Raw genomic sequence first — 45,390 nt, 5'->3', positions numbered from 1 at the left:
AACAAAAAAAGATTCCGACATTTTAATCAGTTCACATCAAAAAAGACCAATTATCATCAAAGATAGTTGGTCTTATGTTTTTATTTATCGGAATCTTTAGAAAGTCGGGATATCTTTTTCCCATTTAGATACTGTTTGTCTTACTACATTTAGCTTTATAGCCAGCTCTTCTTGCGAAAGTCCTTTGGCTTTCCGCAAATTTCTAATATTCTCATTTAACATAACCTGTGCCTCCTTTGTTTTGATACATCTATTAAACATCAAAACAGTCGTTGCCACAAGCAATGCAAATTAACATCTGTTATTATTGTATAAAATTCTAGAACTTACATGTTTTCAATCTCTCTGTCAAGCTGAAAGTTGCATTGCATTAGGCTTTTACTTTATAATTAGATACCGCAATTTCACTTATACTTTTTTATAACTATAATTTTCATCAAAAAACTGTAATGAAAGTTCATTACAGTTTCTCACCATTAGATTCAATAACTTCTTTATACCAATAAAAACTCTTCTTTGGTCGACGTTCTAGCGTTCCTTTTCCTTCATCATCTTTATCAACATAGATGAAGCCATAACGTTTACGCATTTCACCAGTTCCAGCACTTACTAAATCAATGCATCCCCAAGGAGTATAACCCATTAAATCAACTTCGTCAATTTCAACAGCATCTTTAAATGCCTTGATATGTTCTCTTAAATATTCAATTCGATAATCATCATTAATAGAACCATCAGCTTCAACTGTATCAATTGCTCCCATTCCATTTTCAACAATGAATAATGGCACTTGATAACGATCGTATAATTCATTTAAAGCTGTTCTAAGTCCTAAAGGATCAATTTGCCAACCCCAATCAGTCATTTTCAAATAAGGATTACGACCACCCTTTAATACATTACCTTCAATTTCTTCCGCATTATTACCAGCAATTCCAGAAAAATAATAACTAAAACCAATATAATCAACTTTACCTTTAGCTAATAATTCTTCATCACCAGGTTCCATTTTAATAGTAACATTATGTTTATGCCATACAGAAGTACATGTATTAGTATAACGACCACGAACATGAACATCTCCATAATAATAGGTATTATTCATTTTATCACGCATTAAAATTTGATCTTCAGGATTACAAGTAGCTGCATACGTTGTTGGATAAATCAACATACAACCAATTTTAAAATCAGGATTGATTTCATGACCAGCAATAACTGCTTTGGCACTTGCAACAAACATATGATGACTAGCTTGTAAGATTGTTTGATAATGTTCTTCCCCTTCTTGATAGATTATTCCAGCTTGATGCCATGGACGTGGAACTTCTAAGCAGCCATTTATTTCATTAAATGTCATCCAGTATTTTACTTTATCTTTATAACGAGTAAAAACTGTTTTACAATAACGTTCAAAAAAGTCAACTAATTTACGATTACGCCAAGAACCATATTCTTTTACTAAAGTAAGTGGTGTTTCATAATGCGATAGTGTAACTACTGGTTCAATTCCATATTTTAACAATTCATCAAAAACACGATCATAAAACTCTAATCCTTCTTCATTAGGAGTTTCTTCATCACCACGTGGGAAAATTCTTGACCATGAAATTGACATTCTAAAACATTTAAATCCCATCTTGGCAAAAAGTTTGATATCTTCTTTATAACGATGATAAAAATCTGTTGCTTCATGACTAGGATAATATGCGTCTTCATGAATATAATCATGAATTTCTCTAGCGACACCATGGCGGGCACCCATTTCTACATCGTTGATACTTAAACCACGGCCACCTTCATTATAACCACCTTCATACTGATTAGCTGCAGTAGCTCCGCCCCATAAAAAGTCTTTCTTTAATTTCATCTTCGTACCTCCAAAACTAACTTAAATTCTAGCATTTATCTTTAATTCATTTAGTTTTTTTCACAATACGAAATATTTATTTTCTTTGCAATCTAGACATTTTGACATCATTTACATAGCCATAGTAAATTTCACCACTATTAATCATATTAAGTAAATCACTTTTTTTAACATAACCGCGAATTCCTATTACTTGAAGTCCATTTTCTTTAATATCCTGATATCTTTGCTTAATTCCTTTGTTTGCTGCCATAGTATCATAATATAAATCACTTTGTTTTATTAAATCAATAAAATCACTATGATCAATTAACACCTTTAATCTAGATAAAACATTTTCTTGTAACATATCGGCAGTATACTCTTCATCTAGATAAAAAGACGGATACTCTTTTTTAAAACTATCTTTTAGTCCATGTCTAACAGCATCATATATTGAAACACCAGCTGCTGTTTGATCACCAGTCTCAGTATCTAATGCTAGCCAGACAAAAGAAGAATTATCATAACTATTGATAAAATCTACTACTTCTTGAGCATTTTTATATTTAGAAAAAGTCAACGAAACATCAAGATAAGCAGATTCTGGTAAATCTTGAATATCACTATAATCTCTAGTTGTCCATTGTTCATATAATGAAGCAGTATATTCATCTAAGTCAGTTTCATTTATATCTAAATATTCATAAACCACTCTACTAAGAAGAATTTGCTCACTATCAACTGTTAATTTAGAACGTTTTATTGTAAAAGTAATATTATCAACATTGTCCCCATATAATGGATCAAAAATTTCCTGAACTTTAGCTTTAATTTGATATCTGCCAAAACCTTCATCACTGCATTCTATTGGATAATATAGCTTTCCTGGAAAATACATATTAATGTAAGTAGCCATTAAAACATCAAAACCATACTGTGTTACACTTTCGTCACTGTTATCAACAATATCATCGATTAAAAATGGATTATAGTACGTTTGTTTAAATAACCAGTCAGTGCCAAAATAGCCCGCGATAACAACACAGATTATTATTATCGTAATTAGTATCTTATGTTTTTTCAGTTTTGTTTTCATATCCTTCCCTCCTATTAAATATTTTTATGTGTCCCTATCTACTTATAATTATACAGGTTATCTTTTAGATTTAATATAAAAAATGCATAAAAGACTATTCGTATTTTATGCACTATTGATATTATTCTGTTTTATGTTTTAAACTCTTACCAATGGTTAACCACATTGTAATATAACAAGCACCACCACCAATAAAATTACTGATTGCTTCAGCAATAAATACTCCATCGATACCAATAAACATTGGTAGAATTATTGTTAGTGGCGCAACGATAATAACTTTCCTAAATATTGAAAAGAAGATAGCTTGTTTTGATTTACCTAAACCAACTGCCACAGCTTGACCAGTCATTTGAAAAGACATCATAAAAAAGCCAAAGAAATATAGACGTAATGCCCGCATTCCATCAACAATTACTTCTTGATTATTACTAAAAATTCTAATAAAAATTTCAGGAAAAATTGTTATTGCCACCCATAATATTAGCATCATTGATAATGCTGCTATGGTAACAAATTTGATTCCTTGTAAAACCCGATCATACTTTTGAGCTCCATAATTATATCCTAATACCGGTTGACAGGCATTTGCTACTCCTTGTCCAGGTAGTGATGCTACTTCTCGTAATGAATTTATAATCGTCATAATCGCAATATATAAATCACCACCATATTGCTGTAAAGTAGCATTACAAACTATGGAAACAATGGAATTAGTAATTGCCATCATAAATCCAGCCATTCCTAAAGAAACAATTCTTATAACATAATTATATTTAAGTTTTAAACAGCTTCTTTTTATTTTTAAGATCGTCTTTTTACTTGTCAAAAACTGTAATGTCCAAAGGGCAGAAACAAACTGTGAAATAACAGTAGCGATGGCTGCTCCTTGAACGCCTAAATCAAAACCAAAAATAAAAATCGGATCTAAAATAATATTAGTTACAGCTCCTAACAAAACTGTCAACATTCCAATTTTTGCAAAGCCTTGACTATTAATAAAGCTATTCATCCCTAATCCAATTAAAACAAATAAAGTTCCTAGTAAATAAATTGTCATATAGTCATTTGCATAACCGATGGTATTAGCACTTGCACCAAAAAGCCACAATAAATCTTCTTTAAAAATAAAACCGACTACCATTAATACAACACTAAAGATAATTAATAGCATAAAAGAATTACCCATTATTTTTTCAGCTTCTTCATTATCTCCGCGTCCTCTAGCGATCGAACAAAGTGGTGCTCCACCCATACCAAATAAATTGGCAAAAGCATTAATGATGGATATTAAAGGTAAACATAAGCCAAGTCCACCCATTGCTAGTGTTGCTTCACCAGGAATCCGTCCAATATAAATACGATCAACAACATTATATAAAACATTAATCAGCTGAGCGACAATCATTGGTACTGCTAAGTTTATAATATGTTTAGAAACACTGCCAATAGCAAAATTATTTTCTACTTTCCCCATTTTTTTCACCTTCTTTTAATATTATAAACCTAGATGACAAATTTTCTAATATTTTTCAAAAGAAAAAACTGGAAAACCAGTTTAATTTCTATCACGCGAACACTTTTGAGCATCAATTGCTAGAGCAATCATTAAAACATAAATAGCATCATCAGGATTAAAAATTTCTAATTGATAAGTATCTGTAAGATTAAATAACTGTTTATTTATTATGGCGACAACATTTTCAGAATTATCAATAATCTGATAATCCCATTCAAAAAAATTTCCTTCCACATGCCAATTGTTACAATCTAAAATAAATGATGGTTTAAAAAAAGTAAGTTCTTTTTTTATTTGCCCAACATATTGATCATACAAATATAAATTAAATTTTGATAAAAAAGCAAAAATTTCTTCTTTAACAGTTCCAATATGTATTCCGTTTTTATCATATATTTTTAATTTATGTCCCCAGCTTAACTCGCCCTTGACTTCAAATACCACATTATTATTTTCATCATAAATATCATAACTATCGAGCCATGAAAAAAATCTTTGTTTAAATAATAATTTCATATAATATCCTCCCATAACCTTAATAACATTCTACCATATCCATTTTTTTCTTCCATAAAACATTTCTAAATTTATCTTAACTTTAATAATTATTTTATTATACAAAAAAGAAGTATGATTCTTAACCATACTTCCTAATAAAATAATTTAAATATTATAACTAGTTTTGATTTTCTTTTTTAGTAATTATAAAGCTAACTCCGGTTTCATGATTAACAGCTGTTACATTATAACCATACATTGTACAAGTCTTATAAACAATTGATAAACCTAAACCAAATTGCCCTTTAGTTCCCTTTTCATACGGTTGAAAAAGAGCATCGATATCATCGGTTTCTATTGGTTCTCCATCATTATATATTTCTAAATAATCTGCTTTTAACATTATTTTAATATAACTTTTTACATATCTAAAAGCATTTTCAATTATGTTCTCTACACAAATTCGCCAGCATTCGTTATCACCTTTAAAAGAAACAAAAGCTAAATCTGTTTCAATTTTAATTTCCGGATGCATTCCTTGTAACTGTAGAACAATATGCTCTATTAATTCTTTCATATCAACTTCAGCATCAGTATTTTGTCCACTTATAAAATCTAATCGATTTAAATATAATAAACTACGAACTTTATTATCCAAACGCTCGGCGTTTTCTATAATAACATCCATTGACGAATTCTTATCACCATATGGATAAATATCATCCTTTACACTTTGAGAATATGATTTTATCAAGGCAATCGGTGTTTTTAAATCATGTGAAATATTATGTATCATCTCTTCTTTAATTTTATTTTGCTTGTCAATTTCTTCTTTCATCGCAATTAAAGAACTAGAAACAATTCCAATTTCATCACTACGCTCAATCTTTAATTCACTATCTTTATCTTTGCTAATATTTTCAATATATTTAGTAATTTGTCGTAATGGTTTTATTAAGCTGCTAACCCACACAAAAATTACTATTCCAACGATTGCTAGAGCAATATACATAATATTAATAATTTGCTGTTGAACACCAGAAACTAAATCAGTAGAATAATCGCTATACACTAATGAAATAAAATAAATATCACTATTTTCAGTGATTAAATAATAAATAGTTTCTCCTCCTAAATCAGTACCCTTATCATGTAGCGTACTCTTATTAGAATTAATCATTCTTGCCAAGTCCTTTGCAAAAACATTGTATAAAGCCTTTGCTTCACTATTAGACATATTGCTAGAGTGTACCAATGTTTCTTCATTGGGATAATATTTCATATGATAAATCTGCTTAGTAGTAGTACTCTCGATTGGCACATAGTCATAGTATATATATCGGTTTTGTGCCATTTCTAAAGTTTCATACATTTGTTTATCTATTAATTCCGTTAAATTCTTATTAATTAACGGAACTAAGATAATAACAACAGCAATAGCAAATAAACCAAATATAATAATTAATTGCCGTTGCAATGAATATCGTTTTAACATTAGTCTAATCGATAACCAAAGCCGTAAATAGTACGTACATTAATTTCTGGCATTTTCTTTCTTAGCCTTCTTAATGTATCATCTACTACACGGTCACTTCCAAAATAATTTTCATCCCATACTTTACTAAGTACCTGTTCCCTTGAAATAGCAAGCCCTTTATTATTAATAAAATATACCAACAAATCATATTCTTTTGTTGTTAAAACTATCTCTTCACCATTATAAAAGACTCTTCTTTTTTCAAGATCAATATCATATCCATCCATTTTAATTTTTGATGGATCATCATATGATCGCTTGATTAAATTGTTAATTCTTAAAATAACTTCTTTTATATTAAATGGCTTTGTAATATAGTCATCAGAACCTTTTTCCAAACCTATAATCCGATCAAATTCTTGATCACGTGCTGACATGAAGATTATCGGCATCTTTGGACGACATTCTTTAATTTCATTAAATAGTTCAAAACCACTTGCTCGATCAAGCATTATATCAATTAACCATAAATGGACATCGTCATCTTTATGCATCAAAGCTTCATCATACGTATAAAATGAATAAACAATATAGCCTTCTTTTTCTAAATATGTTCGTACTAAATCATTCAAATTCTTTTCATCATCAATAATATTAATTCTAAATTGCATGTATTTCACCTCACTTTTTAATATAATATGAAATATTGCCATATTGTATGGCAATATTATGTGATATTATGTTTTTTTATCTTTTGATAACGAATCCTTTTTCCTTCATTTTATCGACAATTTTATTAACATTGACTAAACATTTTTCATCGCTATCAGCTTCAACCATTACTCGAACCACTGGTTCTGTTCCACTTTCACGAACTAATACTCGTCCATTGTCACCTAAATCAGCCTCAACTTCAGCGATAACAGCTCTTACATCAGGATCTTCTTGAGCCTCTTTTTTATCACGAACAGGTACATTTTTCATTAACTGCGGATAAATAGTTACTGGATCTGCTAATTGAGCAACAGTTCTTTTACTTTCAATAACAGCTTCCATTACTTTTAAAGAAGTTAAAATTCCATCTCCTGTAGTTGCATGTTTAGAGAAAATAATATGTCCAGATTGTTCACCACCTAAAACATGACCGTTTTTAACCATGTTTTCATTTACATATTTATCACCAACAGCAGTTTTTTCATATTTAATACCTTCTTTATCAAAGGCTTTGTATAAACCTAAATTAGACATTACTGTTGTTACAACAGTGTCATTTGCAAGTTCACCATGTTCTTTTAAATATTTACCGCAAATATATAAGATTAAATCACCATCAATAACGCGACCAAATTCATCAACACAAATACAACGATCGGCATCCCCATCATAAGCAAATCCAATATCTAAAGCATTTTCTTTTACATATTGTTGTAGTACTTCAATATGAGTAGAGCCACAATTTGTATTAATATTCAATCCGTCAGGATCACTATTAATTACATAAGTTTTTGCTCCTAAAGCATCAAATACACTTTTAGCAATTGCACTACTTGCACCATTAGCACAATCTAAACCAACTCGATAGTTTCTAAAAGCTCTTGTAGGAATTGACATTAAATAGCCAATATAACGGTTTCTTCCCATTGAATAATCTAATGCACAACCAATTTGATCTTTAGTGGCAAGTGGTATTTCATCACTTAAACCATCAATATATTGTTCAATTAAATTTTCAACTTTAGCATCCATCTTATATCCATTTGAATCTAAGATTTTGATTCCATTATCATAATAAGGATTGTGTGATGCTGAAATCATAATTCCACAATCAAATCCATCACTTGTAACTACATATGATACTGAAGGAGTTGTTGTAACATGTAATAAATAAGCATCTGCACCACTAGCAGTTAATCCAGATACTAGTGCATACTCTAACATATAAGAACTTCTACGTGTATCTTTACCAATAACTACTTTAGCACGATTGCCATTTTGTGAGTAGTACCATCCTAGATAGCGCCCCACTTTGTAAGCATGTTCGACTGTCAAATCAACATTAGCTTCCCCTCTAAATCCATCTGTTCCAAAATACTTACCCATTTTCTTCTTTCCTCCTATTGTCTTTCTAAGGTAATTGTTATTCTTTCTGGAGATGTCAATCTACCAGTTAGATATCCTTTATTCAAGGTTAAATTTACTTTAACAGTATTTCTGCCACTTTTCAAGTTTTCCAAATCAATTGTCACATTAAAATCACTACTTGTCAGACCTGCAAGCATATTGCTAGTACCCTCTACTATTACAGAAGCCTTATCTTGACCACTTGCAAAATTAACCTTGTAGTTATTTTCGTTATTAATGACATTAATTGGAATATCACTAATTGTCGTTGTTGTCGTTGACCCAACTTGAATTTGGGCATCAATTGTATCAAAATCCATTTTATTAATATTCTCAGTTCCTGTTATTTGTAATCTTTCGTATGTTTTATTACTACTAACATTAGAAATATCAATTTCAACATGAACTTCATTAATACTATTTAATAATTCCTCTTTACCATAAATTCTAACTCTGTCTTTTGATAGCGTAATATTTTCTAACCCATATCCACTTGCAAATTGTCCAGTATAAGTGGGTGTAATCGGAACTTCTTTACTATAAGAAGAAACACTGCAATTAACCTTAACAGTTTTAGGAATGATTTCAACATCCACCTCTTCACCGCTACGATCATAAGCATGAATTCTAGCGTCCTGTTCAAAATTTTTATTAACTCCATCTAAATCAATAGTTGCCATAACACTATTAATTCGATCAATATCATCTTGAGACCCTTGAACTTCAACTGCATTATGTTCCATTGATTCTACCGATACTGAGTATTTTTCATCCATCTTGTCTTCATTTATAAAATCATAGCCTAATTCAAATGTTTTAGTTACTTTCTGCGTTATTCGCACAGTTACTGTTTGAGGAACAATCATAACTTGTAAATCATTAGGAAACCCTTCGCTCTTTAACTCGATAGTATGTTCCCCTTCTCCTAATGTTGAAAAATCAGCAATAACTTCATAATTACCAGAAATCTTGGTAGTATATATATCCAGAGAAGGTCCTACCAAGGCAACATTGACTGTTTCTGGTAATCCTACTACATCATAATCACTTTGTAATCCTTCCACTTTAATTGGTACATCATATAAATAATCACCACCATTTGGTGCCGTAAATATATTAGTAATGCTACCATTTATTGTTAACAGTAAAATTATTGCCAACATAAATGATAATACTTTTATCGATAAATTAGATTGCAACATTCGATCTAAAAATGCATTTAATGAATTTAAAATATGATATACTGCCCGATATGCTTTATCTGTTACTTTAAGATTATCATCAACATTTTTTAATTTAGTTGTTTGTTTACTTTCGTCCTTTTTTTGCTCTGACTTTTGGCGTGTAATAAAATTTAAAAAGAAATCAGTAGTTGAATCTTTCTTCAAAGGATTTTTAGGATTTTCTTTTTTTGGCATTTTACTCACCATCCTTATCTTTAGAATTAAACCAATCTAATTCATTAACTAAATTAGCTCTTAATTCTTTACGAGGAATTTTTCGCAATTTCCCATCAGTAGCAAAAGAAATCGTTCCAGTTTCTTCAGAGACCACAACCGTTAAAGAATCAGTTATTTCGCTAATACCTAAAGCAGCTCGATGTCTTGCCCCATATAATGGACTTAATTCCTGATTAGTTGGTGGATAAAAAGCTGCTGCACATACGATTCGATCACCTTTAATTATTGTCGCACCATCATGTAGTGGTGTTCCTTCCCAAAAAATTGTTAAAAATAACTCCGACTTAATATCAGCATTAATTCTTGTTCCAGTATTAATATAATCAATTAATGATTGTCCTCTTTCAAAAGTTATTAATGCACCTGTTTGATCTTCTGATAATTTAGTAATTGCGGATACTAATTCATCCATTAATCGCTCCTTTTCATCATCAGAAATATTATTTTGTTTTATATCCAATTTTGTCTGGCCAATTTTTTCCAACAGTCCTCTGATTTCTGGCTGAAAAACAATTATTACAGCGACAACTCCCCAAGTCAATACAGTATCAACCAGATAGTCCATTGCACTTAATCCAAAAAGACTAGTAAATAATTTTAGTATCAAGATTAAAAGAACGCCCTTAAACAATTGCATCGTTCTCATATTTTGCTTCAACATTGAAATCAATAAATAAATAACATACCAAACTAACAATAAATCAATAATCGTTCTAATCAAATTAAAAAATGAATTTAAACTAAATGTAAATGCTGAAATTGATAGCACTGGTAATCACCCACTTTCTATACCATTATACCATTATCATATTTAAAATAAAAACCCTTTATCTAAGAATTAAGATTGTTTAATCGACATAAATAAATCCTTAATATAATATTTAACTTTTTTAAGTGTAGAGTTATACTATTTATAAGGAGGAATGAATATGTTAGATAAAAAAGTAATTGAATTATTAAATGACCAGGTTAATAAAGAATTCTACTCAGCATATCTATATTTAGATTTTGCTAATTTCTACAAAGATAAAGGATTGGACGGTTTTGCAAACTGGTATCAAATCCAAGCTCAAGAAGAAAGGGATCATGCAATGTTATTTATTCAATACTTGCAAAATAATAATGTCTCTGTAAGTTTAGAAGCAATTGCAAAACCAGACAAAAAATGTAAAGAATTAAAAGATCCTCTTATTTTTGCTTTACAACATGAAGAATATGTAACCAGTTTAATTCATGCAATTTATGATGCAACCTTTACTATCAAAGATTATCGCTCAATGCAATTTTTAGATTGGTTTATCAAAGAACAATGTGAAGAAGAAACAAATGCTCATGACATGATCAATAAATATGATCTTTTTGGTAATGACTCTAAAGGATTATATATGTTAGATAATGAATTAAAACAACGCGTATATTCAGCACCGTCTTTAACTCTATAAAAACACAAAACTGCAAGAAAATTCTTGCAGCTTTTTTATTATTGATATAATTGGTTAATTTTTTGTTTAGCAGTTTCAACAGAGGCATCATCTGGGACCATCATGTATAAACTTGAACCATAAATTGGTGAATATAATGTATTACCATTTCCATCAACACTAATACTTTCAATATTCCATGCACTCATATCATTAATCTGCATTCTAAGTAAACTAATCATTTGATCATCTGTCAAGTTAGTTTGGAATGAAGAATGCAATGAATTCAATAGACTCATATAATTAGTAATGATTGATGGTGAAATAACTTTATTAATAATTCCAGTAATTACTCGCATTTGATTACGACCACGTTCTTTATCACCTTCTGCAAATGCATGTCTTTCACGCGAAAAGGCTAAAGCCTGAGTTCCATTTAAATGAATTGTTCCTTGGCTAAATTCACCAAATGCCCTTGGATTATCAACTTCGATACCACCAATAGCATCAACAATATCGATTAAACTAGTAAAGTTAACACGAACATAATAATCGATATTAACACCAAAATAATTTTCAACATTACCTTTTGTTTCTTCTACACCATATAAACCTGAGTGTGTTAATTTATCACGTTCTCCACCTAGAACATTAAATGGAATATAATAATCACGTGGAATACTTGTCAATAAGATTTGTTTTGTATTTGGATTAACAGTAACAATCATATTAACGTCAGATCTTGATTTAGTACTTATTGTACCATATGTATCAATACCACTGATATAAACACTAAATGTATTTTTAGTTAAATCAGTATTGGTAGTAGTATCAACTTCAGTAACATAATTTTTGCTATAAATAACTCTTGTTTCATCACTGAAATTTTCATAATCATCTTCAATAATTGAACGATAAGATTCATTCATAACTAAACAGCTAACTTCGCCGCTGTATAAAGCATTTACCCAGGTAAGAACCCCAGAATAACGTCTTACATTAGGTGTTTCGCCATTAGTTGCTTTAATTGTAGAAAGCATATTATCTACATGTTCGTCACTAGTAGCTAAAGCAGAAAATACTTTCCCTTTTAAATCTTCAATATACTCATAAGAACTATTTTTTAAAACAACAACCGAAACGACATCAGTGTCTTCAGTTGTTGAAACATTTCCAAAAACACCAACAGTTTGCATATAAGTATAGTTTCCGATAAATAGTACGATACATAATAATACAATAATTACTTTCCCAATAATTTTAACTGGCTTCTTTTTACTTTTATATTGCATTAGTGCCATTAAAATAAATAAAATAAGCAACAATGCTACTATAATTACAATGTATCGTGTAGGCAAAATCCGATATCTTACAATCTGATAAATTAACCAGACTATTGGAACTGCCAATAAAATCATAAAATACGTTCTTACATCTTTAAAGATTTTCTTTAAATTACGCATTCTATTTACACTACGTATATTTTTGCTCATATAATCCCTCCATGATGTGCCAATTATACTTATTTAGCATATCATGACAAACTAGGTTTGTCAAAATTGCTATTACCAATTTATGCAGACGACATCTTATTTTTTACTATAATTTAATAAAAAATTATATGCATTAGTTGTAATTTGATCAAATTGTTCTTTTTGCTCTGGTAATAAATTAAGAGCATAGCTAATTCCTAAAAAATTATTTTTCTTGTTTGTCCCATGATAATCAGAACCAGCAGTTAAAATAAGAGCAGGATTTTGTTGTTGACAACCAGTTAATAAATTAATATCTTCAATTTGATTTAATGGATGATAACATTCAAAACCATCAATACCATGATCAAGACAATCTTTGATAAATACCTTTTTTTCATCTACAGAAAAATGATATTCACCTAGATGAGCAATAACAGCTATTCCTTTCGATTCATGAACGACCTTAATTGCTTCATAAAGAGAAATCGGCTTTTTACTTACAAAAAAAGGTCCCTTTTCATCAATATAATTGTTAAACGCACCATTGATATCACTAACTATTCCCTTTGCCACCATATATTTAGCAATATGAACACGATTTAAATTCTGTTTTTTAGCTATTCCTTTACAAAAATGATAAAATTCACTTATTGATACATCGGGAAACTGTTCTTTTAATTTATTCAAAATAGCTTCATTTTGAGTTATTTTAATATTTTGATAAGCACTAATTAATTTTGATAACGATTCAAAAGAATCGTTTTCTAAATTAAAATAACCCAACAAATGAATTTCTTGTCCTTGATAATTCGTTGAAACTTCTACACCGGCTAAAGCATTTTGGTGATATTTAATACAAGCCTGTTTAAATTCATCAATCCCATCAATTGTATTATGATCCGTTAAAGCAATTAAATCAAGCTGTTTATCATGAGCCTTTTTTACAATATCTTCAGGATTATCACTGCCATCAGAATAATTACTATGAATATGTAAATCAATCTGTTTCATTTTTTTCACCCCAATTTCTATAAAAATTATAACGCATTTAAATAAGATTTCATAATCAAATTTACAATAAAAACCCAATCAGCATAATGTCAATTGGGTCATAAATTTTATTTAATATTTTAATTCTTGCCAATTTAATTCAGTGTTAACCTGATGATTATTAGATAAATCTACAGCAGTAATCTTTAAGATACCTTCTTGATTCAATGAAAAAGTAACTTTAACACGCGCTTCACCAGCATTAGTTTGTTCAATCCCATTTAAAATCAATTTACCTAACCAGTGATTTTTACGATCATAAACATTATCAATAGCATTTCCTTCATAAACTTCAAAAGAAATTTCTTTTTGATTATCATAGATAGTAGTATACATCTTTGACGCTTCGATTGGATATTTTGACTGTTCAGGAATAATTACAGAAATTTTATCACCTTCTACTTTTAATCCTAAATTAAAATTCACTCTAGGAATAATTTGTTTAGTAGTTGTCATTTTACTGCTTGCCCCAATTGCAACAATCGTATCTAAGTTATCTTCTAAAATATTGGCAGGTATTAATTCTTGAACAATTCTTTTAGCCTCAGGTAAGTTCATTGACCCCCCTACAAAAATAACATGATCAATATCACTAGTTCCAATATCTTCTCTTTTCAATTTTTCAATTACTTCTTCGATTGCTTCTTGATAATCACGCCACAACCGTTTTACTTTTGGATATTGATTAAAATCCACACTGCTAATATCACATTCAAATATAACTGATTGATTATCTTTAACACATAATTCTCCTATCGCTACATTAACACTTGTTTCATAACTCAAAGCCAATTTAGCAGTTTCAGCTTTTTGCGCAATTTTAGCTTTAGTTCTTTGATAAGTCACATCACTATCATAAACCATTTTTAATAAAGCATTATCTTCAATAGACTCCAACGAATAATCCAATGCTTCCTTTTCCATTATTTGATCATTAAGATAATCAATCATCGCATTAGTAAAATCATCACCACCAAGTTTTTCATTACCACCAGTAGCGATAACCTCATACTCGCTGCCATCATACTTAATTACCGCAATATCAAAAGTTCCACCACCAAAATCACAAACAAAATAGATAGCATGATTATCTGGTCTAATTTTTTCACCATAAGCTAAAACCGATGCTATTGGTTCTTTTAAGGTTTCTACCTTGGAAAACCCAGCTCGAATACCAGCATTTTTAGTATTTTCAACAGCATTGGTAGTAAAATTATTAGGTACTGTAATGACCGCCTCTATTTTTTCTTCATGCCCAAGATATTGGTAAATAGCTTCTTTAACTTTAGAAAGAATTTCAACGGCAATATCTTCGCTACTAAAAGTTTTATTAGAAGCTGTAAATTTTTTTTCAGGTGAATCAATTGACCGTTTAGTGGATTTAATATAATTATCAGGATCCATCAAGCCACGGTTTTTTGCTCGTTTACCTACTAGTTTAATCTTTCTTTTTTCGTTATAGTAAAAAACTGAAGGTACTAAATGATCATTATCAATCGGTATTATTTTAATTTGATCATTATCATTAATAGTTACAACTGTATTAGTTGTCCCTAAATCAATTCCTATCTTTTTCATTTTTTATTCTGTTTCCTTTCAACATTCCAATTGACTGGATTATCACGATTATCATACGATGGAGCGACACCATCAAGATCCTCAGCATGGATATACAACATTCCTTCTTCATTTAAGGTAAATGTCACATCTACTTTAGCTTTTCTTGCCGGCATTGGTTTTAAACCACTGATTCTAAAATGATATATTTTCTTATTTTCAGGATCTTTAGCATTAGATAATTGATTGCCTTCATACACATCGAAACTGATAGCTGTTTGATTGTCCTCTGTAGTTGTATAATGTCCTGTCTTTTTAACTGTTGGTGGATACTTTGTTCCTTGTTCAATAATCGGACTGAGACTACCATCTACTATTTCAACTCCCAAACTATAAGGAAGTTTATTGGTAAGATTGATATCAACTTCTTTAGGTACTGGATCAGGATCAATTCCCTTAAAAGCAACATTTGCCCAAATCGCAGCTCCAGCAGCAACTATTTTATCTAAATCTTTATCTAATGGTTCTTGGGTAAACATTTTTTTAATAATTTCTTTAGCTTTTGGCAGATTCATTGAACCACCGGCAAAAACAATTCTATCAATATCTGATTTATCAATATCTTCTTCTTTTTTTACACTTCTTAAAGCATCTTCAATCGTTTCTTGAAAACGAGTAAACAACAAATTGGCATTTTTTTCAAAATCAGCTCTATCAATTGCCATTGATAGTGAAATTGTCTCGCCATTAATTTGATAAATATCTGGTAAATCAATTATGATTTGTGATTCATAACTTAATGCCTGTTTTGCTTTTTCAGCAGCATTAAGTATTTTTTGTTTCATTTGACGATATTTTTCATTAGATGGAAAAATACTTTGTAAAAGCGGATTTTGATCAATATTATCATAGGAAATATCTAAATGACCATATCTTTCTTCATTTAAGATTTCATCTTCAATCATCTTAACAATAACATTAGTAAAATCATCACCACCTAATTTATCATCACCACCAACACTAGCAGTATAATAATCATTGCCCTTTACCGTAACAATTGAAATATCAGCTGTTCCACCACCTAAATCAATAACCATATAATTACCGTCTGCTTTTTTTTCAATCCCATTAGCAATAACAGATGACACCGGTTCTTTTAAGGTTTTTACATCCATAAATCCAGCTCGACGTCCTGCTCTAATTGTTGCTTCAATCGCATAATCCCTAAAAATAGCTGGAATTGTAATTACTGCTTTAATATCACTTTCGCCAGTTAGTTCCTTAACTTCATTATAAATTCGTTTTAAGACTTCTGTCGCTACATCTTCAGGGCTATAAGATTTCCCATTAACATTAAAATGATAATTACGATCATCCATATACCGTTTAGCTGAAGCTACATAATTTTCTGGATGTAACAACCCTCTTGATTTTGCTTTTTTTCCAATCAATAAGACTTTACCATCTTCATATAAACATGATGGTAATATTTCTGATCCATCAAAATTAATATATTGTAATTGTTTATTTTTATAAATTGCACATGCACTATTAGTTGTTCCCAAATCAATTCCTACTAAAATTGCCATAATTTCCCTCCACTTACATTACATACTCATTATCGATTTCTAAATTCAAATCATCTTCCATGTCAGCTCGTTGTTCCGTTTGTTTAGCTGCCATTTCATCATTATTAAATTCATCCATAATCTTTCCTCTTTAACTAATCCTTCAATTCTTCAATAATAATTTGATCATTATCATTAATACTAGTTTCTTCATGATTTAAATCATGATGATCTTTTGACTCATTATTTTCATTTGATAAGTAATCTAAATTTTTATTAATATCTTCAGTTTCATTATTAGTTGTTTTCTCTTTTTTAGCAACCATTATTGCTGTTTTAAAAATTAAATCATTTAATTTAGAAGCAGTTTCATGCATTTGATTTAATAACTCAACATCAGGATTAGTAATTTCAATTTCTTCGTCTTTAGATTCATTTTTAACTTCTTTTGAGTCAATTTTAATATTTTCAATATCTTTTTTAAGAAATGTAACTGTCCCTAAAATACTATTAATATTTTTAATTGTTTTTTCGCTGCTTTCAGCATCCCCTTTAACTTGATTACGAATTTCACGTAATAAATTTGTTTTAGAATCTAAATCATTTTCAATATCTTCTAATTTTTTACTTAATCCGTCAATCTTATCAATAATATCACATAAATCTTTAACAGTATCATTACCATTACTTTTATTGAGTTGAAAATGAATATTTTTATTCAAATCATCAATTTTTTGAGAAACATTTTTTAATAAATCTTTTGACTGATTAGCAACGATTAATAACGAATCTTTATGTTGAGTTAGTATTTGTTGTTCTTGAATTTTTTTTAACTTTTGATTAATATCAATTAATTTATTATTAATTTCATAATTAATGTTTTGATTAGTATTATTTGAATAAGTATCTCTTAAATTTTTTATTAGTTTATCAATCAATGGATAATAGCAATAATAATAATCATCTTGATCATAATAAACTAAAACATCATCATTAGTAACAACCAGATACTTTTTATACTTATTCATGTATTTACTTATTGTATTTAAATCTATTCTATCATAATCAATTTTTAAATACTCTATTTCACTAATTTGAGAAAGTATTTCACTTATCATGATTATATATTTGTCAAAGCACCCTATTGATCTTTTTTTACTATAAAATTCCATTTTTCTCCCTCCTATAAAACATTGTATTCTTTTATTACAGAACCATCTTTATTATAAATAATTAATGTGACACTACCACCATCAGCTTTTCTTTCTAAAGCAAACGAATGATTCCCATCATTATATCCAGAAAGATCAATATTTTTTAATAACGTACAATCACTGATCATTGCACCATTATAACCTTCATAAATTCCTAGTTTTCCGTTAAAAGAAGCTGGTATTTTCTTTTTTAAACTTTGCGTTTTTATACTTGAATATGATGAAAGCATTGGTTTAAAAGTAGTAACTGTCCGTAAAAATTTAACTTTTTTAGATATACCAATTCCAATCTGTTTTAAATGGTCTTCAATTTTATAAGTTAAATTATCATTACTAACACCACCTAAACAAGTTAATTCATCGATATCTAACATCAAATCTTGCTTTAAATTAAAATCCCGATTAATTTTTTCCTGGATGCCAAAAATAGTGCTAATATTTCCAGTATAGATAATTTTATTGATATCACTTCTAGTTTTATGACTTTGATCAATACACTCATCAATGGTCTGATAAATATTTTTCATCACACCTGTTTTTTCAAACAGTTCAATTATCATATCCTTAGAAAAATCATTATCATATTCAGCCCCAATATCTGAAAGACCAATATATAAATTAGCCTGATCATTTTTTCGACTATCAAAATCTTTAAGTAAATCGTTGATTCCTGTATCTAATAGATCTTGATCAGTTGAACTTAATTTATTATAACTGACATTGACATTCATAATTTCTAAAAAATATTTTCGTAAAGTATTAAAAAAACTAAATGATGTATTAAAAGAATTTCCATCTAACTTAAAAATCAATTGTTCATTTTGATATTCAATATCAAAAATTTTAACTTTAATATTATCATCTTCAATACTAATTAACATAAAACTATCTTTATTTTTTATTTTTTGATTGGTATGTTTTAAATAACCTAAATAACTGGCAATTGGTTCTTCTAATATTTGATCAACTCTAAATGAAATTGATGTTAAAATATTTTTTAATTCTTGTTTTCGTGTTTGAGAATATTCATAAGGCACAATTAAAGTCATTGAATTAACGGGATCATTTTGTTGATGGTTATCTAATTCTTTTTTTATATACTTAAAATATTCTATTACAATATCATTGATCGTATATTTTTTATTATTGATTGTATATTTTTTTTCAACATCATCTTTAAACGCTTGCCCTACATTACTGATGTATATTTCATTTTGACCATTATTAGTAGCACTATTACCTACTACAATATCTTTATCAGTAATTTTAATGCGACTATAAAACTTAGCAGATGCATCACCATATTTAATTAGCGTATTATATTTTTTTGGTTTAAATTGTTTGTCATCCATTTCACCAATTAGATTATATACACTACCAAAAGTCATTGCATATTTTCCCATAGTTATTTTCCTTTCCAAATACTCGCCTTTCCTGGAAATAAGATAAATGAATTTTCAAAAGAATTATAATCAATTAAATAACAATATCGATATACTTTATGAATAGTATCGATTTTATTTTTATCATCGGTCATATTATCAGTCACATTAATTTCTGGATCAAACCGTAGCTCATCCCAATCATCACCATCATTACATGTTACTGAATAAACATTAATTTTTAGTAAAAAAGAATTTAATATTTCAACAATATCAACCACACTCTTATTCTTTTGTTCAATTTGTGATTGCAAATAATCAAGATAGTCAATATAAACGCCAATAATATCTTTAGTAACATCATTAAAATATTTTTGAATATCAAATTTACTAAACGTCGGTTTGACAATCTTTTTTGTATTAATTTTATCGTAGACTCGTTGCATTCGTTCTTTTATTTTAAAAGCAATTCCTTCTTTGTCATTAACTTTATCTAAGTCTTTAATTAAATCTTCAAGCCGTGATAATGTATATTGATGATAATGTTTAACTGTTTCTATATCATCATTTAAAACGTCATCATTACGTGGGATGAAAAAATATTCTAACGAATTTTCTTTAAACTGATACGTATTCTTTGATAAATACTGTTTATATAGCTCATTACCCTTTTCAACTATCTTTATGATCTTCTCATGTTCTAATAACATTACATACCATCCCTTCTTACAGTACCACTATTTAATTGATCTCCAGCCACCTCAACATCAACTTTAATAATGAATTCGTTATTAATTGATACATTTACTTTAACTAAATCGTCATCATGATAATTAGCAACGTTGGTACTTAGATATTTCCCAATGTATTCAACATTAGAATCGTGAGCAACTATGATTTTATTTTTCATTTCAATATCATCATAACTATGAAATGAAATATCGATACAATTTTCATTATTAACCAACTGATTTAACTGATAATTCAAAGTAACATCAAAGGGTATTTTAGATCCTCGAGGAATTATTTCTTTGATATTACTTGAATTACCTATTGCTATTCCAATCGTATCAGAAACTTTTTGGATCATTCCTGAAAAACTGATTGCATCTCTTAGTGTCTTAGATTCTTCTTGAAAAATCTGATTGGCGATAATTGCCGCACCTTTACCAATCATTAATTCCTTATCAGAATTCTTCACAATTTTATCATCGTTGCCAAAATAATCTCTAAGTTTTTTTTCAACTAACGGAATCAACGAACTGCCCCCAACAACTAAAATACGATTCACATCATCTTTAGTCATATTATTTCGTTTCAGCAACACATCAATTTTTTCAATCGAACGATTAATATAACTAACGATCATCGCATCAAATTGATTCTTAGTAATGATCCAATTATAATCCACCTTTTTGCCATGCTGTCTAAAAGTAACTGGTTTACCATATTGACTATACAATGATAGTTCTTCTTTAGCTTTTTCAGCAACATCTCTTAAAACTTCAATATTTTTAGCATACTCTTCTTCACTATCAAAATTATTTTTATCATCTAAGTCAAAGAACTCATTATCATAAAAATAATTCTTCCCATCAATAAATACTTTTTCGGTAAAATCTTCACCCCCTAAATGGACATCACCATTAGTATCGGTAAACTCCAACGTGCCATCTACTTTTCTTTTCAATAAAGAAACATCAAAAGTACCCGCTCCTAAATCATAGACTAATAATGATGAATCATTAGGAATCGTTTCTACTTCATAATCATAACAAATAGCCGCTGCTACTGGTTCTTGAACAATCAAAACATCATCCATTCCAACATCTAATATTCCTGCTTGTCGTAAAGCCGCACATAAAGAATAGCCAAATTTAGCAGGAACTGTTAATACCAGCTTACGAGCATTACAATCATTTTGGTCATTAAAACGATCAATTAAATTTCTTAAAAACGTACTGCTAACCTCTTTAGGCGTTAATCGTAATTCAGTACCATCATTACATTCAATTTGATAACGTCCATCAACCAATTTACCTGTATCACCAGTTAATCCTCTTTTAAAACAACGTAATAATGATTTAGGATGCAACAATCCTCTAGCTTCTGCCCGTTCTCCAAACAAAATATCATCTGGAGAATTAAAATAGAGCGCTGATTTAATTACCTGACGACCATGTTCTTCTAAAAATGTATAATCCCCTTTGTTATTAAATTTTACAACAACCGAATTTCTAGTTCCTAAATCAATTCCGATTGCCTCACTACCATCTTCTTCAAAAAAACACATTTATATTCCCTCCTTATTATTAATTTTATATTCAATAGTACTTCCTAAAGCCCCGCCAAGACAAAGCAATTCATTTACATTAACCATGATTTCTTGATCAATATTTAAATAACTATTTATTTTTTCTTGAATACCATAAATATTGCTGATATTTCCAGCATAAATCAAACAATTAATTGGTAATAGCAAATTGCTTTGCCTTAAATTATCCATAATAATATTATCAAGATATTTAAAAACACCAAGATCTTCCAATAACTTATTAAACGTTACTTTAGAAAACTCTTCTTCATATTCTACTTCAGCATCTAATAAACCAATATATAATATTGAGCGATCATTTTTTCTATTTTTACAATCCAAAATCAAATCATCAATTGCATTGTCTAATAACTCTTTATCCCCATTAGATAGACTAGCATAATTTTCAATCTTCATCGCTTTTACAAAATAAGCTCTTAATAAATTATTAAAATTAAAATCTTTTTTAACCACTTCATTTACTAGCTCAAATTCTACTTTTGCATTTTGATAATGAACATTAAAAATACTAACTTGAACTAATTTATCCTCAATCTTAATAAACATAAAACAATCTTGCTCTTTAATATTTTGTTTGCTTTGATTTAAATAACCTAAATAACCAGCTACCGGTTCTTCTACTAATTGTCTTACTTGATATGAAAGGGAATTCAAAATATCAATTAACAATTTCTTTTCTTTTGACGTATAATCGTATGGAACTACCAATACCATTGCTTTATCGATAACTTGATGAGTGACCAGTTCTGCTTTTATATAGTCAAAATATTGTTTAACAATATCTAACCCAGTATATATTTCATTGCTTAAATAATACAATGAATGAATATAGTTATGAAAAATAGCCCCAACATCATCAATATAGATCCCTTTATCTATATTTTTAACACCATTACCGACAACAACATCATGATTAGTTATTTTAATTCGACTATAAAACTCTGCTGAATAATCACCATAATTAATTAAACTATTATATCTTATTGGCTTAAATTGGTCATTTTCAATGTTTCCAATTAAATTACGACTCATTCCAAAAGTCATCACATAAGTCCCATTAATATCCGCTTTTTCTTTAATATTATGATATGAATTAGTCCTATCAAATAAATTATGAGCATCAATATGTAAAACTCCAGCTTCATCAACGCTAAGCATTAAACTAACTACCGCCTGTTTTATTGGCAATGATTTTAAATTGCCGATTTTAAAACTAGCTACTTCTAGATTCCGTTTATCATTTAGATTATTTAAAATATTTCCTTCATAAATACTAAAATATAGGCTAGTCTGAGCTGGGGTTAATTTAGCATAATATTTAGTTTTAACTATTTCAGGTGGGTAGATACTACCTTTTTCAAGTAATGGATAAATAGTATTGCCATAACCAACTCCAATATGATTTGGCAATTTATTAATCAGATTAATCTTATTAGCTTGCTCACCTAAAAGAGCGGCCCCATTAGCAATTTCTTGCATATAACTATAAGAATAGATTTCTTGTTTAAAAACATCAGCAATAATATCTTTTATTATTGAAAGATTTACTAGATCACCTGAAGCAATTACTTTGACGATTTTCTTATCAATAGCTTTGTGAATTTGAAGCAACGCTTGTTTAAATCGATATAATAACGGACTGACATTCATTTTAAAATCATCAAGTGTTATTTCTATTGCAAAATCAATTGATTTTTCGTCCATTTGATAAAGAGCTGGTAAATTAATGATTGCTTTTGTATCGTAGCGTAGATTATACATCGCTTGTTTAGCTGCCTGCATTATCCGCTGTTTAACTAACCAGTATCTTTCATTTGTTCCAAATATTTTTTGTAAAATACTATTTTCATCAATTTTTTGCCATGATAAATCTAAACAACCATACAATTCATTATTAAAGATTTCATCTTCAATCATTTTGATAATTACCCTTATAAAATCATTGCTACCTAAGGTTTGATCTCCACCAATTTCCAATGTTTGATAGTTATTGCCAGTTACTTCAATAACTCCAAGATCTAAATAATTATCACTAAAAGCAACAGTGACAAAAATACCATCTTGTTTATGAAATTCAACACGATTAAAGTATTGAATTAAAATTGCCATCGGTTCCTTAACTACTTTTACCTCTGTAAATCCCGCCCGTTTAGCACTAGTAATTAAAACTAACGTAGCCAAGCTAAAAAAAGTTGCAGGAACTGTAATAACAGCACCGACATCATCCTTAGTCGCCATGATAGTTTTCAATTTATTATAAATACCACTTAGTATTATTGTTGTAATATCAGATGGACTTAATTGACTATTTTTAAGCGAATAATAATAATTTTTATCAGCTAGATTTCTTTGATAAGAAGATAAATCGTTGTTATACCACATTGTTTTAGCATTTATATCATTTAAATATGCCGATAATATTTCATCATGTTTAAAGCTATAAAATTTTATTGATGATGATAGTAATAAACAAATAGTAGTATCACTTTTCATGTTAATTCCAACCAAAAATGCCATTAGTTTATCCTCTTTTTACTTTTCAATCATTTTAGTTAAACTCTCACTTGATAAAAACGCATATTCAACATGATCTTTTTTGCCATTTTCTTCAATTACATTATCATCTAAAAGTAAGTTTTTATAACCATCAATAACTTTATCACTAGTTATGATGCTATGTCCCATATCTAAGAGCGTTTCGATAAATCCCAATACTTCTTGAGCAGGATCAACTAAAACTACTAAGCTATCATCTTTTAAAAACTCATCCATCATCGATTCAATCATATCGATCATGATCTCCTCAAAATTATTATGATCAATAACTTTTCTTAACAGAGTATCATTATAATCTTCGTAATAAACATACTTTGTTTCCTGCTTTTTTAATCTTGATAACAACAATTGCACCAAATATAATGTTCTTTTAGTCTCATCTTTAGATACAATAATTAAGTTATCATCAAAAGATAAACTATAATCACTATTAATTAGATACTTATTTTGATTTAAATTATCTTGATAAAATTGTTCAAAATTATTGATTTTGACAATCGGTACCGGTTGACTATTTTGTAATCTATTAATTCCTTTTTCATTGATTCGATTTAAATACAAATCATATTTACCATTGATTACAAAACATTCGAGACCATTATTCGGTTGATAATATTTTAAACGAATAAAATTTTCATACAACATAGTATCCTTAGAATTAGGCTGACAAACAACTATTTGTACATTATCAGGTTTATTGACCATAAATTGTTTAAAAGCCGGTATTAGATCATGACCATTTTCAATAAATATTGAAATCATCTGATTAGGATATTCATTAATTTCTTTTTGTAATTGTAAAACAAAATCATCATTAATAGTAATTGCCTGACAATTATGATATCCAGGAACTGTAAATAACGTTGGTAATGTTTGATAATCATAGTAAATATGAATAGCTTCTTGAACACTATCTAACATTGTACTAAATTCTAACAGCCGCATCATCGCCTGTCCTTGCTTACTGGTAGCAACAATGACATAATCATTTAATTCATCATTAAAGACCATCTTTAAACAATTTTGTTCATATTCACCATTTAACACTTTTAGCAGCAGATCTTGATAATACCATTCTTTTAAATATTCATTACTAACAAACATTTTTCCGATTGTTAGTCCCGGAAGTTTATCATTATTATCTAATTGTAATGATTGTTTTAGCTCAATTTCGATTTGTTCGATTCGATTTTTTAAAATTGCCTGTGCCTTTTTGATATCCTCATGATTTTCAATATAACTATCTTCATCACTGATTTGTAAAGCTCGGCGACATTCCTCGATAACTTTTAAATTTTTATCACATTCAAATGCTCGCTGTGCCTGTTTAATCCGTTTTGAATAACTAGCAATTGTTTTTTGATAATACAACTGTTCTTTTTTATTTTTTAAATCATAATACTTTAACAACGCTTGTTGATATTCTTCAATATATCGTGTTTTAATTGCACTCATTTCTTCGCGTTCAAACTTTTCTTTTAACTGAGCATCCATTACATTTTCGATTTCTTCATAAGTTCGTTTAAAAAAATTAAAATTATTTTCTTCCAATTCTAATTGTTTTTCAATTTGTTGATAAGAACGCTGATACTGTTTTCTAATTTTATTAACAATTTCATCACGAATTTCTATTTCTGTCTGTAATTGTTCATTAGCTTTTTTACTACAAGTATTAATACTATCTTGTAATTTATTTAATTTTTCAATACTATGATTGATTTTCACTATTTTCACCTCCAGATCGTCGATAAATCCAAATCATTGAAACATCATCATCACTAGAAAAATAATCTACTAAACCTAACATATTATTGTGAAATTTAATACGATTTGTTAAATACAAATTCTCTGCTTTTTTAACAAACTCCCTTTCATCTTCAAAACTGCCACCACCATCACTAGTAAACATTATCGCTTTAGGTAACTGCCTAACTACATAAATATCCATTTTTATTTTAGGATCACTTAATGATTTTGGGTTAATTGATTTATTTTTAATAATTGATACAAATTGATCATTTTCAAATAGTGTCATACATTTGCTATCACCAATATTCATTAAAATCATTTTATTGTTAGTTAACACAATAATTGATAATGTTGCACCATAAATCAAATAAATACTATTATTGTGATGATCGTGATAATGCTCCTTTACTAGATGACGCCATCTTTCAATGATTTGACTAGAAAGCTTACGTAAATTATTATCAGAAAAATCAGTTATTGGTTTTAAAATTTCTAAAGCAGCATAACAAGCAAATTTCGATCCATAACTTGCTCTAAAACAACGCCGATCGCCATGACCATCACTAATAATAGCAATAGTTTTAATATCATCCTGATATGTCATGCTGTAATCTTCACAAGGCAATTTCTGCTTTAATTTTTGTTTTTTTATGTGAAGATAACTAAAAACGTCGATCATCATGCTTCAATTTTAAAAATTTTATTTCTAATATCATTGAACGGATCGTCTAAATTCAATTCATCATCTTCAGTCTCTCTATTTTCATGTTTAATAGTTGTGATTGTAACAATATCTAAAATATCAGCTAATTTATCTAAATTAGATATCATAAAAACCATTTCTTCCTTTTGACCAGTAAAATCCATAATACACTCATAATCGATTGAATCACGATATTCTGCTTCGCTCATATTTTTTTCAGTAATAATCGGCAAAGCAATTCTGGTTGCTCGATGAAACCATTCATTTTCTTCACATTCATTTAAATAATCTTCATACTCATCAGTTGGCTTACCATCACTGATCAATAAAATGATTGGATGATAATCACTGGCATTTTTTAGTAAATCTTCTTTATTTAACTTATTATTTAATGACTGATATAACTTACTATAATTACTTTGTCCCGTATTACTACATTCAAGATCGATAAAATTAAAATTGTTGATTTCTTGCGGTTTTTCCGGAATCCAGCGAACATCTTTATCAAATTCTAGAATCGTAATTGCCACTTTTGCAATATTATGTGATAAATCAAGGTCTTTCATTTTCGCAATATTTCTTTTTATCGCATCGTTGACTACTTCAATTTTATTTTTCATAGAAGTCGAAGTATCTACCACTAAAATAAACAACATTCTTTTTTTCTTTGCACTATTAATAAAATCATTATTATCAATAAAATTATTATCCATTTTTCTACTCCACTATCCCTTTAATCTGACGATATTCAATAATATCACCACGTTTAAGAACTAGTTTATCCCCTTTCTGCATTCTTTTATTATTAATAATCACAGTATCATTATAAATAGTAATAATATTATTTTCATAACTTTCAAATAACACTGTTGTAAATATTTCGCTACGATCAAAAATATAACCATAAATTTTTTTATAATCACTAATTAGTGTTTTTTGTCCATTAATATTGATTTTTAAATAACTAATTGTTTCAAGTGAAAAAAATCCTTCTTTAATTTGGGTATCAAATTTCTTTTTTACAAAACAATCATAGCATTGTTTAATTACTTCCATCCACATTTCATCATTAATTCTTCGTTTAGGATTTTTCAAACCAGTCGTAAATGCTTTAATAAAAGTATCCTTTAATATTTGCGGAAACCAATGCCATCGTTTCTCTAATGCCAATGTACAATCTTGATAAAATCCATTAGAATGATCAACTGGATCTAAAACAAATACCGGATTTTTACCAAAGTACTCAATTTCATCTTGAACATCCATAGGTTTTGACCACGTCTTTTTCCCCTCTAAAGGGTGATTAATATAAAACAATCTAAATAAAATAACCGCCAAAGAATAATAATCAGTAGCCAAGCTAACATTAGCCATTTTAGTTACCAGTTCCGGAGCCATGTACATCGGTGTTCCAACAACAAATTCTTTACCATCTTTATTACAATTATCTAAATCACAAATGATCACACTTTTTAATTGTTTATTGACAAAAATACCACCCGGATTAATATCCTGATAAACATAGCCTTGTTGATGAATAGCATTAAAACTAGCGGCAATAGCATAACCAACTTGTAATATCTCTTCAACATTTAAATTATATTCATCATCAAAAATAAAGTAACTTAGCGGTACATAACCACTAGGAATCCGATTCATGAGATAACCAAAACTACCTTTATAATCTTGGGTCATCATTAAAGGCCATGTAAGATTAGGATATGGCGTTTTGACCCTAGCTAATTGTTCAATATTCTTTTTTAGTGGACCACTTTTGAATTCTTCTTTATACCACTTCAACATTCTTCGATTAGTTGTAGCATAAATATAGCCCTGCCCACCTTCGCTTACATAGTCAATAACTTCACATTCACCACCAGATTGCAACGGTATCTTTTCTAAATAATTTAATGTTGTCATGTTAGCCTCCTAAAATAATTCTGACTATTCCATATTTACTACTCCAATATTTATCACATTTACCCTTGAAATTATAATTATTTAAACGTCTGAATTTATCACTAGCTTTTTTATAACTGTGATTAATAATTTCCCAATTAAGACGCTTATCAGTAACATAAACAATAATTTCATTTGGATATTCTTTCAACCGTTCATAAAAATATTGGCTTAAATTACTAATATCATTGATCATATACTTATTTCTTACATAATATGTATATTGTAAACCATAACTTTTGGGATAATTAGCAATCGCATTGATTGTTCGTGATTTTTTGATCCACAAATCATCAACCATAAAAAATTTATAAATTCCTAACTTACCGTCATTATGATCTTCAAGTAGATCCCAAGTAGTATCGATATGATAAAAACCACCATCATATTCAACCATATTCCAGGCATGATTACCTTTCGTTTTTCCTCTAATAACTAAACAATTAATACCACTATAATCACAAAGCAATTTAAATACTAAAGAAAAGCCATAACAGACCGCCACTTTGCCTTGAAAAAAACCGATAATATTATAGTCCTCATCTTTACCACTGCCACCTGAAGATACAATTTGATCATAATTAGCCAAACTAGAAATACAATTATGAAAAATTAATATTTGGTTATACTTAGGTAATTTTAAAATTTGATAATCATCAAAAAAATGCATTAATGTTTTTTTAATCTGATTTTCATAATTTAAAGTTGTTGTTTTATCATAAAGATAGTTAAAATAAATCTGTTTGTTATTTACATAACTTAATTTATATGGTGATAAATAGAAAAAGCTCGGATTATCTTCATATACATATTTAATAATTTCCTTGGCTCGATTAATATTAATCAGCTTAAAATCGAATGTAATCGATATTTGTCGATTTTTAATCGCTAAATAACAACGTCGATAAAAAGCCAATTCTTCATTTTTCAAACTTTGTTCAAAAAACTTATAGCCCTCTTTAAACATATCTACCTACTTATTTATTCAAAAATAATTCCCGCAATTCCATACTTACTATCAATAGTATAACGAGCCTTTTGCTTAAAAAGCTTATCTTTGATATCAAGTTGATAAACCGCATCCCAATAAGCAGTATTCAAGATATCATAATTAAGCTGATGATCTCCAATATAAACAATTATCTCTTTAGGATACTCTTTTAAGCGATTATAAATGTAATTAGATAATTGTTGATGGCTACTGACTGTATAGCCATTATATCCAAAAAAAGTATACTGCAATCCGTCACTCTTAGGGAAAACATCATAAGTATTTAGTTCCCGCGATTTTTTCATCCAATCATCATCAACCATAAAATATGTATATGCTCCAAGCAAACCCATATTTTTTTCCTTGCTTAGATCCCAAGTTGCATCGATATGATAAAAACCACCATCGTATTCAACCATGTTCCAAGCATGCAAACCATTATCCATTCCATAACAGCAGCCAGTTGCAATCAAACAACTGACACCACCATAATCACATAACAACTTAAACACTTGTGAAAATCCGTAACAAACTGCCATTTTCCCTTTAAAAACACCAATAATATTATAATCTTCATCAACTCCATCACCACCACTAGATACCTCTGGATCATAAGTACAGATACTAGAAATCAAATTATGAAAAATTTGAATCCGATTATATTTAGGTAATTTTAAAACTTGATATTGATCAAAAAAATTCATGATTATTTTTTTGATTTGAAATTCATGTTCTTCACTAGTTTTTCTATCATAAAGATAATTAAAATAAATCACAGCCGGATTACCAGCACGATAAGAAATTTTATAAGGAGAAATATAGAAGAAACTAGGATTATCTTCATATACATATCTAACTATTTCTTTAGCTCGATTAGCACTTATAATATGATAATCAAAAGTAATATATGGAATATAGGCTCTTAAAGCATCATAAACCTGATCATAAAAAGCACGTTCTGCCTTTTCGTTTAATCTAGATTTAAAAAATTTATATCCTGCTTTAAACATCTTTGCTTCCTCCCATAATTACATTGTTTTTATCGCCATTAAAACATCTTCTAATAAAATCTCATAATAAGGAATATTATTACGTCGATATCGTTGTAAATTTATTTTTTCAAACCAGCTTCGTGCTATTAATTCATTGCCTTCTTTGATTTTATTTTCTTTTTCATCCAATGCAAAGATAGTCTGAATTGCTGCCATAGCATTAGATGAAATAATAATACGATTTTGATTACAAATCTTGGCAAACACTTGATATAATTGTTCACTATTGTAATCGGGCAAATTAATGATCTTACACCGTCTAATAAAACTTGCATCAAAGTTTGTCAAATGCATTAAACTTTCCGGAGTCATCTTCACAATTATTTTCACGCCGCGTTCATAATATTTTAATAATATTTGTACAGTCTTATAATCAACAACATTACTACTATCTAAAACAACTAATTTATTTAGGGCATAGCCACGATAACAATCTTCTTCAAGATGAAGATAATCAGCTTTAATATAATCATCATCAAAAATTAAATTAATGGCATAATATGTTCTAGTAATAATATCAATTGTTTCTTTTCTACCGCTTCCTACATTACCGACAATTACTAAAATTGGATCAATATCATCATTTAGATTATGGAGTTTCATTTCCAAAGAAATTTTTTTTCTTAACAAAAAACTATCTAAATATTCCCGTACCGGTTCATTTCTAACCATTGTATTAACATCTTTTATAATTTTTTTTAATAATTGTGATTTGTTTTGCTCTTTTTCCAGGTAATTATCTACTTTTTCTTTAACCATTATTGGTAAACAAGTTAAATCAAAACTATTTTTATGATCATCGATTCGTTTTATTTGCATTTTTTTAAATAGTTCTTCAACCATATTACTAGTTATTTCACCTTGATGATAAACAAGCATTATATACTTATTAACATAATCTAAAGTCTGTTCATCAATTGTTTCATTATTACTAGCTAATAATTCTATAAATATTTGTTTTAAATCAGCTTCATTCATATTCTTTAAATTAATACTTATAATGTTATTACCGATAATATTTTTGTAAGTATTAATAATGATGATTACCTGATGTTTTTTGCAATAAGCAGTGATTTTACTCAAATCATCAACTTCTAGCTTTTCACCATGTTCAACTAAATAAATATTTTCCAATGTTAAATTGTTTAAGTTCGCTTTAATATCACTAACGGTCATATTAACAACCGTTAATGAGTTACTTTGATTTAAATAATCAATTATCATCAATGACAATGTTGTTTTTCCACTTTGCTTAGGACCAGAAATAACAATTAATTGATTCTCTTTGGCAGAAAGATATAATTCTTTAAATTCATTTAAATAAGTTTCTAATCGCATCATTTTTATTCCTCTTAAATCTTATCTAGTTCTTCTTGTTTATATAAAGTGACATCTTCTTTAATAAAAATAAACTGGTCCTGATTAGTTTCTTGAGCACGGCGGTGATTAATGATTCGTAAAGATTCAAACACCTTTTGTGGTAATGAAGCATTATAATTTTTAGCTTTTCCATTACTAACTAGATCATTGAAAAGATTTAATAATTCATCTTGAACATCATCAGCAATTTCAATTTGATTATTTTTAGCTATTTTTTCAAAAATGTGATATAATTCTTCACCACTATAATTATGCAATTCAATAATTTCAAAACGACGTTCCATTCCATCATCTAAGTTTAAAAAATTAGTTTTATTTTTAGGATAAACACAAACTGCCACAAGTAGATTAGGAAATTGCTCCTGGTCTTCAGCTGCCTGGATGAAATCATGCATCATTAATGATCCTGCTGATGTTTCCACAAAGAAATTACCCTCATCAATACAAAGCAATCTGCCTGTTCGATTAGCTTCTTTCATCTTTTTAATAAAACTACTTTCGCCATCACTTTCAATATTGGCAGTTTGCTTAGCATCAAAATAAATTGGATTTTCTGAAGATAAAACGCCTAAATTAGTTAAAAATTTAGCTGCTAGTTTTAACATCGTGCTTTTCCCAGTTCCCGCATTTCCGACAAATAAAAGATGACGATTCATTCGCATCGATTTAATACCACGCTTTTGATTTTCATGATTAATATCGATTTTAGTTTTAATATCTGCAAAATGCTTTTTGACATTATCAAATCCTTCATATTTATCTAAGATGTCATATACCTCTTTAAGGGCATATTCAGGATTATTTAAGTTGTGTAAAATATTAGTAACTGATTTTAAATATAATGATGGAAAATCAGCTAAAGTTATTAAATCTTCACTATTTTTATCATAATCTTTTCTTTTATAATAATTATTTGTAAGCTGAGCAACTAAATCTACAGCTAAACTTGCATTTTTTCGATCAATATTACCAGTTCTTTCCTGATAAATAAAATATCCTTTTAAATAATCATTTAAATCATAGCCAAATTCATTAGTTTCCGTTGAAAAGACTAACTGTTCTTTTTTTCTCAAGATTTCAAAAATTTGATATAATTCATCAGCTGTATAGTTATGTAAAGTAAACTCTCTAAATCTTCTTTCAATCCCACTATCAAGATCATAAAACTTCTGCTTATTTTCAGGATAGATAGCCATAACAATCCGTAAATCCGGATAATTTTCAAAATCTTCAGACGGATTTAAAATTGGCGATATCATTTCCTTCCCAGCATTGCCAATATTACAATAATAATTAGCTTCATCGATAAATAACAAAGCTCCTTTATCATTGGCTTCTTCAATTTGAATTGCTAAATCACGTGAAGAAGTCGAATTAGCTTTTAAACTAATCATAACTTCAGAGGCTAAAACACCCATTTCATAAAAGAATCTAGCTAATAATTTAGCTGTTGTTGTTTTACCAGTACCAGGATTTCCGATTAATAAAATATTTCGTTTTGTTTTATTAACCACAATTCCTTTAGCTTCAGCTTCTTTTTCTCTTAAAATATCAAATCTCAATTCTTCAATAAATTCTTTTAAATCGCTCATCCCGATATAATTTTGATCAATTTTTGTGAAAATTTGATCAATTATTTTACGACTACCGACATCAATAAAATAACGCTGATAATCTTTAAAATCTTCCATAATTAATTCATTAGCATAACGATTGCGATCATTCATATTTTTTACTACATTATCAAAAACATTATTAACAACACCAGCATTACCAAAAGATCTTTTAGGTGAAAATTTTTTTAAGTTTTTAAAAAATCTGCTCGTATCAATATCTTCATTTACTTTAATCTGTTTTTTTTCACATAGCTTATAAAAAATATCTTCTAATAAATCACTTGGATAATCATCAATCACGATTTCTTTAAACCGTCGTGGTAACCCTTCATTCATTTCATATAGTTTTCTTGTTTTTTGATAACCTGCTAAAATAATACAAACATCATGATCCAATGCTCTTGCAACAATAGTATCAATGGCTTCTTGACGATACGCACCACTATTATCTTCACTACTTCGATTAGGATCTGCATATAGTGAATAAGCTTCATCAATAATTAAAACACCACCTTGAGCACTGTCAATTACTCGATTAGTTTTACTTGGAGTTTGACCAACATATTCACCAATTAAAGCTGAAGAATTTACCAAAACTACATTTCCATTTTTTAATATTCCCCGATCTTTAAAAATTCGCCCAATTAATTTAGCGACAGTTGTTTTCCCAACACCAGGATTACCAATAATCATATAATTAGGACATTGATAAGAATTCTTAGCATCGCCAATCTCTAGTCGGTTTTTAACATCAGCTACTACAAATTTCTTCTTTTGGCTTTCTTTAACAAAATTTTTCAATTCCTTATCTATTACTGCAGCAACATTTTCCCAGCCCTTAGTATTCATTAATACTTCATAAGGGTCTTCTTCTAGCTCTTCATAATAATCAAAGATTTGTTTTATTTTTTGTTCATCAATATAAGTTATAACTTCATTAGTTTTCATTAGATATTCTTCAAATTTAGAAAAAATTTCACCCATAGATAAATATTTTAAACAAACATGCGGGTTTTCTTGACTACCAGCATTAGAATAACTATTTTTAATTTCATCTAGATTTTCCTCTTTAGTTTTATCTAACATAGCCATTCTAATAATTTCTGCAATCATATCAATATTATCTTCATCAAAATCAATTTTCCGTTTACCATTAGCAGTCATGATTCCAGTAATCTTTAATTTTCTTAAAAATAATTGAATTTCATGAGTATCAGGTGATCCTACTTCGTGATTTAAATTATCTTTGAATAAATCGAAAAAATAATTATTAGCTGGATTTTTAAATTCCGTTAAAATCGTATTAATACTTTGTTCCTTAGCTACAAAAATAGTTAAATTTTCATCATCATAATCTTTTCCCTGTTGTAATAAATCATAATAGCGATCAAAAGCATCAGCTGGAGAATTTGTGTAATTAATAACATTTGAAAAAATTACCGCCGTTTTATGCTCACGATCATTTATTTGTTTTTTATAAGTATCAAAAAATTCACTAGTAGTAATCTCAGGATATTTCAAGCGAATATCTGACTTTTCAGTTTCCTTTTCTGCTACTACCTCTTCATCATCGTCATCTAAAAGACTACGTCTCTTTCTTTTTTTCTTTTTAACCGCTTGTGGTCGTACTAGGCTGGCACTGTGTTCATCTAAATAATATTCTCCTAAATTTCCTGCTCCATCGAAAAAGATAATTTTTTCATAACCTTCCTTTTGTAAGTGATAATGTAAATATTCATCAAAATTACGACTTACTAAATCATCACAAATAAAGACATTATCGTTATTTCCTGCAATCAGCCGAATATGATAGCGAGCATTTTTATCTAAAATTGATCTAGCCATCACTACCCCTCCCTTCTAATTAAACTACATTAAGCGACGAACCTTTAAGATTCTTTGATCATCAGACAATTTACCGATTGACGAACGATTACAGCCATTACCCCCATGAATAGCATCTTGGTTATCTTCATCAATCGCTTGATGAACTAGTTGTTCCGTCAAATCATTTTCATGTTGATTATATGGATCACCTTTGATGCGATGAACATGAAACTCTGACTGTAGTCGAGTATCAGGCGAACCGATATAATTGATCTCAATCATAAATTCAGATTTAGTACTTTCATCTTCAAATAAAACAAAGATTGGTTTAGTAAAATCATCCTCATTTTCTTTTTCCCCTAAGCGCATACTTTTAAAAACTCGGCCATGTTCTTCAAATTTATCAATAATGCTGTTCATAAATGACTCTCTTTCTAAATAATTACCAAAATATGCTACAGCATCATTAAATGCTTGATCAACTTGAGGATATAAACATTTTATTTTTGCTACTTCTTTTTTTAACTGAGCTAAAGTATAAGCGTTTGTTTCATCTACTAATTTAGCTTGATATGTTTTTAATAATTCTACATTTAGATCGATTTTCTTTTCTGGTGAAAAATATCTTAATTCTTTTTTAGTCATTGTTTTAGACACTCGTTTTCCATCTGTCATTTGATTTACTGTATCTAAAACATCCTGATTTAATTTCATTCTTTCTTCACTATATTTAAGCAAATAATCAATGTGATATGTTGCTTCTTTTAATAAATTATTATATTCTTGACGTTGCAAATCAAAGTTAAGAATTTCCTGGTAACATTGACTATTAACATCGATTGCTATAGCCATTGCGGCTTCATAAAGACCATTTTGGATATTAGTACGACATGTTTCTAAAACATTTTTTAAGTTATTGATAACATTAATATTATTGTAGTGTTCATCATATCCTGCTTCTAATGTTTGTAAAGCAGCTTGAGCTTTATTTAAATAGGCCAAAGCATATTCGTTAGCTTTAACTTGTTTAGAAGCTAGATCATGTTCTAATACTTTTAACTCATTGATATTAGCAGCATACATAGCATTAAGATCGTTTTGATATGATTTGGTCATATCATTAATTTCATTACGATAATTTATTATTAATTTATCATGATAATTCTCAATTGTTTTAGCCGCTTCGTTAGTTGCTTCGTTGAAAATTTTAGAAACATACTTTAAATCTTGATTGTCTTTTAATTTTTGGACATAATTATTCATAGTATTATTAATTTGATTGACTATTTCTTGATTTGATGTTTCTTTATAGTTATCAATTTGGTTAATTTTATTATTAATATCATTAATTTCTTTTTCAAAAGCTTTTAAAGCCGCCATTTTTTTAGCTCTTATTTGTCTTGCATAAGAATCATATACTGAATAACCTTTAAGACGTCCAAAAGTATCATATAATGCAATAGCACTAAGCTTTTGATAAGATTCTAAATATTGAAAATCTTCTGCACTAATTGTAACTCTACTACTCATTTTTTATCTCCTTCTAATTGCCCGGTTTAATTTTCCAGCAAATTTTTGTATATTTATATCCTTACTAGCTTGTAAATTAGATACGGCTTGTAAATCAACAAATGGTATATACCAAATATCATTTTCTTCATAACCACGATCATCAATCTTAAGATCTAATTGTCTTAAAATTCTAAGTAACATTTGATAATCATCAAATTCAGCCGAAGATAAGTAACCTTGATCACCAAAATCATCATATAATAAAATAATGTTACGATAACGATCACCTAAATCTTCAGGACGAATATAAATATGAATTTCTAAATCACCAGTACTAATTAAGATCCCATGTAAGCTTCTTCGCGGATCACCAATTAATTTTTTCGCTAACATCTTATAATTGACATATTCTAATGCACTATCGTCAATTGCTTTTTCTACTTTAATTTGACTTTTTTGAACATTACGTTTTATTTCAAATTGCTTAATAATATCATTCATTATTTCTTTACGTAAATAATATTTTTCTTGATTGTCTTGAGCTTTAGTATAGACCTCAAAGAGCTGGTTTAATGATTCATTTAAATTGCGACTTTTTTCAATTAAAGTTGTAATTGCGATACTTTCTTCATCTAACAAATAATCATCAATACCACGATGTTCAATTTCTTTTATTAATTCTAATTCTTGTTCTAACTGATTAAAATATTCTAAATATTTACCAAAAGACCAAAAGTCTATTTCTTTGATTATATTAATTTTATTTTCATCAAAATCATTTAAATAAAAAGTATCTGTTACATCAATTTCATTAATTTTTTTAGCATAATCTACCTCCCAGCGAACCATATGATTATAAATACTATAAAATAAATGGCTAGTATATTGTTTATATAATTGATACTCACTTACCCATTGATCAGATAATTCCGCAACCTCGATTTCTAAACGATGTAGCGCTGACGTTGATGAAATAGCGACCGCTGTTTTAGCTTCATACATTTCACCATCATCAAGAATATTAAATTCTTTTTCAACCTCTTTAATCGTATCAAGTTTATCAGGGGTAAATTTTTGATGTGGTATCTTTGTAAAAACTGCCACTACATTTCTAAACTCATTAACATAACGACCAGCAATTTCACGCTTTCTTTTTAAATCTTCTTTGATATTTTGTTTTAAACCCTCGATATTTTTTTTAAGATTATTTTCAATCTCTTTCATTTGTCTTTTTAAAGATGAAATTTCACGATTCTTTTGGCGGATTTCTTCTTGTAATTCTTTATCTAAACTAGTAATTTCCCCACGAATAAATCGCTGATATTCTTTAATTTTACGGCGATATTCCTGTTCCAGTTTTTTTCGTTCAGTTTCATTTTGACGAATCATTCGTTGTTCTAAACGCTTTAATTCCTGTTCGAACTTTCTTTTCTCTTTGGCTAATTTAGCTCTATAATCTTCATCAAGCTGATTGATTCGTTGCTTTAATAAAGCTAATTGTCCTTGATATCCATTCATTATCAATTTCCCCTTTTATTCCGGTTTTATCTTCTGGCGGATTTGATTAACTTGTTTTTGCTTTTTTTCAATATATTCTTTTAATAAATCTTCAGCTTCTTTTAATTCTGTTTGAATATTATTTAAAATATCTTTAATTTTTTGGCTATTATTTTCCTCTTTGTATTCTTCAAAAACATCTTTAGTAATACCATAGTGCCTTAAAGTACCATCAAATTGTTTTTGGAGCAAATCATTTTGACTTTGATTTTGGTTAAATGTTTCATTTAATTCTTTGATATCTTTTTTATAGTTTTCGTTTTCTTTAATGATTGTTTCGTTTTGCGCTTTCAATATTTGATAATCTTGTTTTAATTGTTCATTATCTTTGACTAGTTGTTCATTTTCTTGTTTAAGCTTTTCATACTGTTTTTTTAAAGAACTATTTTGAGTTATTAATTCTTCATTTTTAGCTTCTATTTCTTTAATTACTTCTTGATCGATCATCTCGTCATTAGAAATAATATGAATTTGCATCTTTATCTCATCATCGATAGTTAAACTAATTGTAGTATCATCTAAATTAATTTCAATCTCTTCACCATTAATAACTACTTTATCTTTACTTCCATTGTTTTTGTAAGTGATAATAAAACTATCATCACTGCTTTTAATTGCTCGTATTCTTAAATTACCACCACTTAAATATTTAATAATATTTAAACACCCGCCATATTTACCAGTGCGATTGTTTTCCAGTCCCACAATATCAAAATCATCAAACTTTTTTGATGAAATAGTTATATCAGTTGTTTCTTGATAAGGAATCAATAGATGACTTCCTCGATCTAGCACTCTATTTATTTCCATTGTTCATATCTCCTATAATTGCTTCATATAATATTTTATCTTCCTCACTAGGGATTCCTTCCATAATATATTTATTACCATCAATATATATATTGGCTTGCCGTTCTTGATAAAAATAGGCTTTGTCTTTTTGATATCTAGAAGTTAAAAAAATAATATTTTGATTAGTAGATCCCCGCCCTGCTTCATTATTATCAAGTTGTTCAATAAATGGTCCATCAATTAATAAATCAGTCAGATTTAATAAATCATCAATATCTTGATCATGTTTATTTACTAGCTCATTATAAGTGTAACCACTATAAATAATTACTCCCTTGGCTTGTTTTTTCACTTCTCGAACAAGCATCACTAACGCTTTAGCTTGTAAAAAGGGTTCCCCACCAGAGATTGTTATTCCTTCATTATCTGGATATTCATTGATCCAGTTTAAAATAGTTGCAACTTCCACTCCATCGTCTTTTTTGATTTCATGGCTTTCTTGAGCAATACAGCCTGGACAATTTTTTAAACATCCCTGAACCCAGATAATGCTCCTTAAATATGGTCCTAAAACTGTAGATGATGGTTGAAAATGCATTAAATGTAATTTCATTTCTCAGTTTAAAAAAGAATATAACAAAATTCCACCAACTAAAAGAATAAGACCATATGTTAAAATTGTTTCCAAATTAATGATAATTGCAATAACAGCAATAACTACAATTACCCATTTCCAAGGAATTGATAGCAGCAAACGAAACACTCCTACAATATTTGAAAAAATACTGTTAAAAACAGCATTAGAAGTATGAACCAATTGATCTCTTTGAACTTGCAATAATGATGGTTGATAATTAGTTTGATTATATCTTGCCTCTAAGTTATCTTTTTGGGGATCATTATAAACAAACACCTCTTGTTTTTCTTTTTTTCGTTCAAGCCTTTTTTCCTCTTTTTCTTTCTTACTCTTTTTTTCCTCTTTATCCGATGTATTTTTCGCTATAAATTTTTTTATAATTTGATCCATTTCTTGATCACTTATTGCCATTATTAATCCCCTCTTTCTCATAAACTGAGCCTATTATAATCCTTCATAACTAACATTATTATGATAAATAATATCATTATCTCTAATTTCAAAACATTCAAAATTTTCTAATAAATCAGCTACATTTTCTCCAGAAAGTTTATTAATACGTTCACGATGGGTTTGCGAATTACTGTAATAAGTATCGCGTAAATGAAAAATATCTAATCGACTATGTCCATGACCACGGCCATCCAATTTATAAACATAATCATGCTTCCCGTAATAATCAACAATTGTAAAAGCACTTCCAGGTTGCATTTTAAATAATAGCGTTATATTGTTCTTTCCTAAAATTGCATCGTGTTTTAACGAACTAAAATCACGATTAAAATTATTTGAATAAATTGATAATTTAGCAATGTCAATCATTTTGTTTTCAAATTTATCACATAAAGTACAATTAACATCAAACAAAATCACAGTATAACTATTACTAATATAAGATAACTCGGCTTGAAAATACTCCATTAATTCTTTAGTACCATTAGCTAAATTAATACAAATTATCTTATTTTGCTTAACTGTATTACTAATACTATAATGACAATATTTATTATTTAAATCACTAATCGAAAAATTCAATTTTTTTAATAACTTTCTCACTGGAGCAGCAGACATTTTAGTGAGCTGATCTTCTTCAAACATTTCTTTAGCCTCTATTAAATCTTGTCTTAAAGCAGTGCTATTAACTTTGCCGATTAAATCATTACATTTATCAATTAATACCCTTAAACTTAGATTAGTATATTCCATAATTGAATGTAATTTTAATGGTATTTTTTCCGCTTTCATAATAGTTAAAACACCATCTAAGTAAGCACTATCATCCCGCAGTAAATCATCATTACTATCAACTACCCTAACAATATCATTAAATCCAACACCTAATAAGGGATGATAATATGGATAATCCTGATCAATTAATATTAATTGGTTTTGCGTATCATGTAATCTTTTTTTAGTATATAAAATAGTATTAGTTATTTCTCGATGGGTAAAACTATTATTGCTGGCACTAAAAAAAACAATTGTCGGTTCATTGTTGTAATACATTTTTTCAATATGTTTTTCTAACAATTTTAATCGATACTGTAAATTGCTCCCTCCAAAAACATAAATATTTTTATTACACTGATCATAAAAATCATTTAACCTCATCTTTTGCCGACTAATTCGACCACCATATCGATCATCCATTATTTTTCCTCCTAATCATCATATTTACTAAATTGATAAATAAATGGTTTTAATCCATCTAACTTAATAATCGCCTGACCACGATGAAGTGATAAAATATCATAATCTTCAACAATATGTCCTTCTTTTTGGACATTAATTGGTTTTTCTTTTTCATTGTAATAATAAAAATTGACATAATTTTCACCAAAATTATCTATAATATATTTACGAGTCTGAAAATCTAAAACATAAAAAACAAAAACGTTCATAAATCCGCTTAATAATGACTTAGCTGTAAATTCTCCATAAGCTTCCTCAAGCTGATGTATATTTTGAATGCCACAAACACACTTTGCCCCTAATGAACGTCCAAAATTTAATGCATCTTCCAAATGATTTAATTTAGGCAGCAGCTTTAATTCATCTATAATAAAATAACAATCACCATTACTTTGATTTCTCCCCAAGGCCTCTTTTAATGCCAAATCAAATAACAACGAATATACCGGTGACAATACCTGTCCTTTAGTTAAATCATATTCAATAAATATTTTAACACCATTTTTATTACGAACTGTTTCTATTATTGAAACATCTTTATTAACATCACTTTGACAAAAAGCATCAGTAAAATAATCTTCAATCATACTTCTAAGTTCCCCAAAAACTCCTAATGCTTGTTTACTTTTGGCATCCCCAACAGCTGACTCAGTATTTCTAAAATGACATTCTTTTAAAATTACTGCAATTTCACTGTCACTATGATTTTGAAAAAACTCCCAAATAGTTGCATTTGATAATGAAGCTTTTTTATTGACTTTAAGATTAAAAACATCCTCTTTACTTTTTAAATTTTTTTTCATATCAGCATCAATTAACCCCTCATTAAAAGCGATTAAGATATTAGCAAATATTTGCTGGGCTGCATTTGAAAAAAACGGCTGACTTTCATTTTTACGATCAATAAAATAAGATTTAGCAATTTCTCTAGCAAAACTTCTTTGTTCTTCTACATCATTTGAATAAGCTCTAATTTCCTTAAACACATTATAAAAATTAGTTATTGATCGATAATTTTTTCCAGTAGCTATTAAAATATCTTTTTCTTTATTATAATAACGATAAAAATCACCTTTAGTATCAAAGATCATCGCAAATGAATCATGATTTAAATTATTAATATCTTTCATTACTTTATGAATTACATTAGTCTTCCCTGTTCCAATGGCACCAATTAACAACAGATGTTTTGATAATAACTTAGAATTTAAATAAATATTATCATCATCACTTGGAAAACTTACAATATAATCACTAAGATATTTAGATTCATTTCGGTTATCATTAACAATTGAACCAGCAATTGCTGATTTATTTAAATCCCTAATCATTGTTCATCCCTCATAAAATTCAATCCATTTCACTGCCATTGTAATTATCACTACCATCATCATGATCATTATCATAGTCGCCTGGATTATAATCATCAGGATAATTCATGGCACTATCATATTCATCCATTAAATCATTACCTTCTGTTAAATCATTCCACTCCTGTTGCTCACTAGCGCTGGCATTAGTATATGAAAAGGCATTCCATTCACGATTTCCATTTTGATCTTGACTAATCGTATAGCCCATATATACATCAGGCCGTTGGGAACCGTTTGATTTAAAAGTTGTAACATTTTCATATACTTTATTCCCTGAATTTAATTGATTTGCCAACTCATTTTCATGAATTTTATAAGAACCGCGATTTAAATTAGCATCTTGAGCATCGATATTTTCTGCTTCACCAGAACCATTAAATCTAGTTGCAATCAAATGTCCACCATCATCAGTCGCTAAACGGTCATTGCCACCAGCAGTTCTTTGTGCATAAACATTACGTTTCCCGTTTTCCAATGTCAGCTGTCCTTTAGCTGTTTTACCATATTGATTTTCACTGTATTTATAATTCCCGGGTAAATTTTCATCAAATAAATTTTCATTATTTAAATCGTCATGTAAACTCACAATATCCCCTCACTTTACTTTTTAATATTGTAAATTTCATCCTTAATCAGCAGCTTTTTTTAATTATAAATAATATGTTGTTATAAAATATTGTACCAAAATTAACATTATTATTAAATCAAATTTATCTAAATAATTTTAAAATTTGGTAAATTTCCCATTTTACCTTTCAATTTTACCAAAATGTAACATTTTTTAAATAAAATAATAGTTACTCTGCCAACATCTAATTATGCTTAAATTCATTATTTACATAGAATATAATTTAAACAAAAACTACTTTTATTTGTTTTATAATTTTAACAGCAATTATTACTATTTCATCAATCGAGTAGGAGAGAATAGATAAAGTAGAATTGATCATGTATTCTCGTCCTCTCACACCACCGAGCAAGCCGTCCGGCACTCGGCGGTTTAAATCTATGCTGAAATATGTTTTAACTGATACTGGTCTGTCATTGATGGCAGCCCTTTTCTTCTTAATAACTCTTTGGTTACTTTATTTTGTAGAAATGTACTTGCACATCTTGCGTATGATTTGCGAGTATTTGACCACATCTTTGCTTGTAGTGCATTTACCCCCAGCTTTCTTAACTGCTTTTCTCTATTCTTGACTGTTTTCCATTTCCATAGATACATTCTGATTCTGAACCGTATCCATCCGTCGAGTCTTTGATATATCGTTTTGAATCGCCCAATTCGATAGTAATTTATCCATCCTCTGATAAGTTGTCTAAGCTTTGTACATCTGTGTTCCCATGACACCGACTAGCTTCTATTCGTTAGCTTCTTCAGTTTCTTCTTCAGTTTATTGACTGATATTTGATGTGGTTTTGCTTTTGGTCATATTGACTTTTAATCCCAGTTTGTTTTCGATGAATTTACTTACGCTTATCATGACCCTCTGCTGACTTCTTGTGATTCGTTGTTACTAGGAATTTCTTCCATCACAAGACCTCCCGGGATAAGGTCATATCTCTTTCACTCCATATATCCGCCATATTTACACATAGCAGTTCTATTCCGCAACCTCTTATATAAAAGTTAAAATAAGATTACCCAAATTGTTGCAGATAAGTGGTTACACTTTGCATTAATCAGGGTAATCTTTTTTGATATAATTCTTTCCTGTAAAGGAGTGAATTATATTGAATACAGCAGTCATTAAATTAAATAATTTGGATCAGGCTTTAATGTTAAGCAGAGCCTATAAGGAAGGAGAAATTAAATTGAATGTTTCTAAACTTGCAAGAGAATTAAACTATAGCCGAAAAACACTAAGCAGAAGGCTAAACGGTATCGCACCTAAAAAAACAAGAAACAGAAAAAGATATTTAGATGATTATAAAGATCTTATATACAAATATTTGTGTGATGAACAGA

The 45,390-nt window shown here is 28.7% G+C and carries 36 protein-coding genes and 2 pseudogenes; 2 read left to right on the top strand and 36 right to left on the bottom strand.

Annotation, left to right across the window (positions count from 1 at the left end):
* Positions 1-108: 108 nt before the first annotated feature.
* From B5E92_RS07990 to cdaA, 10 genes and pseudogenes are all read right to left on the bottom strand, one after another.
* Positions 109-222, bottom strand: a pseudogene (locus B5E92_RS07990) (helix-turn-helix transcriptional regulator); the annotation flags it as partial.
* Positions 223-460: 238 nt separating this feature from the next.
* Positions 461-1,870 (bottom strand): 6-phospho-beta-glucosidase, encoded by a 1,410-nt coding sequence (locus B5E92_RS07985; RefSeq protein ID WP_087300980.1) that lies wholly within the window; start codon positions 1,868-1,870, stop codon positions 461-463.
* Between the two features lie 76 nt (positions 1,871-1,946).
* Positions 1,947-2,948, bottom strand: coding sequence for an anti sigma factor C-terminal domain-containing protein (locus B5E92_RS07980; RefSeq protein WP_087300977.1), 1,002 nt, complete (start codon positions 2,946-2,948; stop codon positions 1,947-1,949).
* Positions 2,949-3,069: 121 nt separating this feature from the next.
* The gene (locus B5E92_RS07975) at positions 3,070-4,425 is read right to left on the bottom strand and encodes an MATE family efflux transporter (RefSeq protein WP_087300974.1); all 1,356 of its coding nucleotides are present in this window, start codon (positions 4,423-4,425) and stop codon (positions 3,070-3,072) included.
* Between the two features lie 81 nt (positions 4,426-4,506).
* Positions 4,507-4,983, bottom strand: a complete 477-nt coding sequence (locus B5E92_RS07970) for an LURP-one-related/scramblase family protein (protein ID WP_087300971.1) — start codon at positions 4,981-4,983, stop codon at positions 4,507-4,509.
* Between the two features lie 160 nt (positions 4,984-5,143).
* The gene (locus tag B5E92_RS07965; protein ID WP_087300968.1) at positions 5,144-6,460 is read right to left on the bottom strand and encodes a HAMP domain-containing sensor histidine kinase; all 1,317 of its coding nucleotides are present in this window, start codon (positions 6,458-6,460) and stop codon (positions 5,144-5,146) included.
* Positions 6,460-7,113 carry a response regulator transcription factor gene (locus tag B5E92_RS07960; protein ID WP_087300965.1) on the bottom strand — a complete coding sequence of 218 codons (654 nt, stop codon included), beginning with the start codon at positions 7,111-7,113 and terminating at the stop codon, positions 6,460-6,462. Before B5E92_RS07960 ends, B5E92_RS07965 begins: the two co-directional genes overlap by 1 nt.
* A 76-nt stretch (positions 7,114-7,189) precedes the next feature.
* On the bottom strand, positions 7,190-8,542 hold the full coding sequence (gene glmM / locus B5E92_RS07955; RefSeq protein WP_087300962.1) for a phosphoglucosamine mutase: 1,353 nt from the start codon (positions 8,540-8,542) through the stop codon (positions 7,190-7,192).
* 14 nt (positions 8,543-8,556) lie between these two features.
* On the bottom strand, positions 8,557-9,981 hold the full coding sequence (locus B5E92_RS07950) for a YbbR-like domain-containing protein (protein WP_087300959.1): 1,425 nt from the start codon (positions 9,979-9,981) through the stop codon (positions 8,557-8,559).
* Between the two features lies 1 nt (position 9,982).
* Entirely contained in the window at positions 9,983-10,792 is an 810-nt protein-coding gene (cdaA, locus tag B5E92_RS07945) for a diadenylate cyclase CdaA (protein WP_087300956.1), read from the bottom strand.
* A gap of 160 nt (positions 10,793-10,952) precedes the next feature.
* On the opposite strand from cdaA, the gene B5E92_RS07940 reads away from it, so the two are divergent.
* Positions 10,953-11,465 carry a ferritin gene (locus B5E92_RS07940; RefSeq protein ID WP_087300953.1) on the top strand — a complete coding sequence of 171 codons (513 nt, stop codon included), beginning with the start codon at positions 10,953-10,955 and terminating at the stop codon, positions 11,463-11,465.
* Between the two features lie 38 nt (positions 11,466-11,503).
* Here the strand turns inward: B5E92_RS07940 and B5E92_RS07935 are convergent, their stop codons facing one another.
* The 26 genes from B5E92_RS07935 to B5E92_RS15905 form a co-directional block, all read right to left on the bottom strand.
* The gene (locus B5E92_RS07935) at positions 11,504-12,937 is read right to left on the bottom strand and encodes an LCP family protein (RefSeq protein WP_087300950.1); all 1,434 of its coding nucleotides are present in this window, start codon (positions 12,935-12,937) and stop codon (positions 11,504-11,506) included.
* A gap of 96 nt (positions 12,938-13,033) precedes the next feature.
* Positions 13,034-13,930 carry a PHP domain-containing protein gene (locus B5E92_RS07930; protein WP_087300947.1) on the bottom strand — a complete coding sequence of 299 codons (897 nt, stop codon included), beginning with the start codon at positions 13,928-13,930 and terminating at the stop codon, positions 13,034-13,036.
* A gap of 111 nt (positions 13,931-14,041) precedes the next feature.
* Positions 14,042-15,547, bottom strand: a complete 1,506-nt coding sequence (locus B5E92_RS07925) for an Hsp70 family protein (RefSeq protein ID WP_087300944.1) — start codon at positions 15,545-15,547, stop codon at positions 14,042-14,044.
* A complete protein-coding gene (locus tag B5E92_RS07920; RefSeq protein ID WP_087300941.1) occupies positions 15,544-17,115 on the bottom strand; it encodes an Hsp70 family protein in 1,572 nt (523 codons plus the stop codon). Before B5E92_RS07920 ends, B5E92_RS07925 begins: the two co-directional genes overlap by 4 nt.
* Before the next feature lie 134 nt (positions 17,116-17,249).
* On the bottom strand, positions 17,250-18,266 hold the full coding sequence (locus tag B5E92_RS07915; protein WP_087300938.1) for a hypothetical protein: 1,017 nt from the start codon (positions 18,264-18,266) through the stop codon (positions 17,250-17,252).
* Positions 18,267-18,277: 11 nt separating this feature from the next.
* Positions 18,278-19,711: a hypothetical protein gene (locus B5E92_RS07910; RefSeq protein WP_087300935.1), complete on the bottom strand. Its 1,434-nt coding sequence runs from the start codon at positions 19,709-19,711 to the stop codon at positions 18,278-18,280.
* Between the two features lie 2 nt (positions 19,712-19,713).
* Positions 19,714-20,400 (bottom strand): hypothetical protein, encoded by a 687-nt coding sequence (locus B5E92_RS07905; RefSeq protein WP_087300932.1) that lies wholly within the window; start codon positions 20,398-20,400, stop codon positions 19,714-19,716.
* Entirely contained in the window at positions 20,400-21,983 is a 1,584-nt protein-coding gene (locus tag B5E92_RS07900) for an Hsp70 family protein (RefSeq protein ID WP_087300929.1), read from the bottom strand. Before B5E92_RS07900 ends, B5E92_RS07905 begins: the two co-directional genes overlap by 1 nt.
* On the bottom strand, positions 21,984-24,542 hold the full coding sequence (locus tag B5E92_RS07895; RefSeq protein ID WP_087300926.1) for an Hsp70 family protein: 2,559 nt from the start codon (positions 24,540-24,542) through the stop codon (positions 21,984-21,986). It abuts the gene before it with no gap.
* A 15-nt stretch (positions 24,543-24,557) separates the two neighbouring features.
* Complete coding sequence (locus tag B5E92_RS07890; protein WP_087300923.1) at positions 24,558-26,306, bottom strand: hypothetical protein; 1,749 nt, start codon at positions 26,304-26,306, stop codon at positions 24,558-24,560.
* The gene (locus B5E92_RS07885; protein ID WP_255376205.1) at positions 26,290-27,009 is read right to left on the bottom strand and encodes a protein phosphatase 2C domain-containing protein; all 720 of its coding nucleotides are present in this window, start codon (positions 27,007-27,009) and stop codon (positions 26,290-26,292) included. The genes B5E92_RS07890 and B5E92_RS07885 overlap by 17 nt, the downstream gene beginning before the upstream one ends.
* Positions 27,009-27,746, bottom strand: a complete 738-nt coding sequence (locus B5E92_RS07880; RefSeq protein WP_087300917.1) for a hypothetical protein — start codon at positions 27,744-27,746, stop codon at positions 27,009-27,011. Before B5E92_RS07880 ends, B5E92_RS07885 begins: the two co-directional genes overlap by 1 nt.
* Positions 27,747-27,750: 4 nt before the next feature.
* The gene (locus tag B5E92_RS07875; protein ID WP_087300914.1) at positions 27,751-28,953 is read right to left on the bottom strand and encodes a serine/threonine-protein kinase; all 1,203 of its coding nucleotides are present in this window, start codon (positions 28,951-28,953) and stop codon (positions 27,751-27,753) included.
* Position 28,954: 1 nt separating this feature from the next.
* Complete coding sequence (locus tag B5E92_RS07870) at positions 28,955-29,959, bottom strand: hypothetical protein (RefSeq protein WP_087300911.1); 1,005 nt, start codon at positions 29,957-29,959, stop codon at positions 28,955-28,957.
* Positions 29,960-29,973: 14 nt separating this feature from the next.
* On the bottom strand, positions 29,974-30,993 hold the full coding sequence (locus B5E92_RS07865) for a transglutaminase domain-containing protein (protein ID WP_087300909.1): 1,020 nt from the start codon (positions 30,991-30,993) through the stop codon (positions 29,974-29,976).
* 18 nt (positions 30,994-31,011) lie between these two features.
* On the bottom strand, positions 31,012-32,376 hold the full coding sequence (locus tag B5E92_RS07860) for a hypothetical protein (RefSeq protein ID WP_087300906.1): 1,365 nt from the start codon (positions 32,374-32,376) through the stop codon (positions 31,012-31,014).
* A gap of 11 nt (positions 32,377-32,387) precedes the next feature.
* The gene (locus B5E92_RS07855) at positions 32,388-35,876 is read right to left on the bottom strand and encodes an AAA family ATPase (protein WP_087300903.1); all 3,489 of its coding nucleotides are present in this window, start codon (positions 35,874-35,876) and stop codon (positions 32,388-32,390) included.
* Between the two features lie 24 nt (positions 35,877-35,900).
* Positions 35,901-37,388: a hypothetical protein gene (locus B5E92_RS07850; RefSeq protein ID WP_087300900.1), complete on the bottom strand. Its 1,488-nt coding sequence runs from the start codon at positions 37,386-37,388 to the stop codon at positions 35,901-35,903.
* Between the two features lie 3 nt (positions 37,389-37,391).
* The gene (locus B5E92_RS07845) at positions 37,392-38,888 is read right to left on the bottom strand and encodes a hypothetical protein (protein WP_087300897.1); all 1,497 of its coding nucleotides are present in this window, start codon (positions 38,886-38,888) and stop codon (positions 37,392-37,394) included.
* A 15-nt stretch (positions 38,889-38,903) separates the two neighbouring features.
* Entirely contained in the window at positions 38,904-39,737 is an 834-nt protein-coding gene (locus B5E92_RS07840) for a hypothetical protein (protein WP_087300894.1), read from the bottom strand.
* Positions 39,724-40,332, bottom strand: coding sequence for a 4Fe-4S single cluster domain-containing protein (locus tag B5E92_RS07835; RefSeq protein ID WP_087300891.1), 609 nt, complete (start codon positions 40,330-40,332; stop codon positions 39,724-39,726). The genes B5E92_RS07840 and B5E92_RS07835 overlap by 14 nt, the downstream gene beginning before the upstream one ends.
* A 3-nt stretch (positions 40,333-40,335) precedes the next feature.
* Positions 40,336-40,767 carry a hypothetical protein gene (locus B5E92_RS07830; RefSeq protein WP_087300888.1) on the bottom strand — a complete coding sequence of 144 codons (432 nt, stop codon included), beginning with the start codon at positions 40,765-40,767 and terminating at the stop codon, positions 40,336-40,338.
* Between the two features lie 33 nt (positions 40,768-40,800).
* Positions 40,801-42,006: a hypothetical protein gene (locus B5E92_RS07825; protein WP_087300885.1), complete on the bottom strand. Its 1,206-nt coding sequence runs from the start codon at positions 42,004-42,006 to the stop codon at positions 40,801-40,803.
* A gap of 11 nt (positions 42,007-42,017) precedes the next feature.
* A complete protein-coding gene (locus B5E92_RS07820; protein WP_087300882.1) occupies positions 42,018-43,379 on the bottom strand; it encodes a type IV secretory system conjugative DNA transfer family protein in 1,362 nt (453 codons plus the stop codon).
* Positions 43,380-43,398: 19 nt separating this feature from the next.
* On the bottom strand, positions 43,399-44,007 hold the full coding sequence (locus tag B5E92_RS07815; RefSeq protein WP_204245250.1) for a DNA/RNA non-specific endonuclease: 609 nt from the start codon (positions 44,005-44,007) through the stop codon (positions 43,399-43,401).
* A 420-nt stretch (positions 44,008-44,427) separates the two neighbouring features.
* Positions 44,428-44,772 carry a group II intron maturase-specific domain-containing protein gene (locus B5E92_RS15905; RefSeq protein WP_087300876.1) on the bottom strand — a complete coding sequence of 115 codons (345 nt, stop codon included), beginning with the start codon at positions 44,770-44,772 and terminating at the stop codon, positions 44,428-44,430.
* Positions 44,773-45,155: 383 nt separating this feature from the next.
* On the opposite strand from B5E92_RS15905, the pseudogene B5E92_RS07805 reads away from it, so the two are divergent.
* Positions 45,156-45,390: pseudogene (locus tag B5E92_RS07805) on the top strand (hypothetical protein); the annotation flags it as partial.

Origin of the sequence: Erysipelatoclostridium sp. An15, from assembly GCF_002160675.1 — a bacterium.
Taxonomy (GTDB): Bacteria; Bacillota_I; Bacilli_A; order Erysipelotrichales; family Coprobacillaceae; genus Thomasclavelia; species Thomasclavelia merdavium.
This window is presented reverse-complemented; position numbering and strand designations above follow the sequence as displayed.

Coding starts and splice junctions, on each gene's coding strand:
- B5E92_RS07910 (WP_087300935.1), bottom strand. CDS start 19,711: ATGGGAAAATATGCAATGACTTTTGGTAGTGTATATAATCTAATTGGT.
- B5E92_RS07985 (WP_087300980.1), bottom strand. CDS start 1,870: ATGAAATTAAAGAAAGACTTTTTATGGGGCGGAGCTACTGCAGCTAAT.
- B5E92_RS07895 (WP_087300926.1), bottom strand. CDS start 24,542: ATGGCATTTTTGGTTGGAATTAACATGAAAAGTGATACTACTATTTGT.
- B5E92_RS07925 (WP_087300944.1), bottom strand. CDS start 15,547: ATGAAAAAGATAGGAATTGATTTAGGGACAACTAATACAGTTGTAACT.
- B5E92_RS07965 (WP_087300968.1), bottom strand. CDS start 6,460: ATGTTAAAACGATATTCATTGCAACGGCAATTAATTATTATATTTGGT.
- B5E92_RS07830 (WP_087300888.1), bottom strand. CDS start 40,767: ATGGCAATAAGTGATCAAGAAATGGATCAAATTATAAAAAAATTTATA.
- glmM (WP_087300962.1), bottom strand. CDS start 8,542: ATGGGTAAGTATTTTGGAACAGATGGATTTAGAGGGGAAGCTAATGTT.
- B5E92_RS07935 (WP_087300950.1), bottom strand. CDS start 12,937: ATGAGCAAAAATATACGTAGTGTAAATAGAATGCGTAATTTAAAGAAA.
- B5E92_RS07880 (WP_087300917.1), bottom strand. CDS start 27,746: ATGGATAATAATTTTATTGATAATAATGATTTTATTAATAGTGCAAAG.
- B5E92_RS07915 (WP_087300938.1), bottom strand. CDS start 18,266: ATGGAATTTTATAGTAAAAAAAGATCAATAGGGTGCTTTGACAAATAT.
- B5E92_RS07920 (WP_087300941.1), bottom strand. CDS start 17,115: ATGGCAATTTTAGTAGGAATTGATTTGGGAACAACTAATAGTGCATGT.
- B5E92_RS07840 (WP_087300894.1), bottom strand. CDS start 39,737: ATGGAAATAAATAGAGTGCTAGATCGAGGAAGTCATCTATTGATTCCT.
- B5E92_RS07970 (WP_087300971.1), bottom strand. CDS start 4,983: ATGAAATTATTATTTAAACAAAGATTTTTTTCATGGCTCGATAGTTAT.
- B5E92_RS07845 (WP_087300897.1), bottom strand. CDS start 38,888: ATGAATGGATATCAAGGACAATTAGCTTTATTAAAGCAACGAATCAAT.
- B5E92_RS07870 (WP_087300911.1), bottom strand. CDS start 29,959: ATGTTTAAAGAGGGCTATAAGTTTTTTGAACAAAGTTTGAAAAATGAA.
- B5E92_RS07930 (WP_087300947.1), bottom strand. CDS start 13,930: ATGAAACAGATTGATTTACATATTCATAGTAATTATTCTGATGGCAGT.
- B5E92_RS07860 (WP_087300906.1), bottom strand. CDS start 32,376: ATGATGCGATTAGAAACTTATTTAAATGAATTTAAAGAATTATATCTT.
- B5E92_RS07820 (WP_087300882.1), bottom strand. CDS start 43,379: ATGATTAGGGATTTAAATAAATCAGCAATTGCTGGTTCAATTGTTAAT.
- B5E92_RS07960 (WP_087300965.1), bottom strand. CDS start 7,113: ATGCAATTTAGAATTAATATTATTGATGATGAAAAGAATTTGAATGAT.
- B5E92_RS07835 (WP_087300891.1), bottom strand. CDS start 40,332: ATGAAATTACATTTAATGCATTTTCAACCATCATCTACAGTTTTAGGA.
- B5E92_RS07855 (WP_087300903.1), bottom strand. CDS start 35,876: ATGGCTAGATCAATTTTAGATAAAAATGCTCGCTATCATATTCGGCTG.
- B5E92_RS07865 (WP_087300909.1), bottom strand. CDS start 30,993: ATGTTTAAAGCAGGATATAAATTTTTTAAATCTAGATTAAACGAAAAG.
- B5E92_RS07875 (WP_087300914.1), bottom strand. CDS start 28,953: ATGACAACATTAAATTATTTAGAAAAGATACCGTTGCAATCTGGTGGT.
- B5E92_RS07905 (WP_087300932.1), bottom strand. CDS start 20,400: ATGTTATTAGAACATGAGAAGATCATAAAGATAGTTGAAAAGGGTAAT.
- B5E92_RS07975 (WP_087300974.1), bottom strand. CDS start 4,425: ATGGGGAAAGTAGAAAATAATTTTGCTATTGGCAGTGTTTCTAAACAT.
- B5E92_RS07980 (WP_087300977.1), bottom strand. CDS start 2,948: ATGAAAACAAAACTGAAAAAACATAAGATACTAATTACGATAATAATA.
- B5E92_RS07825 (WP_087300885.1), bottom strand. CDS start 42,006: ATGGATGATCGATATGGTGGTCGAATTAGTCGGCAAAAGATGAGGTTA.
- B5E92_RS07885 (WP_255376205.1), bottom strand. CDS start 27,009: ATGATCGACGTTTTTAGTTATCTTCACATAAAAAAACAAAAATTAAAG.
- B5E92_RS07850 (WP_087300900.1), bottom strand. CDS start 37,388: ATGAGTAGTAGAGTTACAATTAGTGCAGAAGATTTTCAATATTTAGAA.
- B5E92_RS07950 (WP_087300959.1), bottom strand. CDS start 9,981: ATGCCAAAAAAAGAAAATCCTAAAAATCCTTTGAAGAAAGATTCAACT.
- B5E92_RS07900 (WP_087300929.1), bottom strand. CDS start 21,983: ATGTGTTTTTTTGAAGAAGATGGTAGTGAGGCAATCGGAATTGATTTA.
- B5E92_RS07940 (WP_087300953.1), top strand. CDS start 10,953: ATGTTAGATAAAAAAGTAATTGAATTATTAAATGACCAGGTTAATAAA.